The sequence below is a fragment of the Streptomyces sp. NPDC050264 genome (assembly GCF_040655895.1).
In the GTDB taxonomy this organism is placed as follows: domain Bacteria; phylum Actinomycetota; class Actinomycetes; order Streptomycetales; family Streptomycetaceae; genus Streptomyces.
In genome coordinates, this window is sequence record NZ_JBFAKV010000007.1 from 242,992 (window position 1) to 299,552 (window position 56,561).

Below are 56,561 nucleotides of genomic sequence, written 5' to 3' on the forward strand. Positions count from 1 at the left end.
GCGTTGCATTCTTGTGAACAGCGGCCCGGCGCCCCGGCGTTGACCCCTGAGGGCCCTCGGGTCACCAGCCCCGCGCGCGCCACTCCTGCAGGTGCGGCCGCTCGGCGCCCAGCGTGGTGTCGCTCCCGTGCCCCGGGTAGACCCAGGTCTCGTCGGGGAGCGCCCCGAAGATCTTCGACTCCACGTCGTCGATGAGGCTCGCGAAGGCCTCCGGGTCCTTCCGCGTGTTGCCGACGCCGCCCGGGAAGAGGCAGTCGCCGGTGAAGACGTGGGGGTGCCCGTGCGGGTCGTCGTAGACCAGCGCGATGGAGCCGGGGGTGTGGCCGACCAGATGGCGGGCCGTGAGGGTGATCCGGCCGAACTCGATGGTGTCCCCGTCGTCGACCGCGACGTGCGTCGGTACGGGAATGCCCTCGGCGTCCTCGCGCCCCGCGTACGTGCGCGCGCCGGTGGCCTCCACGACCTCCGCGAGGGCCTGCCAGTGGTCCCCGTGCTGGTGCGTGGTGACGACGGCCGCGATGCCGTCGTCACCGATGAGGCGGAGCAGCGTCGCCGGCTCGTTCGCCGCGTCGATGAGCAACTGCTGGTCGGTCGCGCGGCACCGCAGCAGATAGGCGTTGTTGTCCATGGGCCCGACCGCGACCTTGGAGATCATCAGGTCCTGCAGCTCGTGCACGTCCGCCGCGCCGCCGACCTTCACCGTTCCGCTGTACGTCATGCGCTCAGCCTATAGCGGGGGCAGCGCGGGCAGGGAGCCCCGGTCGACGGAGAGGGCCGCGCCGTCCCTGCGCCCCGCCAGCCACCCCAGCAGGTCTGCCTGGCGGCCTGCGACGACGATGCCGAGCGGTGGTACCGCGCCGTCCTCGATCTCCTGGACGGAGAGTGTCTGCACCGCGCCGGTGGAGATCATCCGGCCGTCGTCCTGCTTGAGCAGCAGAGGTGCCAGACCGGGGTGGTCGCGAAAGCGCCTCGCGAGGAAGTTGATCTCCCGTTGGGTGAACTCCTCCGACAGGTCCTCCAGCTCGTAGCCGATGCCGAGGTCCACATGGTGCAGTTCGACCTCGATCCAGCGCCGGAAGGGCACACGGGAGGCGGTGTCCTTGACGCCGTTGCGCAGCTCTACGGTGCGTGACCAGTCCGCGTCCCGGGCTCCGAAGTTCTGGAAGCGGTCCGCGCTCTCCCGTACGTCGTCGGCCTGTGCGCGCAGCCCGCGTGGGGCGTCCCGCGCGATGTCGGCGTCGCGCGCCTCCGCGCTCGCGTACATGGGGCGGCCCGCGAGGACGTTGACGAGCGCGTCCGCGTTCCGGGCCAGATGGGCGAGCACATGGCCGCGGCTCCACCCCGGCAGCCGTGACGGGTCCGTCACAGCCGCGTTGTCCAGAGTGCCGACCGCAGCGAGCAGCCGGTCGGTCGCTTCGCGTACAGAGGCCAGGTCGCGCGCATGATCGCTCATGGCGCCGACGATAGCTGCGCCACACGTTCGGGTGAAGGTGGCGGACGTCCTGCTTAAATCGAATGTACGTGCTATAAGCTCGACGGCGGCATCGGGCATTCTTGGTAGTCCGGGTTTGTTGGCAACCACGGGAACCGAACCGGCGCTGTCAGTGGCTCCCCCTAGTCTTCAAACGACAGTCTTCTCAGGACTTCTCCCGTGGACTTCCCCGCGGAGTCTCCAGGGCCGTCCTCGAGAACCAGACCTCGTGAGACGGGGGCCCAGCCCCTGTCACTTCTCCCAAGAAAGGTACGGACCGGCGTGGCCGACCGTCTCATCGTCCGTGGCGCGCGCGAGCACAATCTCCGGAATGTCTCGCTCGACCTCCCGCGCGACTCCCTCATCGTCTTCACCGGTCTGTCCGGCTCCGGCAAGTCCTCGCTCGCGTTCGACACGATCTTCGCCGAGGGGCAGCGGCGCTACGTCGAGTCCCTGTCCTCGTACGCCCGCCAGTTCCTCGGCCAGATGGACAAGCCGGACGTCGACTTCATCGAGGGCCTCTCGCCGGCCGTCTCGATCGACCAGAAGTCGACCTCGCGCAACCCGCGCTCCACGGTGGGCACCATCACCGAGGTCTACGACTACCTGCGCCTGCTCTTCGCGCGCATCGGCAAGCCGCACTGTCCCGAGTGTGGCCGCCCCATCGCGCGCCAGTCGCCGCAGGCCATCGTCGACAAGGTTCTGGAGCTGCCCGAGGGCAGCCGCTTCCAGGTCCTCTCGCCGCTGGTGCGCGAGCGCAAGGGCGAATTCGTCGACCTCTTCAGCGACCTGCAGACCAAGGGCTACTCCCGCGCGCGCGTGGACGGCGAGACGATCCAGCTGTCCGAGCCGCCGACCTTGAAGAAGCAGGAGAAGCACACCATCGAGGTGGTCGTCGACCGCCTCACCGTGAAGGACTCCGCCAAGCGCCGGCTGACCGACTCCGTGGAGACCGCGCTGGGCCTGTCCGGCGGCATGGTCGTGCTCGACTTCGTCGACCTCCCCGAGGACGACCCCGAGCGCGAGCGCATGTACTCGGAGCACCTGTACTGCGCGCACGACGACCTGTCCTTCGAAGAGCTGGAGCCCCGCTCCTTCTCCTTCAACTCGCCCTTCGGCGCCTGCCCCGACTGCACGGGCATCGGCACGCGCATGGAGGTCGACCCCGACCTGATCGTTCCCGACGAGGACAAGTCGCTCGACGAGGGCGCCATCCACCCGTGGTCGCACGGCCACACCAAGGACTACTTCGCCCGGCTCATCGGGGCGCTCGCCGACGCTCTCGGTTTCCGTACGGACATCCCCTTCGCGGGGCTGCCGCAGCGCGCCAAGAAGGCGCTCCTGCACGGCCACAAGACGCAGATCGAGGTGCGCTACCGCAACCGGTACGGCCGGGAGCGCAGGTACACGACGCCGTTCGAAGGCGCCGTGCCGTTCGTGAAGCGCCGGCACAGCGAGGCCGAGTCGGACTCGAGCCGCGAGCGCTTCGAGGGCTACATGCGCGAGGTGCCCTGCCCCACCTGCGCGGGCACGCGCCTCAAGCCGATCGTCCTCGCCGTCACGGTGATGGAGAAGTCCATCGCCGAGGTCTCGGCCATGTCCATCAGCGACTGCGCCGACTTCCTGGGCAAGCTCCGGCTGAACGCGCGCGACAAGAAGATCGCCGAGCGCGTCCTGAAGGAGGTCAACGAGCGCCTTCGCTTCCTCGTCGACGTAGGCCTCGACTACCTGTCGCTGAACCGCGCGGCCGGCACCCTCTCCGGCGGCGAGGCCCAGCGCATCCGGCTCGCCACCCAGATCGGCTCCGGACTCGTCGGTGTCCTGTACGTCCTCGACGAGCCGTCCATCGGTCTCCACCAGCGCGACAACCACCGCCTGATCGAAACGCTCGTCCGGCTGCGGGACATGGGCAACACGCTCATCGTGGTCGAGCACGACGAGGACACCATCAAGGTCGCCGACTGGGTCGTCGACATCGGCCCCGGCGCGGGCGAGCACGGCGGCAAGGTGGTGCACAGCGGCCCCTTGAAGGGGCTGCTGAGCAACGCGGAGTCGATGACCGGCCAGTACCTGTCGGGCAAGAAGGCCATCGCCGTGCCGGACATCCGGCGGCCCGTGGACCCCAAGCGTCAGCTCACGGTGCACGGCGCCAAGGAGAACAACCTGCGGGACATCGACGTGTCCTTCCCGCTCGGTGTCCTCACGGCCGTCACCGGCGTCTCGGGCTCCGGCAAGTCCACGCTGGTCAACGACATCCTGTACACGCACCTGGCGCGGGAGCTGAACGGGGCGCGGTCCGTCCCCGGCCGTCACACGCGCGTGGAGGGCGACGACCTCGTCGACAAGGTCGTGCACGTCGACCAGTCGCCCATCGGCCGCACACCCCGGTCGAACCCGGCGACGTACACCGGCGTCTTCGACCACGTCCGCAGGCTGTTCGCCGAGACCACCGAGGCGAAAGTCCGCGGCTATCTGCCGGGGCGCTTCTCCTTCAACGTCAAGGGCGGCCGCTGCGAGAACTGCTCCGGCGACGGCACCATCAAGATCGAGATGAACTTCCTGCCGGACGTGTACGTCCCGTGCGAGGTCTGCCACGGCGCGCGCTACAACCGGGAGACCCTGGAAGTCCACTACAAGGGCAAGTCCATCGCCGAGGTGCTGGACATGCCGATCGAGGAGGGCCTCGCCTTCTTCGAGGCGGTCCCCGCGATCGCCCGGCACCTCAGGACGCTGAACGACGTGGGCCTCGGCTACGTCCGCCTCGGGCAGTCCGCGCCGACCCTGTCCGGCGGCGAGGCGCAGCGCGTGAAGCTGGCGAGCGAACTGCAGAAGCGTTCCACGGGACGCACGGTCTACGTGCTCGACGAGCCGACCACCGGTCTGCACTTCGAGGACATCAGCAAGCTCATCACGGTCCTGTCCGGTCTCGTCGACAAGGGCAACTCGGTCATCGTCATCGAGCACAACCTGGACGTCATCAAGACCGCGGACTGGGTCGTCGACATGGGTCCCGAGGGGGGTAACGGCGGCGGCATCGTCGTCGCCGAGGGCACCCCGGAGCAGGTCGCCTCCGAACCGGCCAGCCACACCGGCAAGTTCCTGCGCGACGTCCTCGGCGCCGACCGGGTCAGCGACGCCTCGGCGCCCGCCGCCCCGGCCCGCAAGACCAGGGCGAAGAAGACCGTGGCGGCCACCAAGGCCCCGGCCAAGAAGACGGCCACGGCGCAGGCCGCCGCGGCCAAGCCGACCGCCAAGTCGGCTGCTGCCAAGGCCACTTCGACCGCGAAGAAGGCGACGCCCGCCAAGTCGACGGCCAAGAGCGGCAAGCCGGCCAAGACCGCGGCGACGAAGCCCGCCGCCAAGAAGACGGCCGCGCGGACCCGCAAGGCCTGACGGTCCGCCGTACGTGACCGGCCGCGTCGCCGTACGCGACCGGTCACGCTCCGTACAAAAAACCGCGCCCCGCGGGAACTTCCCGTGGGGCGCCGTCCGTTCAACGATCAGCCGGCCTGGTCCTGCGGTTCACGAGGCTCCACGAACTGCATCTCCAGTTGAAGCTTGACAACATCACCCAGGAAGCCCGCGCCGAAGTCGCTGCGCCGGATCTCACCCGTCGCCTCGAACCCGGCGTGCCGGCGCCCGTCCGCCGGCGAATCGACGACCCCGCCGAACTCCACGTCGAGCGTCACCGGACGGGTCACGTCCCCGATGGTCACTCGCCCTCCATGGCCCAGTCCTCGGTGAGCGCGGGCAGGCGCCCTACAGGGTGCCTGCCTCGGACGCGTACGGAGGCTCCGCACCCGCCCGTGAACAGGTGATCGCCGCCGCGCGCGCCGCGAAGCGCAGCAGCCGCGCCCAGCTGTCGCCGCCCAGGGCTTCGACCGCCGCGGGGGAGAGGGCGTCCTGTTCCGAAAGGCCGTGCAGCAGCGCCGCGTTGACGGTGTCGCCCGCGCCGATCGTGTCCACGACGTCGACCCGCTCGCCCGGCACGGAGTGCTCGCCGCCGTCCCGCGTGAAGACGGTGAGCCCGTCGCCACCGCGGGTGATCACCACGGCCGCGGGGCCCGCGGACAGCCACTCCCGGGGCGTACCGCCGAGCCACTGCGCATCTTCCTCGGAGAGCTTGAGGACGGTGGTCGCCGGCAGCCAGCTCTTGAAGCGGGCCCGGTAGGCGTCCGCGTCGGGGATCAGGCCGGCCCGGATGTTCGGGTCGAGCGCGGTGCACACGCCCTGCGCGGCGGCCGAGCGCATCAGTTCCTCGTAGGCGGTCGCCCCCGGTTCGAGGACCAGGGAGCAGGTGCCGAACGACACCGCGCGCGTGCCCGCGGGAAGCGCGTCCGGCGCCGTGAAGAGCCGGTCGGCGGTTCCCTCCACGTAGAAGGAGTAGCCGGCCGAGCCGTCCGCCCCGATGGACGCGACGGCCAGCGTCGTCGGCTCGTCGCCCCGCTGCACCGGGGACACGTCCACCCCGGCCGTCCGCAACCCGTCGAGCAGGGCTTCACCGAACGCGTCACGGGACACGCGCGAGCAGAAGGCCACGGCGGAGCCGAGCCGGCCGAGCGCGACCGCCGTGTTGTACGGCCCGCCGCCGAGCCGGGGCGCGAGAGCGGGCAGCACCTCGGCCGGGCCGTCGTCGGGGGCCGCGGCGAGCGGGACGAGGTCGATCAGGGCCTCTCCGGCGACGACGATCACGATGGTTCCTCTCGGACGGGTGGCGCGGAGCCTCGGGGCGGGTACCGAAGGCAGGCTAGAACGTCACGGCTGGTAGGGCGGCACGCGTCCCCGACACGGGCACGTCCGACACCGATACGGGCACGCCGAGGGCGAGACCGGGCAGCACGTCCGGGCGTGCGGGGCCCCCGGGAAGCGTTGGACTCCTCGTCGGTATCGTCTGATCTGTCACCCCACCCATCGCTCTCGCCCCACTGAACCCCTGCTCCTCCAGTCACCCTGTCTCGCTCCTGTTCCCCGGACGTGTTCCCCGGAACAGCGCCTCCCGTGGAGTCCAGATGCCCGGCACGACCTCCTCCCGCATCTCCCGCCGCACCGCACTGCGCGGCGCCGCCGTCGCGGGGACGGCCGGACTCGGCCTGACCGCCTGTTCCACCGGGTCCGATGGCGGCACGGCCGCCGCGCCCACCGGGCCGGTCGAGCTGGGCAAGGCCGAAGAGGTGCCCGAGGGCGGGGCGAAGCTCTACAAGGACGAGCACGTCGTCGTCAGCCGCACCAAGGACGGCCAGTACAAGGCGTTCAGCACGATCTGCACCCACGCGGGCTGCCCGATCGGGATGCTGAAGGGCACGGAGCTGACCTGCAACTGCCACGGCAGCAAGTTCGACGCGACGACCGGAAAGGTGCTGCACGCGCCGGCGACCCAGCCGCTGGAGGAGCTTTCGGTGCGGGTCGAGGGCGGCAAGATCGTCACGGGCCCGCAGAAATAACCCCCTCCCGTTGGGCGGCTCACTCCCAGTCCCAGCCGATCCCCAGCAGCCCCGCCCGCACCTGCGGTTCCACCAGGTGCACCGAACGATGGCGCCCGCTCAGCGTCAGCTCCTGGCGGCCGCCACGCGGCGCCGCCGTCGACTGCTGGGCGAAGCGATGACAGCGCACGGGCAGCGCGTCGTCGGTGAACCGGACCTGGAGCGCGTACTGCCCGCCCGGGACGCCGAATCCGCGGAGGTACTCGGTCGAGGCGCCGGCCGTGCCGTCCTCGAAGCCGTAGCGGAACAGATGGGTGTCGCCGGTCCGCAGCCGTGCGTCGAAGAGCAGTTCCGCCACCAAGAGGCCCGTCCCGGCGTCCCACCGCACGCGCCCTGTACGGCAGTTCTCCATGGCGTGCACCGTCACGTCCGCCGGCGAACACCCCGGATCGCCATGGTGGACGGCCACATAGCGATCCACCCCCTCCCGCTGCGCCCGCACGATGTGCTGGGAATCCCTGCCGAGCAGCTCCCTGCCGGGGCCTATCCGCACCCGCTCATGCTGTCCGACGGTGCGCAGACCACCGTCCAGGGGTGACTCCACCTCGGCGAGCAGCCGCTCCAGAACCCCGGACGCCTCGACGAGCGAGCGGTACGAGTGGGCCGCGAGCCGCCGCGGCACGGCGGCGTTCCCGGTGGGGCCGAGCAGCCGGATCAAGGACTCCTCGGGCAGTTCGAGGATCACCTCCAGGGCGCGTACGGCCCGCATGGACTCGGCGCGCTGCGGCCGCCGCGCGCCCTGCTGCCAGTAGCTCAGGCTCGTCACGCCGACCGTGATGCCCTGGCGCGAGAGGTGGTGCTGGACCCGGTGCAGGGGCAGCCGCCGGGCGGCGATCGCGGCCCGCAGGGCGAGGTGGAAGGGACCGTTGCGCAGGGCCGCCTCCAGGGTCGGGGTCTGTGCCACTTCCTTGTGCCGTTCGCCGAGCCGCATCCGGGCCTCCTGCCTCTCCGCGCTGCGTCCATGGGTCGCCGCTGGGCGGCTGGGCGACGTAAGTACGTCGTTCACGTCCGTGCGACGTCATCCAGCGCCCCAAGTCACCCGGCATTGAAGCGTGTTGACTTGCACCCGACAAGGTTCATTGCGCGTCAACGCGTCCGGATGCGATCCCTCGCCTTCCGCCCCGCTCCGGAAGGGGCGAACCGCAGGTGGCCCCGCCGCCGAGCCGGGCGGCCGGGCCCACCGGCGCCGGGCACCCCGCGCTGTCACACCCCGCCAGTAGGGTGTCTGACATGGCCGACCCCTCCAGCTACCGCCCCAAGCCGGGACAGATTCCGGACTCCCCAGGGGTGTACAGGTTCCGCGACGAGCACCGCCGGGTGATCTACGTCGGAAAGGCGAAGAGCCTGCGCCAGCGCCTGGCGAGCTACTTCCAGGACCTGGCGAATCTGCACCCCCGCACGCGCACCATGGTCACCACGGCCGCCTCCGTGGAGTGGACCGTGGTGGGCACGGAGGTCGAGGCGCTGCAGCTGGAGTACTCCTGGATCAAGGAGTACGACCCGCGGTTCAACGTCAAATACCGCGACGACAAGAGCTACCCGTATCTCGCGGTCACCATGAACGAACAGTTCCCGCGTGTCCAGGTGATGCGCGGTCAGAAAAAGAAGGGCGTGCGCTACTTCGGGCCGTACGGGCATGCCTGGGCGATCCGCGACACCGTCGACCTCCTCCTGCGCGTCTTCCCGGTCCGCACCTGCTCCGCGGGCGTCTTCAAGAACGCGACCCGTACCGGCCGCCCCTGCCTCCTCGGCTACATCGGCAAGTGCGCGGCGCCCTGTGTGGGCCGCGTCACCCCCGAGGAGCACCGAGAACTGGCCGAGGAGTTCAGCGACTTCATGGCGGGCCGTACGGGCACGTACATCCGCCGCCTGGAGAAGGACATGGCGGTGGCGGCCGAGGACATGGAGTACGAGCGCGCGGCCCGCCTCCGCGACGACATCGGGGCCTTGAAGAAGGCCATGGAGAAAAGCGCGGTCGTCCTCGCCGACGCCACCGACGCCGATCTCATCGCGCTCGCGGAGGACGAGCTGGAGGCCGCCGTCCAGATCTTCCACGTGCGCGGCGGACGCGTCCGCGGACAGCGCGGCTGGGTCACCGACAAGGTCGAGGCGGTCACCAGCGGTGACCTGGTCGAGCACGCGCTGCAGCAGCTCTACGGAGAGGAGACCGGGGACTCCGTCCCCAAGGAGGTCCTCGTCCCCGCGCTGCCCGACCCCCTGGAGCCCGTTCAGGCCTGGCTCACCGAGCGACGCGGGTCGGGCGTGTCGCTGCGCATCCCGCAGCGCGGCGACAAGAAGGCGCTCATGGAGACGGTGCACAGGAACGCGCTGCACGCGCTGGCCCTGCACAAGACGAAGCGTGCCTCCGACCTCACCACGCGCTCCCGCGCCCTGGAGGAGATCGCCGAGGCCCTCGATCTGGACAGCGCCCCGCTGCGCATCGAGTGCTACGACATCTCGCACCTCCAGGGCGACGACGTGGTGGCCTCCATGGTGGTCCTCGAGGACGGCCTCGCCCGTAAGAGCGAATACCGCCGCTTCCAGATCAAGGGCTTCGAGGGCCAGGACGACGTCCGCTCCATGCACGAGGTGATCACGCGCCGCTTCAAGCGCTTCCTCGCCGCCCAGGAGAGGTCGGGGGAGTGGTCCGACGCCGAGCTGACGGACGAGGACGGGCCGGCCGAGTCCAGCCTCACCGAGGACGACGGCCGCCCCAAGAAGTTCGCCTACCCGCCGCAGCTCGTCGTGGTCGACGGCGGCCAGCCGCAGGTCGCGGCGGCCAAGCGGGCCCTGGACGAGCTGGGCATCGACGACATCGCGGTGTGCGGCCTCGCCAAGCGCCTCGAAGAGGTCTGGGTGCCGGACGAGGACGACCCGGTGGTCCTGCCGCGCACCAGTGAGGGGCTCTACCTCCTCCAGCGCGTCCGCGACGAGGCCCACCGGTTCGCGATCACCTACCAGCGCACCAAGCGGGCCAAGCGCTTCAAGGCGGGTCCCCTGGACGAGGTACCGGGACTCGGCGACGCGCGCAAACAGGCGCTCATCAAGCACTTCGGTTCGGTGAAGCGGCTCAGGTCCGCCACAATCGACCAGATCTGCGAAGTTCCCGGCATAGGCCGCAAGACGGCCGAGACGATCGTGGCGGCCTTCGCGCAGGCGGCACCGGCAGCGCCCGCGGTGAACACAGCCACCGGAGAGATCATGGAAGACGAAGAGAACACCACGGAGCACGCGACGGACGCGCGCCCCGCGGAGGAGCCCGTCAGCACGGGCGCCTCGGAAGAACGACGGGGGCAGGAGCCATGAGCGAGCAGGACCACGAGACCAGCGCCACCGACGGCACAGCGGAAAGCACCGCACAACCGGAACACGGAGCACAGGTGAGTACCGGTACGACCAGCGACACCCCGAGCGTCCCGGACGCCGCCATCCCCGAGCTGGTGATCATCTCCGGGATGTCCGGCGCGGGCCGTTCCACCGCGGCGAAGTGCCTGGAGGACCTCGGCTGGTTCGTCGTCGACAACCTGCCACCCGCCCTGATCCCCACCATGGTGGAGCTCGGCGCCCGCTCGCAGGGCAACGTGGCGCGGATCGCGGTCGTCGTCGACGTACGGGGCCGGCGCTTCTTCGACAACCTCCGGGAGTCCCTCGCGGACCTGGAGTCCAAGCACGTCACACGCCGCATCGTCTTCCTGGAGTCCTCCGACGAGGCACTCGTGCGCCGCTTCGAGTCGGTGCGGCGCCCGCACCCCCTCCAGGGCGACGGCCGCATCGTCGACGGCATCGCGGCCGAGCGCGAACTCCTGCGCGAGCTGCGCGGCGACGCCGACCTCGTCATCGACACCTCCAGCCTGAACGTGCACGAGCTGCGCGCCAAGATGGACGCCCAGTTCGCGGGCGAGGAGGAGCCCGAACTGCGGGCCACCGTCATGTCGTTCGGCTTCAAGTACGGCCTGCCCGTCGACGCCGACCTCGTCGTCGACATGCGCTTCCTGCCGAACCCGCACTGGGTCCCGGAGCTGCGCCCCTTCACCGGCCTCAACGAAGAAGTCTCGAACTACGTCTTCTCGCAGCCCGGCGCCAAGGAGTTCCTCGACCGTTACACCGAGCTGCTCCAGCTGATCGCGGCCGGCTACCGCCGCGAGGGCAAGCGCTACGTGACCATCGCCGTCGGCTGTACCGGCGGCAAGCACCGGTCCGTCGCCACGTCGGAGAAGCTCGCCGCCCGGCTCGCCTCGCAGGGCGTGGAGACCGTGGTCGTCCACCGGGACATGGGCCGCGAATGACAGGACGCACGCTGCGGCTCACCAGCAGACTGAGCCGTAGAAACGCGCCGGAGCTGCGCCGCAGGGGGGCGACCCCCAAGGTCGTCGCCCTCGGCGGCGGCATGGGCCTGTCGGCGTCCCTGGCCGCGCTGCGCCGGATCACGGGCGACCTCACGGCCGTCGTCACGGTCGCCGACGACGGCGGCTCCAGCGGTCGCCTCCGTGACGAGCTGGGCGTGCTGCCGCCCGGGGACCTGCGCAAGGCGCTCGCCGCGCTGTGCGGCGACGACGACTGGGGCCAGACCTGGGCCCGTGTCATCCAGCACCGCTTCCAGTCGCCGGGGGAGATGAACGGGCACGCGGTCGGCAATCTGCTGATCGTCGCCCTGTGGGAGCAGCTCGGCGACCACGTCCAGGCACTGGACCTGGTCGGCAAGCTGCTCGGCGCGCACGGGCGCGTGCTGCCCATGTCCGCGGTGCCGCTGGAGCTCCAGGCCCTGGTCAAGGGGCACGATCCGGACCGGCCGGAGGAGGTGGACACCGTGCGCGGGCAGGCTACGGTGGCACTCACCCCGGGTGAGGTGCAGTCCGTCCACCTGGTGCCGCACGACCCGCCGGCGGTGCCCGAGGCGGTCGCCGCGGTGCTCGACGCGGACTGGGTGGTGCTCGGCCCCGGCTCCTGGTTCTCGTCCGTGATCCCCCATTTGCTCGTACCCGAACTGATGGACGCACTCGTCGAGACGAAGGCCCGCCGGGTCCTCTCGCTCAACCTCGCTCCGCAACCCGGAGAAACCGATGGGTTCTCACCGCAGCGTCATTTGGAGGTTTTGGGACGACACGCCCCTAAACTCGCCCTGGACGTGGTGCTGGCCGACGAGGCCGCCGTGCCCGATCGCGAGTCTTTGACCGACGCCGCCAAGGAGCGTTTCGGTGCCGCGGTCGAGCTGGCGCCCGTAGCCAGGCCCGACGGGACTCCGAGGCACGATCCGGAGCTGTTGGCCGCCGCGTACGACCGTATTTTTCGGATGCATGGAAGGATCGGCCCATGGCGATGACGGCAGCGGTGAAGGACGAAATCTCCCGGCTCCCCGTCACCCGGACCTGCTGCAGAAAGGCCGAGGTCTCGGCGATTCTGCGGTTCGCGGGCGGCCTTCACCTGGTGAGCGGCCGCATCGTGATCGAGGCGGAGCTGGACACCGCGATGGCCGCACGGCGGCTCAAGCGGGACATTCTCGAGATCTTCGGGCACAGCTCGGAGCTGATCGTGATGGCGCCCGGCGGACTGCGCCGCGGCTCGCGTTTTGTCGTACGAGTGGTCGCGGGCGGCGATCAGCTGGCCCGCCAGACGGGCCTGGTGGACGGCCGAGGCCGCCCGATCCGGGGCCTTCCGCCGCAGGTGGTCTCGGGGGCCACCTGCGACGCCGAGGCGGCCTGGCGCGGCGCGTTCCTGGCGCACGGCTCGCTCACCGAGCCCGGGCGCTCCAGCTCGCTCGAGGTGACCTGCCCGGGCCCCGAGGCGGCACTGGCCCTGGTCGGCGCCGCCCGCCGGCTCTCCATCGCGGCGAAGGCCCGCGAGGTGCGCGGCGTGGACCGCGTGGTCGTCCGGGACGGCGACGCGATCGGCGCGCTGCTCACCCGGATGGGTGCGCACGAGTCGGTGCTGGCCTGGGAGGAGCGGCGGATGCGCCGTGAGGTGCGCGCCACGGCGAACCGCCTCGCGAACTTCGACGACGCGAACCTGCGCCGTTCGGCCCGCGCGGCAGTCGCCGCGGGCGCCCGGGTGCAGCGCGCTCTGGAGATCCTCGCCGACGAGGTGCCCGAGCATCTGGCGGCCGCGGGTCGCCTGCGCATGGAGCACAAGCAGGCCTCCCTGGAGGAGCTGGGCGCGCTCGCCGACCCGCCGCTGACCAAGGACGCCGTCGCGGGCCGCATCCGGCGGCTGCTCGCCATGGCGGACAAGCGGGCGCAGGACCTCGGTATCCCGGGCACGGAGTCGAGCCTCACCGAGGAACTCGCGGAGGACCTGACGGACGAGATGGCGCGGGAGATGGCGGACAACCTGGCGGGCTGAGCCGCTGGACAGACGTCATGAAGACGTCGTAGGTACGTCGACAAGCCGGTGGTGGCGCCCCTGTAGGTGCCGCCACCGGCTTTTTGCCACTCATGAAGGCGACTTGAGACCCACTTGACTTGACCATGAACTGTCATGAGTCTGGCGGCTGTTCGCTTCTGTGGCAGCACGCCACGACCGCGGCAGACCACCGCAAGGGGGGCTCATGAGACGAAGAGCGAGATCGATCCTCGCTGTCGGAGCACTTGTTCTGGGACTGGGAGGGGCCGCGCTCACGCCCGTCGCCCAGGCGGAGAGCGGAAGTACGGCGAGCGGGAACCCCGGCGCGGACGCCGTCAAGGTGTTCCGCGCCGACGTGTCGAAGGAGCAGATTCCCCTGCTCCTCCAGGCCGGCCAGGACGGCCCGGAACTCGCCGAACAGGTGCCCGAGAAGGGCACCGCCGAAGTCGAGGTCTACCTCACCGACCGGCAGGCCGAAGCGCTGCGCGGCAAGGGTGTGAAGGTCACCGAGCACAAGCTGACGGCCGGAGCCGAGGCCCGCGTCGAGGCCGCGGGCGACGGCGTCTTCCGCCCGTACAGCGGCAAGGGGAATCTCCAGGAGGAGATCGTCCGCACCGGCCAGGAGCACCCCGACCTCACCAAGGTCGTCTCCATCGGCAAGACGCTCCAGGGCCAGGACATCCTCGCCCTGAAGGTCAGCAAGGGCGCCAAGAAGGCCAAGGACGGCGCCAAGCCGTCGGTCCTCTACATGTCCAACCAGCACGCGCGCGAGTGGATCACTCCGGAGATGACCCGGCGCCTGATGCACTACTACGTGGACAACTACGCCAAGGACCGGCGTATCAAGAAGATCGTCGATTCCACGGAGCTGTGGTTCGTCCTGTCGGCCAATCCCGACGGCTACGACTGGACGTTCGACCCCGCCGGCAACCGGCAATGGCGCAAGAACATGCGCGACGTGAACGGGGACGGCGCGCACACCACCGGCGACGGTGTCGACCTCAACCGCAACTTCGCCTACAAGTGGGGCTACGACGACGAGGGTTCGTCGCCGCGCCCCGCCAGCGAGACCTACCGCGGCGCGAGCCCGAACTCGGAACCCGAGACCAAGGCCGTCGACGCCTTCGAGAAGCGCGTCGGCTTCGACTACGCCATCAACTACCACTCCGCGGCCGAACTGCTGCTCTACGGAGTGGGCTGGCAGGTCGCCACACCGACCCCGGACGACGTGCTCTACGAGGCGCTCGCCGGCACCCCGGACAACTCCGCGATCCCGGGCTACCACCCGCAGGTCTCCTCCGAGCTCTACACGACCAACGGCGAGGCCGACGGGCACGCGGCCAACGTGAACGGCGTCTCGATGTTCACGCCCGAGATGAGCACCTGCCAGACCGCATCGAACGTCGATCCGAACGACGCCTGGCGGCCGCAGGACTGCGCGTCGATCTTCACGTTCCCGGACGATGAGAAGCTCATCCAGGACGAGTTCGCGAAGAACGTGCCCTTCGCGCTCTCCGTCGCCGAGACCGCCTCCCACCCGGACCAGCCGTCGTCCTCGGTCGGTCTGGACGCGCCCGACTTCACCCCGGCGACCTTCTCGACCTCGTACGCGCGCGGTGGCGATCAGGAAGTGTCGGTGGTCGCCCGTAAGTCCGTACGCGACAAGAAGCTGAACTACCGCATCAATGGCGGCCGTTCGTACGACGAGAAATTGCGCGCCTGGAAGGGGGGTGAGACCTACGGGGGCGAAGACAATCTCCACTTCGACGCCTATAGGGCGAAGGTCGACGATGCCGATGTGGGCGACAAGGTAGAGGTGTGGTTCACGGGCCGCACGAAATCCGGAAAGCGCACTTCCAGTGACCACTTCACGTACACCGTCGCCGAGCGCCCGAAGGCCGACACTCTTGTCGTCGCGGAAAATGACGCCACTGGGCAGCAAACAGCAGCCTACGTAGACGCGCTCAAGGCAGACGGCCGCAAGGCCGCCGTATGGAACGTCGCCACACAGGGCGTGCCGGACGCGCTCGGCGTCCTCGACCACTTCAAGACGGTCGTCCACTACACAGGCGCCGACCGTCCCGGCCTCGCCACCCAACTCGCCCTGCGCGACTTCCTGAACGAGGGCGGCAAGCTGATCGAGGCCGGTGAGAAGGCGGGCGGCTCCGTCGACATCGGCGACACCACGACCAACGACTTCAGCCAGTACTACCTGGGCGCCTACTCCCGCACCGCGGCACCGGTAGCCTCCCGGTTCGAGGGCTCCGGCGCGCTCGCCGGGCTCACCGCGGCCCTCGGTGACGCGCCCGGCAACCCGCTCGGCGGCGCGGGCCTGTACGAGGCCACCTCGGCCACCCTGCCGCAGTTCAAGAGCGCCGGAGCCGGTCAGTACGAGGGCGCAGGGATGGCCGCCGCCGTGCACACGGACGACGCCTACAAGCGCCTCACCCGCACCGTCGACCTCACCGGCGTCACCGCGGCCGATCAGCCCGCCCTGCGGACGCAGCTGCTGTGGGACACCGAGCCCGGCTACGACCACGTACTCCTGGAAGCGCACACGGTCGGCGCCGAGGACTGGACGACCCTGCCGGACAAGGAGGGGCTGACCACGAACGCCGTACCCACCGAGTGCGAGGCCGGCTTCTTCATCGAGGACCACCCGGCTCTCAGGCGCTATCTGACGCCCGACGGCGCCGCCTGCGGGAACTCCGGCACCTCCGGGTCCTGGAACAGCCTCACGGGCTCCTCGGACGACTGGAAGACCGTCACGTACGACCTGAGCGCGTACGCCGGCAAGTCCGTCGAGGTGTCGCTCGGCTATGTGTCCGACCCCGGCACCGGAGGCGAGGGTGTGCGTGCCGACAACGCGGCCGTCGTCATCGGCGGACAGGTCGAGGAGAACGAGGACTTCGAGACGTCCCTGGGCGTCTGGCAGGTCCCGGGGCCGCCCGAGGGCAGCCCGGCCGCCGTCGAGGACTGGGCGCGCGCCCAGGACCTCTTCACGACGTACGGGGCGATCAGCACTCCCGACACCGTTCTCCTCGGATTCGGCCTGGAACACGTCACCTCGACCGCTGATCGAAATGCGCTCATCAGAAAGGCCCTGCGCTCAATTAGCGACTGAACGACACTGAACGGCTCTGAACGCCCCTGAAATACGTGGGAAATACGCGGCGGTCCGTACGTTACTGGCGAGTACGGACCGCTGCGCCATACCTGGAACCGCTCGATGTCACCCCAAGCCCTTATGGGAGGTAGGGTCGGAGGCGGTCGGGGACATCCCAATACATCTCGCCGGCGTCGAATCCGGCGTACCAACGAGGAGATCGGTTCGTGACGATCCGCGTAGGCATCAACGGCTTTGGCCGCATCGGTCGTAACTACTTCCGCGCGCTGCTGGAGCAGGGTGCGGACATCGAGATCGTGGCTGTCAACGACCTGGGTGACACCGCGACCACCGCACACCTTCTTAAGTACGACACCATCCTGGGCCGTCTCAAGGCCGAGGTGTCGCACACGGAGGACACCATCACGGTCGACGGCCACACCATCAAGGTGCTGTCGGAGCGCAACCCCGCCGACATCCCCTGGGGTCAGCTGGGCGTCGACATCGTGATCGAGTCGACCGGCATCTTCACCAAGAAGGCCGACGCCGAGAAGCACATCGCCGGTGGCGCCAAGAAGGTCCTCATCTCGGCTCCGGCCAAGGACGAGGACATCACGATCGTGATGGGCGTCAACCAGGACAAGTACGACGCGGCGAACCACCACGTCATCTCGAACGCCTCCTGCACCACCAACTGTGTGGCGCCGATGGCCAAGGTTCTCGACGAGAACTTCGGCATCGTCAAGGGCCTGATGACGACGGTCCACGCGTACACGAACGACCAGCGCATCCTGGACTTCCCGCACTCGGACCTGCGCCGCGCCCGCGCCGCCGCCGAGAACATCATTCCGACCACGACGGGTGCCGCCAAGGCCACCGCCCTGGTCCTGCCGCAGCTCAAGGGCAAGCTCGACGGCATCGCGATGCGCGTCCCGGTCCCGACCGGCTCCGCCACCGACCTGGTCGTCGACCTGCAGCGCGACGTCACCAAGGACGAGGTCAACGCCGCGTTCAAGAAGGCCGCCGACGACGGCGACCTCAAGGGCATCCTGTTCTACACCGAGGACCCGATCGTGTCCTCGGACATCGTCAGCGACCCGGCATCCTGCACCTTCGACTCCTCCCTGACGATGGTTCAGGAAGGCAAGACGGTGAAGATCCTCGGCTGGTACGACAACGAGTGGGGCTACTCCAACCGCCTCGTGGACCTGACGGTCTTCGTCGGTGGTCAGCTCTAAGGTTCCAGAGCAGCAAGGCATCTCGATGTGAGCGAAGGGTCCGGACCCGCGCGACGCCGCGCGTCGGTCCGGGCCTTTCGCGCGTCAGCCTCACCGCCTCACCAGGAACAGCCTCACTAGGAGTCCAGTCATGAAGACCATTGAGGAACTTCTCGCCGGAGGGGTCGACGGCAAGCGGGTGTTCGTCCGCGCCGACCTCAACGTGCCGCTGGCCGACGGCCTGATCACCGACGACGGCCGCATCCGCGCCGTCCTGCCCACGGTCAAGGCCCTCGCCGACGCGGGCGCCAAGGTGGTCGTCGCTTCCCACCTGGGCCGTCCCAAGGGCGCCCCGGACCCCGCGTTCTCCCTGCTGCCCGCCGCCGAGCGCCTGGCCGAACTCCTGGGCAAGCCGGTCGCGTTCGCCCAGGACACGGTCGGCCCCGCCGCGCACGACGCCGTGAACGGCCTGGAGCCGGGACAGGTCGCCGTCATCGAGAACCTGCGCTTCAACGCGGGGGAGACGAGCAAGGACGACACCGAGCGCGGCGAGTTCGCCGATCAGCTCGCGGCCCTGGCCGACGTCTACGTAGGCGACGGTTTCGGTGCGGTGCACCGTAAGCACGCTTCCGTGTACGACCTTCCGGCCCGGCTGCCGCACTACGCCGGCTACCTCATCGCCACCGAGGTCGGCGTCCTGAAGAAGCTCACCGCCGACGTCAAGCGCCCCTATGTGGTCGCGCTCGGCGGAGCCAAGGTCTCCGACAAGCTGGCCGTCATCGACCAGCTGCTCGGCAAGGCCGACCGGCTGCTCATCGGCGGCGGCATGGTGTTCACGTTCCTCAAGGCCAAGGGCTACGAGGTCGGTACCTCGCTCGTCCAGGAGGACCAGCTCTCGGCGGTGGCCGAGTACCTGGAGCGCGCCGAGAAGAACAGCGTGGAGATCGTGCTGCCGGTGGACGTCGTGGTCGCGCCCGGGTTCCCCGACCTCAAGGCGAAGGCCCCGACCCACCCCACCACCGTCGCCGCGGACGCCATGCCCGCCGACCAGATGGGCCTGGACATCGGCCCGGAGTCCGGCACGCTGTACGCATCGAAGCTCGCCGACGCGCAGACCGTCTTCTGGAACGGCCCGATGGGCGTCTTCGAGCACCCCGACTACGCCGAGGGCACCAAAGCGGTCGCCCAGGCCCTCCTCGACTCCCCGGGCTTCACCGTGGTGGGCGGCGGCGACTCCGCCGCGGCCGTCCGTACCCTGGGCTTCGACGAGAAGGCATTCGGCCACATCTCGACCGGCGGCGGCGCCTCCCTCGAGTACCTCGAGGGCAAGACGCTGCCCGGTCTCGCCGCACTGGAGGACTGACCCCGCATGACCGCTCCCGTACAGGGCCGCACGCCGTTGATGGCCGGCAACTGGAAGATGAACCTCAACCACCTCGAGGCCATCGCGCACGTCCAGAAGCTCGCCTTCGCTCTCGCGGACAAGGACTACGAGGCCGTCGAGGTCGCCGTCCTGCCGCCCTTCACCGACCTGCGCTCCGTCCAGACGCTGGTCGACGGTGACAAGCTCAAGATCAAGTACGGTGCCCAGGACCTCTCGGCGCACGACTCCGGTGCGTACACCGGTGAGATCTCGGGCCCGATGCTCGCCAAGCTCAAGTGCACGTTCGTCGCGATCGGCCACTCCGAGCGCCGGCAGTACCACGACGAGACCGACGAGATCGTCAACACCAAGGTGAAGGCCGCCTACAAGCACGGCCTGACCCCGATCCTGTGCGTCGGCGAGGAGCTGGACGTGCGCGAGGCGGGCAACCACGTCTCCCACACGCTCGACCAGGTCGAGGGCGGCCTCAAGGACCTGCCCGCCGAGCAGGCCGAGACCGTCGTCATCGCGTACGAGCCGGTGTGGGCCATCGGCACCGGCAAGGTGTGCGGCGCCGACGACGCGCAGGAGGTCTGCGCGGCGATCCGCGGCAAGCTCGCCGACCTGTACTCGCAGGACGTGGCCGACAAGGTCCGCATCCAGTACGGCGGTTCGGTGAAGTCCGGCAACGTCGCGGAGATCATGGGCAAGCCGGACATCGATGGCGCCCTGATCGGCGGTGCCTCCCTGGACACCGACGAGTTCGTCAAGATCGTCCGCTTCCACGAGCAGTGATTCCCGAGTGGCGCGACCTGTGAGTATGCGCTAGCGGCGATACGACGTACTCTGGCGGGGCCGAAGCTGTGCACACGAGCTTCGGCCCCGTCGTCCGAATCAGTCCGAGGAAGTTGGTCCAGCCGTGGTTATGGGGTTCTCGATCGCCCTGATCGTCTTCAGCCTGCTGCTGATGCTCCTGGTGCTCATGCACAAGGGAAAGGGTGGCGGCCTCTCCGACATGTTCGGTGGCGGCATGCAGTCCTCCGTCGGTGGCTCTTCGGTTGCCGAGCGGAACCTGGACCGGATCACGATCGTGCTCGGTCTGCTCTGGTTCGCGTGCATCGTGGTGCTCGGCATTCTGATGAAGATCAACAACTGACCTTCGCGGGCCGAGCCTTCGGTTCCACCCGTCACAACTGCACAGAGCTCACGTAAGGCCCCATGTCCGGTACGCGCCCAACAGCGCCGCCTATCATGGGGCTTGCGTCTAGGGGAGAGCAGGTAACTCCAATCACTGGACGTGCGTTGGGCCTTACGTAGACTGAGGCGCTCCGCGGCGAAGTGAGACGCCGACACGCTTCGCGGCACCATCACGCAGGGAGTTACGACCGTGGCAAGTGGCAACGCGATCCGAGGAAGTCGGGTCGGGGCGGGGCCGATGGGCGAGGCCGAGCGCGGCGAGTCCGCGCCGCGCCTGCGCATCTCCTTCTGGTGCTCGAACGGGCACGAGACGCAGCCGAGCTTCGCCTCCGACGCGCAGGTGCCGGAGACCTGGGACTGTCCGCGCTGCGGCTTCCCTGCCGGGCAGGACCGGGACAATCCGCCGGACCCGCCGCGTACGGAGCCGTACAAGACCCACCTCGCGTACGTGCGGGAGCGGCGCAGCGACGCGGACGGCGAGGCGATCCTGGCCGAGGCGCTCGCGAAACTGCGGGGCGAGATCTGAGAGTTGAGGACCGGCCGGGCGCCCTGGGGGCTCCCGGCCGGTGCTGTTCCGCCGCGCTCACGAACGGCGGCGCGGACGGGCCGCGTGGTCCTCGGAGATGTGTGCCGTGAGCGCGATCGACGCGGTGGCCCGGTCGTAGGTCAGCTGTGCCACGCGCGCGTAGAGGCAGTCGAGGATCAGCAGCGCCGAGTGGCGGGCGCCGAAGCTTCCGCGCCTGAAGCTCGTCTCCGCCGCCGTCCAGGTCAGATGCACCGCGGCCGCCTGGGCCACGGGGGAGCGCGGGTCGCCCGTGACCGCGACCGTCGTGGCACCGCGCTCCGCGGCGAGCCGCAGCGGCCCCAGGACCTCGCGGGTGCGCCCCGAGTGGGAGAGGGCCACGGCGGCGTCCGCCGGTGTCAGCAGAGCGGCCGAGGTCTCCGCCGCGTGCACCTCCGTCCAGCCGCGGGCCGGCGTCCCGATGCCGAACAGGCGGGCCTCCGTCTCGCGCGCCAGGATGCCCGAGCCGCCCACTCCGTAGACGTCGATGCGACGGGCCTTGGCGAGCGCCTGCGCGGCCGCTTCGAGGGCGGTGCGGTCCAGTTGGTCGCGGGTGCTGCGCAGCGCTTGGAGGTCCGCGTGGGCGACGACGGAGATCAGGTGCTCCAGGTCGTCGTCCGGGCCGATGTCGGGGCCCAGGGGGCGCTCGTGGTCGCCGTGGTCGTCCTCGTGGTCCTTCTCGCCCTGCTCCTTGGCGAGTTCGAGCAGCAGCCGCTGGTAGGTCTCCAGGCCCAGCGCCTGGCAGAACCGGGTGACGGTGGCCTGGGAGGTGCCGGTGCGGCGCCCCAGGTCGGCCGCGGAGGTCCCCGCGACCGCGATGGGATCGGCCAGAACGTAGGCGCCGACCTTGCGCAACGATCCGCTGAGGGTGGGCAGTTCGGAGCGGATCCGGGCTGTGATCATGGATTTCTCTCGGTCGGGGCGGGTCACGGTCCCGCTTGCCGGTGCGGGGGTGTTGTCCGCTGTTGAATCTATCAATCATCATGCGGTGTGCTCACTGAATCAATCGATCGATACGTCGCTCCGCTCGCCGTCGGGATCGACGCCGGAGGCACCCGGGTGCGGGCGCGCTGCGTCGATGCGGACGGGCGCCTCGTGGGCGTCGGGCACGGCGGCCCGGGCAACGCCCTGAGCGTCGAACGGCCCGCTCTTGTACGGCACTTGGAGCAGGCGCTGGCAGCGGCCGTGCCCGGGGCGCTGCGCGGCGCGGTGGCCGGCGTCGTCGGCGGATTCGCCGGGGCGGGTGAGGGTGGCGGCCCCGTGCGCGGGCGCGGCGTCGCCGAGGAGTGCCTGACGGAGGCGCTGGCCCGCCTCGGCATCGACGGCGCGGCGCTGCGCGTGTACGGCGACGTGGAAGTGGCCTGCGCCTCGGGTCCCGGGGCCCCGGCCGACGGACTCGTGCTGATCGCGGGGACCGGCGCGGCAGCGGCCCGGGTCGCCGGGCGGCGCACGGTGCGGGTCGTGGACGGGGACGGCTGGCTGCTCGGCGACACCGGAAGCGGCTTCTGGCTCGGGCGGCAGGCGTTGCGCGGCGCGCTGCGGGCGGTGGACGGCCGCGCGGAGTGGGGGCCGCTGGTGACGCTGGTGCTCGACCGCGTGGTGCCGGGGCGCGCCGGCCCCGCGCTCGACTGGGCCGGGCGGCACCGTCTCAAGCAGACCGTCGCGGTCTGGGCGTATGCGCAACGCCCCGTGGTATTGGCCGAGTTGAGCCCCCTGGTGGTGACGGCCGCGGAGGGCGGGGACGAGTGGGCGCGGTCCCTGCTCGCCGAGGCGGCCCGGCAACTCGCGGACACTGTCGCGGCGTTGGACCCCACTCCCGGTGAGTCGCTGGTCGTCACGGGCGGGCTCCTCGGACCCGACGGCCCGCTGGGGGAGCGGCTGCGCGTGGCCGTGGAGCCGATGGGGCTGCGGTGCTCGTCCGTGCCGGACGGGGTCACCGGCGCGGTGGAGCTGGCCCGATTGCTGATCACCGAATCGCCGGGGAGGCCTTGACGGCACCATCGGGCTGGTTCAATCTTTCATTCTGTAGAACACAAACTGAATCGATGAACCGAAGGTGGTCGGGGTCATGACGGAACAGCGGCTCGGCGCGAGCGAGTTGGCGGACCAGGTGCGCGAACACGTCGAGCGCGCCGTCACGACGAACAAGGAGGGCGTCGCCGCGGCGGCCCGCATCATCGCGGACTGCGTCGCCGCCGACGGCGTCGTCCACGCCTTCGGCACCGGCCACTCGCAGGCCACCGCCCTGGAGATCTCGGGACGCGCGGGCGGACTCATCCCCACCACCCGCGTCGCCCTGCACGACCTCGTCCTGCGCGGCGGCGAGGACCGCTCGGTGCTCGCCGATCCACTCCTCGAACGGCGCCCCGGCCTCGCCGCCCGCCTCTACGAGCTGAGCACCCCGCGCCCGCAGGACCTGTTCGTGATCATCTCGAACTCGGGTGTCAACAACTCCATCGTCGACATGGCCCTGCTGGTCAAGGAGAAGGGGCACCCGCTGATCGCCCTCACCTCCCTCGACCACACCCGCTCGGTCCCCGCCCTGCACGCGAGCGGCAGCCGCCTCGCCGACCACGCCGACGCCGTCCTGGACAACTGTGCGCCCACCGGTGACGCGATCCTGCCGTTGCCGGACGGCGGCAAGCTCTGCGGCGTCTCGACGATCACCTCGGCGCTGCTCGTGCAGATGGTCGTGGCCGAGGCCGTCGCCCACCTGGTCGCCGAGGGCCACGAGCCCCCGGTCTACGTCTCCGCCAACCTGCCCGGCGGCTTCGAGCGCAACGGCCGCCTGGAGGACCACTACGCGGGACGCCTGCACCGCGGCGGCCACTGACCCGCACGGCCGTGCACGCCCCGGACAGACCGCTCATACCCACCGCTGATCGATTAGGTTGGACGGAGCAGCGGGGCAAAGCACGTACGCGCGTACGAGAGGCAGCTGAAGTCCGAGATGAACGCGTTCGAAGCAGGCGCAGAGGGCCGCGCGCGGCTCACCCAGACGGCCGAGTGGCAGGCGCTGGTCAAGCACCGGGAGCAACTGGGCGACGTACGGCTGCGCGAGCTGTTCGCCAAGGACCCGGCGCGCGGCGCGGGCCTGGTGCTGGAGGCCGGCGATCTGCACGTCGACTACTCCAAGCACCTGGTCACCGAGGAGACCCTGCGTCTGCTGCGCGAGCTGGCCGCCGCGACCGACGTCTTCGGTCTGCGGGACGCCATGTTCCGCGGCGAGAAGATCAACACGACCGAGGACCGGGCCGTGCTGCACGTCGCGCTGCGCGCCCCGCGCGACGCGGTGATCGAGGTAGACGGCGAGAACGTGGTGCCGGGCGTGCACGCGGTGCTCGACAAGATGGCCGCGTTCGCCGACCGGGTCCGCTCCGGCGCGTGGACCGGACACACCGGCAAGCGCATCAAGAACGTCGTCAACATCGGCATCGGCGGCTCGGATCTCGGCCCCGCGATGGCCTACGAGGTGCTGCGCTCCTTCACCGACCGCGACCTCACGGTGCGCTTCGTCTCGAACGTGGACGGGGCCGATCTCCACGAAGCCGTACGGGACCTGGACCCGGCCGAGACGCTGTTCGTGATCGCCTCGAAGACCTTCACCACCATCGAGACGATCACCAACGCGACCTCCGCGCGCAACTGGCTGCTGACCGAACTGAGGGCCGGTCAGGAGGCGGTCGCCAAACACTTCGTGGCGCTGTCGACCAACACCGAGAAGGTGTCCGACTTCGGCATCGACACGGCCAACATGTTCGAGTTCTGGGACTGGGTCGGCGGACGTTACTCGTATGACTCCGCCATCGGTCTCTCCCTGATGATCGCCATCGGGCCCGACGCCTTCCGCGAGATGCTCGACGGCTTCCACCTCGTCGACGAGCACTTCCGCACCGCGCCCGCCGAGTCGAACGTGCCGCTCCTGATGGGCCTGTTGGGCATCTGGTACGGCAACTTCCACGACGCCCAGTCGCACGCCGTGCTGCCGTACAGCCACTACTTGTCGAAGTTCACCGCCTACTTGCAGCAGCTCGACATGGAGTCGAACGGCAAGTACGTGCAGCGCAACGGCGAAGAGGTCGGCTGGCAGACCGGCCCGGTGGTCTGGGGCACCCCCGGCACGAACGGCCAGCACGCCTACTACCAACTCATCCACCAGGGAACGAAGTTGATCCCGGCGGACTTCATCGGCTTCGCCGAGCCCGTCGCGGACCTGCAGCCGGGCCTCGTGGCCCAGCACGACCTGCTGATGGCCAACTTCTTCGCGCAGACCCAGGCGCTCGCGTTCGGCAAGACACCCGACGAGGTACGGGCGGAGGGGGTGCCCGAGGAGCTGGTGCCGCACAAGACGTTCAAGGGCAACCACCCCACGACGACGATCCTCACGAAGTCCCTGACGCCGTCCGTGCTCGGCCAGCTGGTCGCCCTCTACGAGCACAAGGTGTTCGTGCAGGGCGCCGTGTGGAACATCGACTCCTTCGACCAGTGGGGCGTCGAACTCGGCAAGGTCCTCGCCAAGCGCGTCGAGCCGGCCCTGACGGAGGGCGCGGACGTACCCGGGCTCGACGAGTCGACCAAGGCGCTCGTCGCCAAGTACCGGGCGCTGCGCGGGCGCTCGGATTAGAGCGGGACCCTAAATCGGATGCGGGGGCGCCGCCCGGCGGGTGAGACTGCCCGTCCGTGACCCAGCCGGGAGGCACCTCAGTGGATCAGCTCATGTCGGCCCTCGCAGACCCCGAACGACTCAGGCTGTACGCGCGCGTCGTGCTCGACGACCTGCCGCCGAGCGAGACCGACTCCCCGGCCGCGCGCAAGCACCTGGGCAGACTGATCGCCGCCGGGCTCGTCGAGCGGCTCGACGACGGGTCGCTGCGCGCCGGGCCCGAGGTGTTCCGCCGGGCCCGGACCCCCGAGCCCGGCACGGGTGTTCCGCGCCATCTCACCGGCTTCTTCGCCCGGGGCAGGCTGACCGCGATCCCGGTCCGGGCCACCGTGCGCCACGAACTCCTCGTCCACCTCACGGACACCCTCTTCGACACCGACCGCACCTACAGTGAGCGCGAGATCAACGCGGCGCTGCGCACGGTCCACGACGACACCGCCGCCCTGCGCCGCTACTGCGTCATCGACGGCCTGCTCGTACGGGAGAAGGACGGCTCCGACTACCGGGTACCGCAGCACGCGTAAGGCCCCGCATCCTTGAGGATGCGGGGCCTTACACGTAACGGAGTTACGCGACAGCCGGCGGATACAGCTCCGGCGGCAACTGCGACGCGGCGGCCGCGTCCAGCAGCCACAGGGTGCGCGAGCGGCCGTACGCGCCCGCCGCCGGGGCCTGGATCTCGCCCGCGCCCGACAGGGCGATCGCGGCAGCCCTCGCCTTGTCCTCACCCGCGGCGAGCAGCCAGACCTCGCGCGCGGCCCGGATCGCCGGGAGCGTGAGCGTGATCCGGGTGGGCGGGGGCTTGGGGGCGCCCCGCACGCCGACCACGGTGCGCTCCGTCTCGCGGACCGCCGGCAGCTCGGGGAAGAGCGACGCGACGTGCGTGTCCGGGCCGACGCCGAGCATCAGGACGTCGAAGGTCGGCACGGGGCCGTGGTCCTCGGGTCCCGCGGCCGTGGCGAGTTCGGCCGCGTACACCTCGGCCGCGGCGTCCGGCTCGTAGGGGCCGTCCGACGCGGGCATGGGGTGCACGCGGTCGGGGTTGAGCGGCACCGAGTCGAGCAGCGCCTCCTTGGCCTGCGTGTAGTTGCGCTCGGGGTCGCCGTCCGGCAGGAACCGCTCGTCGCCCCACCACAGGTCGAGGCGGCTCCAGTCGATCGCGTCCCGGGCGGGCGCCGCCGCGAGCGCGGCCAGCAGGCCGTTCCCGTTGCGGCCGCCCGTGAGGACGACGGAGGCGTAGCCGCGGGCGGCCTGGGCATCGACGATCTTGGTGATCAGCCGGGCCGCGGCCGCCTGCGCCATCAGCTCCTTGTCGCGGTGGACGACGAGCTGGGGTGCCGTGCTCACTTCGCCGCCGCCTTCTTGGCCGGAGCCTTTTTCGCAGGGGCCTTCTTGGCAGGCGCCTTCTTGGCCGCGGGCTTCTCCGCCGCGGGCCGGGGGGAGGACTCCGCCGGTGCCTCGGAAGGCTCCGGCGTCTGCTCGGCCAGCCGGTCCACGCCGAACCGCAGCGAGGCCGCATACGTGTCGTCCGGGTCCAGGCGCCGCAGCTCCTCCGCGATCAGCTCGGACGTCTCACGGCGCTTGAGCGCGACCGCGCGGTCCGGCTGGCCCTCGATGGAGAGCGTGGCGAGGATGCCGTCGGCCCGGTCGAGGACGATCGGGCCGCAGGTGGAGTCCATGCGGACGCCGGTCAGGCCGGGGCCCGACGACAGGGAGCGCCGCACGGGCACGTCGAGCCGGTCCGCGAGCCACATGGCCAGCAGCTCGCAGCTCGGGTTGAACTCCTCGCCCTCGACCTCGACCGACGTGACATCGCACGTCACCTGGTCCAGGGCGGCGGCCAGCATGGAGCGCCACGGCGTGATCCGGGTCCAGGACAGGTCCGTGTCGCCGGGCGAGTAGGACGCCGCGCGGGCCTCCAGCTCGTGGATCGGCTGCTCTGCCGCGTACGTGTCCGTGACGCGGCGCTGGGCCAGCGCGCCCAGCGGGTCCTGCGCGGGGTCCAGCGGGGCGTCCACGGGCCACCACACGACCGTCGGGGCGTCCGGGAGCAGCAGCGGGAGGACGACCGACTGGGCGTGGTTGATGACCTCGCCGTAGAGGCGGAGCACGACCGTCTCGCCGGTGCCGGCCTCGACACCGACCCGCACCTCCGCGTCGAGCCGCGACTTCGTGCGGTCGCGCGGGGAGCGGGCGGCGCGCTTGATGACGACGAGCGTGCGCGAGGGGTGCTCGCGCGACGCGTCGTTGGCCGCCTTCAGGGCGTCGTAGGCGTTCTCCTCGTCGGTGACGATGACGAGGGTCAGCACCATGCCGACGGCGGGGGTGCCGACCGCCCGGCGGCCCTTCACCAGCGCCTTGTTGATCTTGCTGGAGGTGGTGTCCGTAAGGTCGATCTTCATGGCCGGCGCCAGCTCCGTCCGTCTCGTGCGAGCATTTCGTCCGCCTCGGCGGGCCCCCACGTGCCGGACGGGTACTGCGCGGGCTTGCCGTGCGTGTCCCAGTAGTTCTCGATCGGGTCGAGGATGTTCCAGGACAGCTCGACCTCCTCCGTGCGCGGGAAGAGGTTGGAGTCGCCCAGCAGCACGTCCAGGATCAGACGTTCGTACGCCTCCGGGCTCGACTCGGTGAAGGACTCGCCGTAGGCGAAGTCCATCGACACGTCCCGGATCTCCATCGACGTGCCCGGCACCTTCGAGCCGAAGCGGACCGTGATGCCCTCGTCCGGCTGGACGCGGATCACGATCGCGTTCTGGCCCAGCTCCTCCGTCGCCGTGTGGTCGAAGGGGGAGTGCGGGGCGCGCTGGAAGACGACCGCGATCTCGGTGACACGACGGCCGAGCCGCTTACCGGTGCGCAGGTAGAAGGGCACCCCCGCCCAACGGCGGTTGTCCACCTCCAGCTTGACGGCCGCGTACGTGTCGGTCTTCGACTTCGGGTCGATGCCGTCTTCCTGGAGGTACCCGACGGCCTTCTCGCCGCCCTGCCACCCGGCCGCGTACTGGCCGCGCACCGTGTCCCGGCCGAGGTCCTTCGGCAGCCTGATGGCGCCGAGCACCTTGGCCTTCTCGGCGACGAGCGCGTCCGCGTCGAAGGAGGCGGGCTCCTCCATGGCGGTGAGCGCCATCAACTGAAGGAGGTGGTTCTGGATGACGTCGCGGGCGGCGCCGATGCCGTCGTAGTAGCCGGCGCGGCCGCCGATGCCGATGTCCTCGGCCATCGTGATCTGGATGTGGTCGACGTACGACCGGTTCCAGATCGGTTCGAACATCTGGTTGGCGAAGCGGAGCGCCAGGATGTTCTGGACGGTCTCCTTGCCGAGGTAGTGGTCGATCCGGAACACCTGGTCCGGGTCGAACACCTCGTGCACGATCGCGTTCAGGTCCTTGGCCGACGCGAGGTCGTGACCGAAGGGCTTCTCGATGACGGCACGCCGCCAGGAGCCCTCGGGCGCGTCCGCCAGGCCGTGCTCCTTCAGCTGCTTCACGACCAGGGGGAAGAACTTGGGGGGTACGGAGAGGTAGAACGCGAAGTTCCCGCCCGTGCCCTGCGACTTGTCGAGGTCCTGGATCGTCGACTTCAGGGTCTCGAAGGCCTCGTCGTCGTCGAAGTTGCCCTGGACGAAGCGCATGCCCTGGATGAGCTGCTGCCAGACCTCCTCACGGAACGGCGTCCGGGAGTGCTGCTTGACCGCGTCGTGCACGACCTGGGCGAAGTCCTCGTCCTCCCAGTCGCGGCGGGCGAAACCGATCAGCGAGAAGCCCGGGGGGAGCAGGCCCCGGTTGGCGAGGTCGTACACGGCAGGCATGAGCTTTTTACGTGACAAATCGCCCGTAACGCCGAAGATCACCAGACCCGACGGCCCCGCGATACGCGGGAGCCGTCGGTCTGCGGCGTCACGGAGCGGGTTGGCTCCGTGAGTGGTCAAGGTTTCAGCCCTCCGAAGGGGCGAGGCGCTTGAGCTCCGCCTCGGTCGACTTGAGCAGGTCGGTCCAGGCCTTCTCGAACTTGTCGACGCCCTCGTCCTCGAGAAGCTGTACGACCTCGTCGTACGAGATGCCGAGCTTCTCGACAGCCTCGATGTCCTTACGGGCCTGGTCGTACGTGCCCGCGATCGTGTTGCCGGTGATCCGACCGTGGTCGGCGGCCGCCTCCAGGGTGGCCTCCGGCATGGTGTTCACCGTGCCCGGGGCGACCAGGTCGTCGACGTACAGGGTGTCCTTGTACGCCTTGTCCTTGACACCGGTCGAGGCCCACAGCGGACGCTGCTTGTTGGCCTGCGCCTTGTCGAGGGGGGCCCAGCGGTCGCTGCTGAACACCTCTTCGAACGCCTCGTACGCGAGCCGGGCGTTGGCGAGACCGACCTTGCCGCGTGCGGCCTTGGCCTCGTCCGTGCCGAGCGCGTCGATCCGCTTGTCGATCTCGGTGTCCACGCGGGACACGAAGAAGGACGCGACGGAGTGGATCTTGGACAGGTCCAGGCCGGCGGCCTTGGCCTTCTCCAGACCGGCGAGGTAGGCGTCCATGACCTCGCGGTAACGCTCGAGCGAGAAGATCAGCGTGACGTTGACGCTGATGCCCCGGCCGATGACCTCGGTGATCGCGGGTAGGCCCGCCTTGGTCGCCGGGATCTTGATGAGCGTGTTCGGCCGGTCCACCAGCCACGCCAGCTGCTTGGCCTCGGCGACCGTGGAGTGCGTTTTGTGGGCGAGCCGCGGGTCGACCTCGATCGACACCCGGCCGTCCTGGCCATCGGTCGCGTCGAAGACCGGGCGCAGGATGTCGGCGGCGTCGCGGACGTCCGCCGTCGTGATCATGCGGATGGCCTCTTCGACGGTGACCCCACGGGCCCCGAGGTCGGAGAGCTGCTGGTCGTAACCGTCACCCTCCGAGATCGCCTTCTGGAAGATCGACGGATTGGTCGTGACGCCCACGACGTGCTGCTGGTCGATCAGTTCGGCGAGGTTGCCGGACGTGATCCGCTTGCGCGACAGGTCGTCCAGCCAGATCGCGACGCCCTCCTCGGAGAGGCGCTTCAGTGCGTCTGTCATGGAAATTGCATCTCCTACAGGTCGTGTACGGGCGTCAGCGCTGGGCCGCGGCGAGGGATTCCCGAGCCTTGGCCACCACGTTCTCCGGGGTGAACCCGAACTCGCGGAAGAGGACCTTGGCGTCCGCCGAAGCGCCGAAGTGCTCCAGCGAGACGATGCGACCGGCGTCCCCGACGTACTTGTGCCAGGTCAGACCGATTCCGGCCTCGACAGCGACCCGCGCCTTGACGGCAGGCGGCAGGACGCTCTCCCGGTACCCCTGGTCCTGCTCCTCGAACCATTCGACGGACGGCATCGACACGACGCGCGTGGCGACACCCTCGCCCTCCAGCGTCTCGCGCGCCTCGACGGCGAGCTGCACCTCGGAGCCGGTGGCGATGAGGATGAGGTCCGGGGTCTCCTTGGAGGCCTCGACCAGCACGTACCCGCCCTTGACGGTGTCCTCGTTGGGCTCGTAGGTCGGCACACCCTGACGGGTCAGGGCCAGACCGTGCGGCTTGCTCTTGCCGTAGTCCTTCTTGCCGCGCCGCAGGATCTCGCGCCAGGCGATGACGGTCTCGTTGGCGTCCGCGGGGCGGACGACGTTGAGGCCCGGGATGGCGCGCAGCGAGGCCAGGTGCTCGACCGGCTGGTGCGTCGGGCCGTCCTCACCGAGACCGATGGAGTCGTGCGTCCACACGTACGTCACCGGCAGGTGCATCAGGGCCGACAGGCGTACGGCGTTGCGCATGTAGTCGGAGAACACCAGGAAGGTGCCACCGAAGATGCGCGTGTGGCCGTGCAGCGCGATGCCGTTCATCTCCGCGGCCATCGAGTGCTCGCGGATGCCGAAGTGCACCGTGCGGCCGTAGGGGTCGGCCTCCGGCAGCGAGTTGCCGACGGGGAGGAACGACGACGTCTTGTCGATCGTCGTGTTGTTCGAGCCCGCCAGGTCGGCGGAGCCGCCCCACAGCTCGGGGATGACCGGGCCGAGGGCCTGCAGCACCTTGCCGGACGCGGCACGCGTCGCGACACCCTTGCCCGCCTCGAACGCCGGGAGCTTCTCCTCCCAGCCGGCCGGCAGCTCGCCCGCGTTGATGCGGTCGAACTCGGCGGCGCGCTCCGGGTTGGCCGAACGCCACTCCTGGAACGACTTCTCCCACTCGGCCTTGGCCTGGGCACCGCGGTCGAGCGCCTTGCGGGTGTGGCCGATGACCTCGTCGGAGACCTCGAAGGTCTTCTCGGGGTCGAAGCCGAGGACGCGCTTGGTGGCCGCCACCTCGTCGTCACCGAGCGCCGAGCCGTGCGCGGCCTCGGTGTTCTGCGCGTTCGGGGCGGGCCAGGCGATGATCGAGCGCATCGCGATGAAGGACGGCTTGTCCGTGACCTTCTTGGCGGCCTCGATGGCGTTGTAGATCGCCTCGTGGTCGAGGTCGCCGTCCGGCTTCGCGGCGACGCGCTGGACGTGCCAGCCGTACGCCTCGTAGCGCTTGCAGGTGTCCTCGGAGACCGCCGTCTCGGTGTCGCCCTCGATCGAGATGTGGTTGTCGTCCCACAGCAGGACCAGGTTGCCGAGCTTCTGGTGGCCCGCGAGCGAGGACGCCTCGGAGGAGATGCCCTCCTGGAGGCAGCCGTCGCCGGCGATCGCGTAGATGAAGTGGTCGAAGGGGGAGGTGCCCGCGGCGGCCTCCGGGTCGAACAGACCGCGCTCGTAGCGGGCGGCCATCGCCATGCCCACGGCGTTGGCGACACCCTGGCCCAGCGGGCCCGTGGTCGTCTCGACGCCGGTGGTGTGGCCGTACTCCGGGTGGCCGGGGGTCTTGGAGCCCCACGTCCGGAACGACTTCAGGTCGTCCAGCTGCAGGCCGAACCCGGCCAGGTAGAGCTGGATGTAGAGGGTCAGGGACGAGTGGCCCGCGGACAGGACGAACCGGTCCCGGCCGACCCAGTCGGCGTCCGCCGGGTCGTGTCGCATCACCTTCTGAAAGAGGGTGTACGCGGCCGGGGCCAGGCTCATCGCCGTACCGGGATGGCCGTTGCCGACCTTCTGTACGGCGTCGGCGGCCAGGACGCGAGCGGTGTCAACGGCCCGCTGGTCCACATCGGTCCACTCGAGGTCAGTGGTGGTCGGCTTGGTGCTCACCCTGAGTCAGGGCTCCTCTCCAGATGTCTATTACCGGTGATGTCGGTCTCACCGGCCGTTGTCGAGCCTACCCTTGCTGGAACAAGCATTCTTTCGAGTCATTCCAGACTGCCGGGACTCTGCTCGATCCGCCTCCTGACAGGGATCGACGCTGTTCCTCACGTGAATACGGAGCCGCTCATCCGGGGGCTCATCCGGACCCGTGAAAGCTCATCTGGAGATGCCGCTCAACACGACCCCACCCCCACGAAGGGCGAGGTATAGGCAACGTCTACAGTGGCGTGGTACGCGCGGGCCTTTACCGGGACTTCACATCCAAGTGGACTGCTTGGGGCTCGCTGGAGTCTTTGTCAGGGGTGTGCGTGACGGCCGTCGAATCCCGTCCACCGGGAGCGCTCGGGACGAGCAGCACGAGCAGCAGCCGGGGCCAGCGGCCGTTCGGGGCCCGCGTCAAGGCATTCGTGGCGCTGACCAAGCCGCGGATCATCGAACTTCTGCTCATCACCACCGTTCCGGTGATGTTCCTCGCCGAGCAGGGCGTGCCGGATCTCAAGCTGGTACTGATCACCTGCCTCGGCGGCTATCTCTCCGCGGGCGGCGCCAACGCGCTGAACATGTGGTACGACCGCGACATCGACGCCCTCATGGACCGGACGTCGCAGCGGCCACTGGTCACCGGCATGGTGAGCCCGGCCGAGTGCCTGGTCTTCGGCATCTCTCTCGCCGTGATCTCCACGCTGCTGTTCGGCTTCGCGGTCAACTGGCTGTCCGCCTGGCTGTCGCTGGGCGCGCTGCTCTTCTATGTAGTCGTCTACACGATGATCCTTAAGCGGCGTACGTCGCAGAACATCGTGTGGGGCGGTATCGCGGGCTGCCTGCCGGTCCTGATCGGCTGGTCGTCGGTCACCGACTCCATGTCGTGGGCGCCGGTCATCCTGTTCCTCGTCATGTTCTTCTGGACGCCGCCGCATTACTGGCCGCTGTCCATGAAGGTGAAGGAGGACTACGCGCGCGTGGGCGTTCCGATGCTCCCGGTCATCGCCTCCAACAAGGTGGTCGCGCGGCAGATCGTCGTCTACAGCTGGCTGATGGTCGGGGTCTCGCTGCTCCTGACGCCGCTCGGTTACACCGGCTGGTTCTACACGGTGGTCGCGCTCCTTTCGGGCGGCTTCTGGCTGTGGGAGGCGCACGGGTTGCAGAACCGCGCCAAGGCCGAGGTCACGGGCGGGAAGCTCAAGGAGATGCGGCTGTTCCACTGGTCCATCACCTATGTATCGCTGCTCTTCGTAGCGGTGGCGGTGGACCCCTTCCTGCGCTGACGCTCCGGAAGCACCTCCGATGGGTGGGGCGCGTGGCCCAGGCCACGCGCCCCACCCATCGCTTGTTTCGCTACTCGTCGGTAGCATCCTGTTCATGGCAGAGACTCAAGCGGTTGAGGCGCCCCGCAGGGCGGCGAAGGACGAGCGCCGGGCGGCCAGGCTGGCCAAGGAGATCGGCGCGTTCGCCAAGGCGCACGGCGGCGCCGAGGGACAGCTGGCGTACATCGGCGAGCGCGGCACCCGCATCGTCCTCGTCGGCGAGGACGGCGGCTGGGGCGACCTGGTGGCCACCACGTACGAGGTCGCGCAGAAGGCTGTGGAGAAGGCCGGCATCACGATCCACGAGGACTTCGACGGCGACTTCGCCGCGAAGGTGGAGACCGGCCCGTACGAATGGAAGCGCATGGCGGGCATCCAGCTCGGCGGCTGAAGCCCCGGCATCCGGGGGCATGGGCGCAGGTGTGCGATCCGCGGTTGAGCAACACCCGGCGCCCGTTCACCCGTTAGGACTGTAGGAGCAGGTCCGTCAACGGGAGCCCCGGATGATCGAAACGCCGTCCCTGGTGGATCAGTACTGCCACGGGGTGCTGCGTACGGAACTGGGCCTCGGCACGTTCGAGGCCCATCTCGGCCGGGGCGAGGGGCCGCCCGCTCCCGGCACGACCTTCTTCGACACCCAGACCGGCTTCGCGGTACGCCGCTGGTGCCCGCCGCTGCTCGGCCTGGAACCCCACTGCGCGCCCGCCCGCTACCTGGCCAGGCGCCGCGAACTCGGGGTCATGGAAGCGGGCCGACGGCTCCTGCGCGGCAGCGGCATCACCACGTACCTCGTGGACACGGGGCTGCCCGGCGATCTGACCGGGCCCGACGAGATGGCCCGTGCCGGGGAGGCGGACGCGCGCGAGATCATCCGCCTCGAACTCCTCGCCGAGCAGGTCGCGGACACCTCCGGGACCGTCGAGTCCTTCCTCGCGAACCTCGCCGAATCGGTGCATGCCGCAGCCGCCGGCGCGGTCGCCTTCACCTCGGTCGCGGGCGTACGTCACGGACTCGCGCTCGCGCCGCAGCCGCCGGGGCCCGGCGAGGTGCGGGGCGCGGCCGGCCGCTGGCTCGCGGCGCGCACGGTGGGCGGGCCCCTGACGGATCCGGTCCTGCTGCGTCATCTGCTGTGGATCGCGGTGGCATCGGGCCGACCGCTCCAACTGCACGCAGGGCTCGGCGAACCGGGCCTGCGGATCGACCGTACGGACCCGGTACTGCTGACGGACTTCGCGCGGGCCACGGCCGGCCTGGGCACCGACCTGATCCTGCTGCACGGCTACCCCTACCACCGGCACGCCGCCCATCTGGCCGGGATCTTCCCCCATGTCTACGCCGACCTGGGCCCGGCCCTCACCCGCACCGGCGCCCGGGCCGCCGCGGTCCTCGCGGAGATCCTCGAACTGGCCCCGTTCGGCAAGCTGCTGTTCTCCAGCGGAGCCCGTGGCATCCCCGAGCTGCACGTGGTCGGCGCCCGCTTGTTCCGCGACGCGCTGAGCCGGGTTCTCGGCGGCTGGGTCGCGGAGGGGGCGTGGTCCCTCGGGGACGCGCAGCGGGTGGCGTCGATGATCGCGGCGGGGACGGCGGGGCGGGTCTACGGGGTCGGCGTCAGGGGTGCGGGCTGCTGACCGTACGCACCCGGGCGCCGCGTCAGACGGCGGAGAGCTCCGGGTCCGCCTGAGACGGGAGGCCCACCGTCGGGTGCGGGCGCTCCCGCAGTGACAGGACGACGCGCAGGACGCCGATCCAGACCAGCGCCGAGCCGAGCATGTGCAGCGCCACCAGGACCTCGGGCAGGTCCGTGAAGTACTGGACGTAGCCGATGACGCCCTGGGCGAGCAGGATCAGGAACAGGTCGCGTGTGCGGTGCAGCGGGCCCTTGGGGGCGTCGACTGCCTTCAGGACGAACCAGAGAGCGAAGGTCAGCGTCACCACGATCCAGGCCAGGACCGCGTGGCCCTTGGCGACCGTCTCCCAGTCGAGCGGCATCCGGTGGACGTCGCTGGAGTCGCCGGCGTGCGGACCGGCGCCGGTCACCACCGTGCCGACGGCGATGAGCAGGGCCGACGCCACGACCAGGAACCAGACGAGCTGCTTGATCGAGGTGCCGACCAGCGGGCGCGGCTCGGTGTCGCCCTCGCGGGTGCGCTGCCACATCAGCACGGCGACCGTGAGGAGGGCGGTGGTGAGAATGAAGTGGGCCGCGACCGTGTACGGGTTGAGGCCGACCAGGACGACGATGCCACCGAGCACCGCGTTGCCCATGACGACCCAGAACTGGGTCCAGCCGAGCCGGGTCAGCGAGCGCCGCCACGGCTTCTGGGAGCGGGCGGCGATGATCGCCCAGCCGACCGCGGCACACAGCACGTACGTGAGCATGCGGTTGCCGAACTCGATGGCTCCGTGGAAGCCCATCTCACTCGTCGCGGTCAGCGACTGGTCGGTGCACTTGGGCCAGGTCGGGCAGCCGAGGCCCGACCCGGTCAGGCGCACCGCGCCGCCGGTCACGACGATGACCACCGTCATGACGACGGCGGAGAGGGCCGCTCGCTGGACGGTCCGCTGCGTGGGGGTCCAGCGCTCGGCGATGAAGGCGAGCGGGTTGCGGATCGCCTGGACGGCGTCGGCGCGGGTCACGTTGGGCACGGGCCCCATCGTAGGGGGCCGCTTGTGCACGCCTTCACGAGGGGGACGTAAGTGGGCCATCTGTGACGCCCGTTACGCCCCGGCCCGTCACTCCCAGCGGAAGAAGCGGCCCGCCGCGCCGAGTCCCAGGACCGCCCAGACGGCGAGGATGCCGAGGTCTCCCCAGGGCATCGAGGCGCCGTGCTGGAGGACGTCGCGCAGGCCGTCGGAGAGCGCCGAGACGGGAAGCAGGCCGAGCACCGACTGGGCGGCGTCGGGGAACTTGTCGAGCGGCACGATGACGCCGCCGCCGACGAGCAGGAGCAGGAAGACCAGGTTGGCCGCGGCGAGCGTGGCCTCGGCCTTGAGCGTGCCGGCCATGAGCAGGCCGAGACCGGAGAAGGCGGCGGTGCCGAGGACCAGGAGGAGGACCACGGCGAAGGGGTTGCCGTGCGGGGACCAGCCCAGGGCGAAGGCGATGACCGTGAGGAGGATGACCTGAAGGACCTCGGTGACCAGGACCGAGAGGGTCTTGGCCGTCATCAGGGCCCAGCGGGGGAGCGGGGAGGCGCCGAGCCGCTTGAGGACGCCGTAGCGGCGCTCGAAGCCCGTCGCGATGGCCTGGCCCGTGAAGGCCGTGGACATCACGGCGAGCGCGAGGATGCCCGGCGTCAGAAAGTCGACCGCTTTGCCGGAGCCGGTGTCGACGATGTCGACCGCGGAGAACAGGACCAGCAGGAGGGCGGGGATGACGACCGTGAGGAGGAGCTGTTCGCCGTTGCGGAGCAGCATCTTCGTCTCGAGCGCGGCCTGCGTGGCGATCATGCGGGGCAGCGGAGCCGCTCCGGGGCGGGGGGCATACGTGCCGGCGCTCATCCGCGCAGCTCCTTGCCGGTCAGTTCGAGGAAGACGTCTTCGAGAGTGTGCCGCTCGACGGAGATCTTGTCCGGCATCACACCGTGCTGGGCGCACCAGGAGGTGACCGTCGCGAGGAGCTGGGGGTCGACCTTGCCGGCGACGCGGTAGGAACCGGGGGTGAGTTCGGTGGCCGCGGAGTCGGCGGGCAGTGCCTTGAGCAGCGAGGCCACGTCCAGGCCGGGGCGGCCGGTGAAGCGGAGCGTGTTCTCGGCGCCGCCGCGGCACAGCTGCTCGGGGGAGCCCTGCGCGATGACCTGGCCGGCGTCGACGATCGCCACGCCGTCGGCGAGCTGCTCGGCCTCGTCCATGTAGTGCGTGGTGAGGATGACCGAGACGCCGTCGGTACGCAGGTCTCCGACCAGGTCCCAGGTGGCGCGCCGGGCCTGCGGGTCGAGGCCCGCGGTGGGCTCGTCGAGGAAGACCAGTTCGGGCCGGCCGACCACGGCCATCGCGAGGGCGAGGCGTTGCTGCTGACCGCCGGACAGGCGCCGGTACGTGGTGCGGCCGCAACTGCCGAGGCCCAGGCGCTCGATGAGGGCGTCCACGTCGAGCGGGTGGGCGTGCAGCTTCGCGATGTGGCGCAGCATCTCGTCGGCGCGGGCACCCGAGTAGACGCCGCCGGACTGCAGCATCACGCCGATCCGGGGGCGCAGCTCGGCGGCCTGTTCGACCGGGTCGAGGCCGAGGACGCGGACGGTGCCGGAGTCCGGCCTGCGATAGCCCTCGCAGGTCTCGATGGTGGTGGTCTTGCCCGCACCGTTCGGGCCGAGGACGGCCGTGATGCCGGGGCCGGTCTCCAGGTCGAGGCCGTCGACCGCGGTCTTGTTTCCGTACCGCTTCACCAGACTCGTGATCCGGACGACGGGCTCGCTTCGCATGGTGGGCAAGTCTAGGGACGAGCCGCGGGTCCCGGGCGGCCGGGTCGACCGGACGCCGGGCGTCCTCAGTGGCACGGGCGGTGCGCGGGGAGCCATTTCTCCGCGTAGGACACCGCGTCCCCCAGGGGGAACAGGCGGGCCTGCGCGGCGCCGACGCGGCCGAGCACGACGGCGACGTCCCGCTCGAAGGCCGCGCCGAGTTCGTCGAAGCGGTCCGCGCTGACCGCGACCTCGGTGACGTGCTCCCAGCCGGCGGGGCCCGGTCGCCCGGCGTCCTCCGTGCGGTGCGGGACGCGGTACTCGGCCAGGTGGAAGCAGGTGCACGTGCCGTAGCCGGTGCCGAGCATCAGCACGCGCGCGCCCCGCTCCTCCAGACGGCCCAGCGGGCTGCGCTCACCGAGACGGCACTCCGCCACATGGCCCTGGACGATCTCCGCTGCGCGCGGCCCGAGCGCGGCGAACGACGTCAGGGGGTGCGCGCTGCGCAGGGCGCCGGGCCAGCTGCGTACGGTCTCGGGAATCACCCCGACGGAGCGGGTGGGCGTGGTCCGCGGGTCGTAGACGGGCATGGTCGCCCGGACCGTCTCGCACCACTCCTCCGGCACCGGGGGGTCGCTCCAGGTCGCCGGGTCGGAGAGGTCCCCGGACTCCGTGGGCACCACCAGTGTGCCCGTTTCGCCGAGCGCGTCGAGGAGGGCCTGGACGACGGCGATCTGACCTCCGTTGACCCAGCCGAGGCTGCTGAGCGAGGAGTGCACGAGCAGGGTCTCGCCGGTTCTGACACCGAGTGCGCGAAGGTCCCACGCGAGGGAGGCGCGGGTGACGAGTGGGCCGGTCGGAAGGGGTGCGGGCATGGTCGGCAGTGTCCCGGCGGGGCTGTTCGGGCGCCACGCATTTAGATGCCGAGGTAAGGGCACCCTCATCGATCACAGGTCGTTTCCGCAGGTCACGCCAGGTGTCTACTTAGGTCTGCCTAAGTGATGTACGGCACCGGGTGTCGATCATCGGTCCGCTTGTCAGGGTCTGAGGAATTACGCAACAATGGCGTTGTGAAAAACGTCGGCGAGGCTCAGGAGGCACCCATGGGGGCCCCTCAGGAAGAGCTCGCGACCGGAGAGCGTTCGACGCGCAACCGGGTCGCGCGCTCCATCCTGGACCACGGCCCGTCCACCGTCGCCGATCTGGCCCAGCGCCTCGGCCTCACCCAGGCCGCGGTCCGCCGCCACCTCGACGCACTCGTGGCCGACGACGTCGTCCAGGCGCGCGAGCAGCGGGTCTACGGAGCGCGGACACGCGGCCGTCCCGCCAAGGTGTTCGCGCTGACCGACTGCGGCCGTGACGCCTTCGACCAGTCGTACGACAAGCTGGCCGCGGACGCGATCCGCTGGATCCAGGAGCAGCCCGGCGGGGACGAGGCGGTCGTCGCCTTCGCCCGCGCCCGGCTCGCCGCGCAGGCCGAGGCCTACCGCACGGCGGTGGAGGGCGCACCGGCCGGTGGCCGGACCGAAGCGCTGGCCAAGGCGCTGAGCGCGGACGGGTACGCTGCTACGGCGCGCAGCGCGCCCATCCCGCAGCAGGGCGAGCAGCTCTGCCAGCACCACTGCCCGGTCGCCCACGTCGCCGAGCAGTTCCCGCAGCTGTGCGAGGCCGAGACGGAGATGTTCTCGCAGCTCCTCGGCACGCACGTGCAGCGGCTGGCCACCATCGCTCACGGCGACGGCGTCTGCACGACGTTCATCCCCCAGAGCACCCCCAAGACCATTACCAACGCATCTGCAAGCACCGCCGGGAGGAACCCCGCATGACTCTCCCCATCGAGGAGACTGCCCACCCCGAGCTCGAGGGCCTGGGCAAGTACGAATACGGCTGGGCAGACTCCGACGCGGCCGGTGCCTCTGCCAAGCGCGGCATCAACGAGGACGTCGTCAAGGACATCTCCTCCAAGAAGTCCGAGCCGGAGTGGATGACCAAGCTCCGTCTCAAGGGCCTGAAGCTCTTCGGCAAGAAGCCCATGCCGAACTGGGGCTCGGACCTCTCCGGGATCGACTTCGACAACATCAAGTACTTCGTGCGCTCCACGGAGAAGCAGGCGGAGTCCTGGGAGGACCTGCCCGAGGACATCAAGAACACGTACGACAAGCTCGGCATCCCCGAGGCGGAGAAGCAGCGCCTCGTCGCCGGTGTCGCGGCACAGTACGAGTCCGAGGTCGTCTACCACCAGATCCGCGAGGACCTGGAGGAGCAGGGCGTCATCTTCCTCGACACCGACACCGCTCTGAAGGAGCACCCGGAGCTCTTCAAGGAGTACTTCGGGACCGTCATCCCGGCCGGCGACAACAAGTTCGCCGCGCTGAACACCGCCGTGTGGTCGGGTGGCTCCTTCATCTACGTGCCGAAGGGCGTGCAGGTCGAGATCCCGCTCCAGGCCTACTTCCGTATCAACACGGAGAACATGGGCCAGTTCGAGCGGACGCTGATCATCGTCGACGAGGACGCCTACGTCCACTACGTCGAGGGCTGCACCGCGCCGATCTACAAGTCGGACTCCCTGCACTCCGCGGTGGTCGAGATCATCGTCAAGAAGGGCGCCCGCTGCCGTTACACGACCATCCAGAACTGGTCGAACAACGTCTACAACCTGGTCACCAAGCGCGCCGTGGCGTACGAGGGCGCGACCATGGAGTGGATCGACGGCAACATCGGCTCCAAGGTCACCATGAAGTACCCGGCCGTCTACCTGATGGGCGAGCACGCCAAGGGCGAGACCCTGTCCATCGCCTTCGCGGGCGAGGGCCAGCACCAGGACGCCGGTTCCAAGATGGTCCACATGGCGCCGAACACCTCGTCCAACATCGTGTCGAAGTCCGTGGCGCGTGGCGGTGGCCGCACCTCCTACCGCGGTCTCGTCGAGATCGGTGAGGGCGCCGCCGGATCGAAGTCGAACGTGCTGTGCGACGCGCTGCTCGTCGACACGATCTCCCGCTCCGACACGTACCCGTACGTCGACGTCCGCGAGGACGACGTCTCCATGGGTCACGAGGCGACCGTCTCCAAGGTCTCCGAGGACCAGCTCTTCTACCTGATGAGCCGTGGTCTGAGCGAGTTCGAGGCGATGGCGATGATCGTGCGTGGTTTCGTCGAGCCGATCGCCAAGGAGCTGCCCATGGAGTACGCGCTCGAGCTCAACCGGCTGATCGAGCTGCAGATGGAAGGGTCGGTCGGCTAAAGCCGCGAGGCTGCCAACCGACGTTCCCGTCAAGCCACTTACGTAAGAAAGCGAGCGCTACGACAGCCATGGCTGAGGCTCAGAACATCCCGGTCGGTTCGACCACCGCCGGAACCATCGCGGTGGCCGCCGAGTCGACCGTCGCCACGCGCATGAGCGCGCCCCCCTCCTTCGACGTGCAGGACTTCCCGGTCCCGCTCGGCCGCGAGGAGGAGTGGCGGTTCACGCCGCTGGAGCGGCTGCGCGGGCTGCACGACGGCACCGCGGCCGCCACCGGCACCGGCGTCAAGGTCGACGTGGAGGCGCCGGCCGGCGTCACCGTCGCGGCCGTCGGCCGGGACGACGCGCGGGTCGGCAAGGCCGGCAAGCCCGTCGACCGTGTCGCCGCGCAGGCGTACTCCTCGTTCGAGCAGGCGTCCGTCGTCTCCGTGCCCAAGGAGACGGTGCTCACCGAGCCGATCCGGATCCGCGTGCACGGCGAGGGCGGGGTGGCCTACGGCCACCAGGTCATCGAGCTGGGCGCGTTCGCCGAGGCCGTCGTCGTCATCGACCACACCGGTGACGCGGTGCTCGCCGCCAACGTCGACTACCTGCTCGGCGACGGCGCCAAGCTGACCGTCGTCTCCGTCCAGGACTGGGACGACAAGGCCGTCCACGTGGCGCAGCACAACGCGCTGGTGGGCCGTGACGCCTCCTTCAAGTCCGTCGTCGTCACCTTCGGCGGTGACGTCGTCCGGCTGAACCCGCGCGTCACGTACGCGGCCACCGGCGGTGAGGCCGAGCTGTTCGGCCTGTACTTCACCGACGCCGGCCAGCACCAGGAGCACCGCCTCCTGGTCGACCACAACATGCCGCACTGCAAGTCGAACGTCGTCTACAAGGGCGCGCTGCAGGGCGACGGCGCGCACGCCGTGTGGATCGGTGACGTCCTCATCGAGGCCGCCGCCGAGGGCACGGACACGTACGAGATGAACCGGAACCTGGTTCTGACCGACGGCGCCCGCGTCGACTCCGTGCCGAACCTGGAGATCGAGACAGGCGAGATCGTCGGCGCCGGTCACGCCTCCGCCACGGGCCGCTTCGACGACGAGCAGCTCTTCTACCTGATGGCCCGTGGCATCCCCGCCGACGAGGCGCGCCGCCTCGTCGTGCGCGGCTTCTTCGCCGAGCTGGTCCAGCAGATCGGTGTCCCCGACATCGAGGAGCGCCTGCTCGCGAAGATCGCGACCGAGCTGGAGGCGTCGGTCTGATGACTGACCCCACGTTCCTGCGCGCCTGCGGGCTGAGCGAGCTGGAGGAGTCCACCCCGAAGCGGGTGGAACTCGACGGCACGCCGGTCTCGGTCGTCCGTACCGAGGGCGAAGTCTTCGCGATCAACGACATCTGTTCGCACGCGAACGTGTCGCTCTCCGAGGGCGAGGTGGAGGACTGTCAGATCGAGTGCTGGCTGCACGGCTCCGCCTTCGACCTCCGCACCGGCAAGCCGTCCGGCCTTCCCGCGACGCGCCCGGTCCCCGTATACCCCGTACACATCGAAGGGGGCAGCGTCTTTGTCGACGTACACGCCTCCCTCACCCAGGAGTCCTGAGGCAACCCATGGCAACGCTTGAAATCCGAGACCTGCACGTCACCGTCGAGGCCGACAACGCCACGAAGGAGATCCTCAAGGGTGTCGACCTCACCGTGAAGCAGGGCGAGACGCACGCCATCATGGGCCCGAACGGCTCCGGCAAGTCGACCCTCGCCTACTCCATCGCGGGTCACCCCAAGTACACGATCACGCAGGGCACCGTCACCCTCGACGGCGAGGACGTCCTCGAGATGTCCGTCGACGAGCGCGCCCGCGCCGGCATGTTCCTGGCCATGCAGTACCCGGTCGAGGTCCCCGGCGTCTCGGTGTCCAACTTCCTCCGCTCGTCCGCCACCGCGATCCGCGGTGAGGCCCCCAAGCTGCGTACCTGGGTGAAGGAGGTCAAGTCCGCGATGGAGACGCTCCAGATGGACCCGGCCTTCGCCGAGCGCAACGTGAACGAGGGCTTTTCCGGCGGCGAGAAGAAGCGCCACGAGATCCTGCAGATGGAGCTCCTCAAGCCGAAGATCGCGATCCTCGACGAGACCGACTCCGGTCTCGACGTCGACGCCCTTCGCCAGGTCTCGGACGGCGTCAACCGCGTCCGTGAGACCGGTGAGGTCGGCACGCTGCTGATCACGCACTACACGCGCATCCTGCGCTACATCAAGCCGGACTTCGTGCACGTCTTCTCCGCGGGCAGGATCGTCGAGTCCGGCGGCCCCGAGCTGGCCGACACCCTCGAGGCCGAGGGCTACGAGAAGTACACGAAGGGTGGCGTATCCGCGTGACAGTGGCCCACCAGGGGCTTTCCGGCCTCCTCGACACCGAGGCGATCCGCAAGGACTTCCCGATCCTGGATCGCACGATCCACGACGGCAAGAAGCTCGTGTATCTGGACAACGCGGCGACCTCGCAGACGCCGCGCCAGGTCCTCGACGTGCTCAACGAGTACTACGAGCAGCACAACGCCAACGTCCACCGCGGCGTGCACGTCCTCGCCGAGGAGGCCACGGCGCTCTACGAGGGCGCCCGTGACAAGGTCGCCGCGTTCATCAACGCGCCGAGCCGCGACGAGGTCATCTTCACGAAGAACGCCTCGGAGTCGCTCAACCTGGTCGCCAACATGCTGGGCTGGGCCGACGAGCCGTACAAGGTCGATCACGAGACCGAGATCGTCATCACGGAGATGGAGCACCACTCCAACATCGTGCCGTGGCAGCTGCTCTCGCAGCGCACGGGCGCGAAGCTGAAGTGGTTCGGGCTGACCGACGACGGCCGCCTCGACCTCTCCAACATCGACGAGGTCATCACCGAGAAGACGAAGATCGTCTCGTTCGTCCTCGTGTCGAACATCCTCGGCACCCACAACCCGGTCGAGGCCATCGTGCGCCGCGCCCAGGAGGTGGGCGCGCTCGTCCTCATCGACGCCTCGCAGGCCGCGCCGCACATGCCGCTGGACGTGCAGGCGCTGCAGGCCGACTTCGTGGCCTTCACCGGCCACAAGATGTGCGGCCCGACGGGCATCGGCGTGCTGTGGGGACGCCAGGAGCTCCTGGAGGACCTGCCGCCGTTCCTCGGTGGCGGCGAGATGATCGAGACCGTGTCGATGCACTCGTCGACGTACGCTCCCGCGCCGCACAAGTTCGAGGCGGGTACGCCGCCGATCTCGCAGGCCATCGGCCTCGGGGCGGCGATCGACTACCTGAGCGCGATCGGCATGGAGAACGTCCTGCGGCACGAGCAGGCGCTCACCGAGTACGCCGTGAAGCGGTTCCACGAAGTCCCGGACCTCAGGATCATCGGTCCGACGACGGCCGAGGACCGGGGCGCCGCGATCTCCTTCACGCTCGGTGACATCCACCCGCACGACGTGGGTCAGGTCCTCGACGAGGAGGGCATCGCGGTCCGGGTCGGACACCACTGCGCGCGGCCGGTCTGCCTGCGGTACGGAATTCCTGCGACCACGCGAGCGTCGTTCTATCTGTACTCCACGCCCGGCGAGATCGACGCTCTGGTCGACGGCCTGGAGCACGTACGGAACTTCTTCGGGTAGCAGGTAGGACGGTCACTGATGAAGCTGGATTCCATGTACCAGGAAGTCATCCTGGACCACTACAAGCACCCCCACGGGCGGGGCTTGCGGGACGGCGACGCCGAGGTGCATCACGTCAATCCGACGTGCGGCGACGAGATCACGCTGCGCGTGAAGTATGCCTTCGGCGATGGCACTGCGACCATTGAGGACATCAGCTACGAGGGCCAAGGCTGTTCCATCAGTCAGGCCTCGGCCTCCGTGCTGAACGATCTGCTCGTCGGCAAGGAGCTCTCCGACGCGCAGAAGGTCCAGGAGACCTTCCTGGAGCTGATGCAGTCCAGAGGCCAGATCGAGCCGGACGACGCGATGGAGGAGCTCCTGGACGACGCTGTCGCGTTCGCCGGGGTCTCCAAGTACCCGGCCCGAGTGAAGTGCGCCCTCCTGAGCTGGATGGCGTGGAAGGACGCGACGGCCCAGGCCTTCGCGGAGGAGGCGAAGACCGCATGAGTGACACCACAGCAGTGGAGATGAAGCCGGCCTCCGAGGAGGAGGTCCGCGAGGCTCTGTACGACGTCGTCGACCCCGAGCTGGGCATCGACGTCGTGAACCTGGGCCTGATCTACGGCATCCACGTCGACGACGCGAACATCGCGACGATCGACATGACGCTGACGTCCGCGGCCTGCCCGCTGACCGACGTCATCGAGGACCAGGCCAAGTCCGCCACCGACGGCATCGTCAACGAGTTGCGGATCAACTGGGTCTGGATGCCGCCGTGGGGCCCGGACAAGATCACGGACGACGGGCGCGAGCAGCTGCGCGCGCTCGGCTTCAACGTCTGAGCCGGCTTTATCGGCTGAAGGGCCCCGGTTTCGGCCGGGGCCCTTCGTCGTGCCCGATGGTGTTCGGTTCTCGTACGTGCGCCGGACACCTGGCGTTGGCGCGGGGAGCGGAACGTTCCGGTCGACATCACGTCGACGAAAGGGACCCAGTGCCGCTCCACATCCCGCGTGCGCGTCGCGCGGCCGTCACCGCCGCTGCCGGCGGTCTGCTGACGCTGGCCGTTCTGGGCAGCAACTTCCCGGCGGGCGCGGCCGGTTCGGCCACCCCCACCATCAAGCTCTCGGCCGCCTACCTCAGCGGTGCCGTCGGCGCGGCCGGCGATCCGACGGTCACCGTGAACGTCGCGCAGAGCGGGGCCGACGCCTCCGCGCTGACCGTGACGGCGTCGGCCAGCAGCAAGACGTCCGTCGCCCAGACCGCCGACGTGACCGTCAGCGGCACCGGAGCGAGCCGCACCGTGTCCGTCGCCGCGCGCGGCCGGGGGTACACCGACCTGACGCTGAAGGTGACGGGCAGCGGGGGCACGAGCGCGACCACCAAGCTGCACTACGCCGCGTCCGCGGCCGTGAGCAACGCCGCCGACGCGCGGTACTTCACCGGCTCCAGCGACGCGTCCGCCGCTGTAGACGTGGGCGGCGGCTATGTCGTCGTGGCCGACGACGAGTCCAACGTGCTGCGTCTGTACGACGGTTCGGTCTCCGGGGCACCGGTGAAGACCTGGGACATGTCCTCGAAGGTCGGCGCCGACAAGGAGATCGACATCGAGGGCGCCACGCGCGTCGGCAACCTCATCTACTGGACGGGCTCGCTCGGCAACAACAAGGACGGCGAGTACAAGGCGGACCGCAACACGGTGTTCACCACGACGGTCAGCGGCTCCGGCGCCTCCACCGAGCTGAGTTACGCGCACGCCTACAAGAAGCTGCGCGACGAGCTGGTCGACTGGGACGAGGACAACGGGGACCGGTACGGGTTCGACGCCGGGACCGAGGACGGTCAGGTCCCCAAGCAGATCGACGGGTTCAATGTGGAGGGGCTGGAGTTCGCTCCCGGCTCCACGTCCACCGCGTACCTCGGTTTCCGGGCGCCGCTCGTGCCGCCGAAGGACGGCGGCAAGGGGCTGATCGTTCCCGTCACCAACTTCGACAAGGTGCTGGCGAGCGGGGCGGCTCCGGTGTTCGGGACGCCGATCGAACTCGATCTGGGCGGGCTCGCCGTACGCGACATCCGGAAGAACTCCGCGGACCAGTACCTGATCGTGGCCGGCAGCTGGGCCGCCGACGACAACTCCGACCCGTACGCGCTCTACCAGTGGGACGGCGTCGCCGGGCACGCCCCGGTCAAGCGCCTCGACCTGCCGACCAGCGACCCGGGCGGCTGGGAGTCGGTCGTCTCCGTGCCCGACCTGGCCACGTCCGGCGCCCGGGTCCAGCTGATCACCGATGACGGCTCCGCCGATCTGTACGGCGACGGAACCGAGGCCAAGGACCTCGACCACGACGAGTGGAAGAAGTCGCGGGCGGCCCTGTTCACGGTGTCATAAGGCGCTGCCACCGGATTCGTACGGGATTCTCAGGTGGCTGCAAGGGCGCGCTCAGCAGCGGGCGTGAGCCTGGCGGGGTGAGTCACCTCGATCCCGTACGACCCGTCTTCGTCGTGGGGTGTCCCCGGTCGGGGACGACCCTGTTGCAGTTGATGCTGCACGCCCACCCGCGGATCGCGCTGCCGCCCGAGACCCGGTTCGTGCTGCCCGCCTACCGGGAGCGGCTCGGCTTCGGCGATCTGCGGGAGCAGGGCAACCGCGCCGCGCTGGGCGCGTGGATCACCCGGCGCGAGGCGACCCGCTTCCACGAGCTGGGCCTCGCCGCGGACGCTGTGGAGCGGGCCGTCACGGAGGCGCCCCCGACCCTCGGCTCCGCGCTCGGCGCCGTGCTGCGGGCGTACGCGCAGGAGCACGGCAAGGTGCGCTGGGGCGACAAGCGGCCCGCGTACGCGCTGCACGTGGGGGAGATCCTGCGGCTCTTCCCGGACGCGCAGTTCGTGCACGTGGTGCGCGACGGGCGGGACTGCGTCGGCTCGCTGCTGCGGATGCCGTGGTGGCACAGCGGTTTCCACGAGGCCGTCGCGACGTGGGCCCAGGTGATGGACGTGGCCGACACCTGGAGTGGTGTGCTCGGCGGCGCGCGCTGGCACGAGGTGCGGTTCGAGGACCTCGTCGCCGACCCGGAGGCCCAACTGCGGGGAATCTGCGCCTTCTTGGGGGAGGCCTACGTTCCTGAGATGAGCGAGCCCTACCGGCTCGCCGGGGTCGCGGTGCCCGCCCGCAAGACGTGGCACGCGCACACGCGCGGCGAGTTGGACGTGTCGCGGGCCGGGACCTGGACGACGCGGTTGACGCCCGATCAGATCCGGCTCTGCGACGCGGCGTTGGGCAGGCGGCTCGTCTCGCGTGGCTACGAGCCGGCCGGGGCCGTTCGCCCCGACCCGGCGGAGCTGGCGCGGTACCGCAAGGTGGCAGGGCTGCGGCGCGCCGCCCATCTGAAGCGGCGGGTGGTGGACCGGGCCGTGCGGGTGCGCGAGCGGGGAGCGGTCGCGTACGTGGCATGACTGGTCCCTGAGCCCGGCCCCGCGGATTTGTGTACGGTCGTACGCAACGATATGTACACTCGTACGCATGGGATATGTCCTGCTGGCCGGCGCCATCGCCGCGGAGGTGGCCGCCACCACGGCCATGAAGTACAGCGAGGGGTTCAGCAGGCTCTGGCCCTCGCTGATCACCGTCACCGGCTACGTGATCGCGTTCGCGCTGCTCGCGCAGACCCTGAAGACCGTGCAGATCGGTACCGCGTACGCGATCTGGGCCGGTGCCGGCACCGCCGTCATCGCCGCGATCGGCATGATCTTCCTCGGCGAGGGCCTCAGCCCGGCGAAGATCGCCGGGATCGTCTTCGTCATCGGCGGCGTCGTGCTGCTGAACCTGGGCGGGGCGCACTGATGCCGCGGCGCTACGACCCCGAGCGGCGCCAGCGGATCATCGACGCGGCGATCCGGGTGGTGGGGGAGAAGGGCATCGCCGGGCTCAGTCACCGCAGCGCCGCCGCCGAGGCCGATGTGCCGCTGGGCTCGACCACCTATCACTTCAAGACGCTCGACGAGCTGATGGTGGCCGCGCTGCGGCAGGCCAACGAGGGGTTCGCCAAGGTCGTCGCGGCGCGCGGCGCGTTCCAGGACCCGGCCGTCGACCTCGCCGGGGAACTGGCCGGACTGCTCGGTGAATGGCTGGCCGGCGACCGGGTGGGCGTGGAGCTGGAGTACGAGCTGTATCTGGCGGCCCTGCGGCGCCCCGCGCTGCGGCCCGTCGCCGCCGAGTGGTGCCAGGAACTCGCCGGTCCCCTCGCCGAACGCACCGACCCGGTCACCGCCCGCGCGCTGGTCGCCCTGATGGACGGGATCTGCCTGCAAGTGCTGCTCACCGGCGGGGAGTACGACGCCGGGTACGCCCGGGAGACGCTGGCGCGGCTGATCCCGTAGGACCGCGCGCGCTTCCTGTGCGGCGCGGGGCGGCGCCCGGCACCTGAGACGCCGTCCCCGCTGGTTCGCTTGATGAGGGGCCCGCCGATTAGGTTGGGCCCCATGACCGACACGACTGCTACTCGTTCCACCGGCGCCGTCGCCGCCGGCCTTGCCACTGTCACCGCCGACGGCACCGTTCTCGACACCTGGTTCCCCGCGCCCGCCCTGAACAGCGAGCCCGGCCCGGCCGGTACCGAGAAGCTCTCCGCCGAGAAGGCCGTGGAGCTGCTCGGCGAAGGCGCCGCCAAGGCCATCGGCCCGGACGCCCGCCGTGGCGTGGAGACCATCGCCGTACGTACGGTCATCGGCTCCCTCGACGACAAGCCGCTGGACGCCCACGACGTCTACCTGCGCCTGCACCTGCTCAGCCACCGGCTGGTGCGGCCGCACGGCCTGAACCTCGACGGACAGTTCGGCTTCCTCGCCAACGTCGCCTGGACCTCGCTCGGCCCGGTCGCCGTCGACGACGTCGAGAAGGTGCGGCTCAACGCCCGCGCGGAGGGCCTGCACCTCCAGGTCACGTCCATCGACAAGTTCCCGCGCATGACCGACTACGTCGCCCCCAAGGGCGTGCGCATCGCCGACGCCGACCGCGTCCGCCTCGGCGCGCACCTCGCGGCGGGCACCACGGTCATGCACGAGGGCTTCGTGAACTTCAACGCGGGCACCCTCGGCACCTCGATGGTCGAGGGCCGCATCTCCGCGGGCGTCGTCGTCGGCGACGGCTCCGACATCGGCGGCGGCGCCTCCACCATGGGGACGCTCTCCGGCGGCGGCAACGTCCGCATCGTCATCGGCGAGCGCTGCCTCGTCGGCGCCGAGGCGGGCGTCGGTATCGCGCTCGGCGACGAGTGCGTGGTCGAGGCCGGTCTCTACGTCACCGCGGGCACCCGCGTGACCATGCCCGACGGACAGGTCGTCAAGGCCCGCGAACTCTCCGGCGCCTCGAACATCCTCTTCCGCCGCAACTCGGTGACCGGCACTGTCGAGGCCCGCCCGAACAACGCGGTGTGGGGCGGGCTGAACGAGGTCCTGCACAGCCACAACTAGGGCTGCCGCACGTCAGCAGAGGAGAGCGGCCCGCGCCGGGGAGATCCGGGGCGGGCCGCTCCCTCTTGAGCGATTCCCGCGAGGCGTCGGCCGACTGGCCGGGCCGCCGGGAACCGTGGTTCACGCCGCGCTGACCAGCGCCTCGTACGCCGCGAGCAGCCCGTCGACCGCATCGCGGCAGGCGGGCCGCAGCGGCGCCCGGACCGTTCCGCCGCCCGGCAGGCCGAGCGCGGCCAGGAGGGCCTTCACGGTGACGGTTCCGGGCAGCTCTGAGCCCATCATCAACTCCGTGAGCGGAATGGTGCGTTGCTGGTGTCGGGCGGCCGCGGTCGTGTCCCCCGCGTCGTACGCGTCGACGATCGCCCGGAAGGCGCCGGGCACCACGTTCGCCACGGTCGACACATGGCCGGCGCCGCCCAGCGCGTACAGCGCGAGCACGTACTCGTCGCAGCCCGTGTAGTAGGCCAGGTCCGTCGCCGCCATGACCTTCTGCGTGCCGAGCAGATCGTAGGCGCAGTCCTTCACGGCGACGATCCGGGGATGCTCCGCGAGCCGCAGCAGCGTGTCCGGCTCGATGCGGGTGCCGGTGCGGGCGGGGATGTCGTACAGCATCACCGGCAGGTCCGTGGCGTCCGCCAGCGCGCGGAAGTGCGCTTCGACGGCGTCCTGCGGCGGGCGGCTGTAGTACGGGGGAGCCGCCAACAGGCCGTCGGCGCCCGCCTGTTGGGCCTGGCGGGCGAGGTCGAGCGTGTGGCGGGTGTCGGCCGTGCCCACGCCGGTGAGGACGGCCGCCCGCCCGTCCGTCGCCTCGCGCACCGCGCGCACCAGCTCCGCCTTCTCGGCGTCCGTCGTCGTCGGGGACTCGCCGGTCGTGCCGGACAGCACGAGCCCCTCGCACCCCTCGGTCACGAGCCGGTCGGCCAGCTCGCGCGCGGCGTCCAGGTCGATGTCGCCGGCCTCGGTGAAGGGCGTGACCATCGCGCACAGGGCGCGGCCGAAGTTCGTATCGCTCATGAGGGCAGTGTCGGCGGCCCCACCGTGAAGCTCCACTTAAATCTGCTACGAGGTATCGCGGAGCAGCGCTGAAGGGTTCGGGGGACAAGGAGTGTCTTCCGGACTTTCTCGTCGTTTCTTGGCCTGGAGGGAGCCTTCAGGCGAGTCGGCCGGAATCCGGTGAACAGCGCAGAAGGTGTTGGTCAGTTCATAAGGGGTTGATGGTGCGAGACCTGGCGATCGCCTTGGCCATGCCTGTCGTGATGTGCGCCGGCGGGATCTACGCGGCAGGTGAGACCTGGTGGCGCCGCCGGCGCCGGGCGCGGCCGTCGCACGCGCGGGCGGAGCTGCGGTCCGCGGCGGAGCGGGCGGTCACCGTGGCCGAGGCGGTGGTGGCCGACCAGTACGCGCTGCTCGTCGTCGCCGACGGCGAAAGCACGGGTGCCAAAACGTCGGAGATGCGCCACCATGAGAGGCCGGTGACCCGCGACCGGATCGCCGAAGGCCGTTCAGGGGAGGCACCATGAGGCTCGGCAAAGCACTCGCCACCGGAATCGCCGAAGAAGCGCCGCAGGACACAGAAGTACGGGAAGTCACCCCGCCGGAGCGGGAATTGAGCGCCGAGGTGTCCGTCGACGAGCTGCCGGAACCCGTCGAGGTCCCGGCCGTCCGATGAGGCCGCGGCTCCCCGAGGAACGCCCGACGGAGCCGCCCACCGGATACAAGATCGCCCACCCCGTGCTCGACGCGGACGGTGGGCGCGCCGGTTTCCTGGGCGTCTCGCTCGGCGCGACCGCGCCCTACCGCGTGCTCGACGAGGCGCGCTGCGTCTACGGGCGCCGGCACAGCGCTCCGCACCGGCGCTGCGACTGCGGCTTCCACTGTCTGCACGAACGCCGGGTCGCCGAGGGGCTGTTGGTCCACGCCGAGCACCGCAGGGCCGTCCTCCTGGAGGTCTCCGTCCTCGGCTCCTACATCCGCTTCGAGCACGGCTTCCGGTACGCGCGGCAGCGGGTGCGCACCGCGACCGTCGGCCCGTGCCCGTGCGGGGCCGCGACCTCCGTGCTGGCCGACGCCGGATGGGGCCGGGGCGGACACCGCGTCCTGGAAGCGGCGTGCGGCGGCTGCGTGGGCCGTCGGCTGCGCTGGACCCCGGAGGCGTTCGCACGGCTCGCCGGGGACGGGCTGACGGTGCGCACGGCGCCGGGCGCCGGGCCCGCGGGGATGCCGGAACTGGTCGCGGAGGCGGCTCTGCTGCAGGCCCGACTCGACTGGTTCCAGAGCCAGTTGGCGCGGCTCGGCACAGCGAGGGGCGAGGGATCGCAGACATGAGCGAGAGCGGCGGCAAGGAGTTCGAGATATCGCGCCTGTTCGAGGTCGGCGCGGGCCCCGAACAGGTCTGGGACGCCGTGACGAGCGGCACCGGCGGCTGGCTGTGGCCCATGAAGTACGAGCCGAAGCAGGGCGGCGCGGGGCCGTACAACACCGTGCTCACCGTCTGGGACCCGCCGCGCCGGCTCGGTGTCCGGTCCAGGGACCCGGCCGCGCTGCCCCCGTTCCAGACCCTCAACCAGCTCGACTACCGGATCGAGCCCCGCAACGGCGGCAGTCGCGCCCGGGTCCGCTACGTCCACAGCGGCGTCTTCACCGACAATTGGGACGAGCTCTACGAGGGCGTCGCCAAGCACACCGACTTCTACATGCACACCCTGCGCCAGTACGTGACGTACTTCGTGGGCCGCCCGGTCGCCTTCACCACCGTGAACGGCCCCGTCGGCTCCGTGACCCGCGAGGCGCTCACCGTCGTCGCCCGGGCGCTGTGCCTGCCCGACGACGCCACCGAGGGCGCCCGCGTACGCGCCCAGGGCCCGTTCGGGCGGACCCTGGACGTCGTACTCGACTACCGCAACGCGTACTTCATCGGCCTGCGCACCGACGACGCCTTCTACCGGATCTTCGGTCGCGGGCCCTGGGGCGCCCCGCTCGGCATCAGCATCCACGACTTCACCCCGGGCGCCGACGCCCGGCGCAACCAGAACGCCTGGAGCGACTGGCTGGCCTCGGTCTTCCCTTGAGAGCCGGGGGAGAGCCGGGCCTCGAACGCTTACGGACGCAGGCGAAGAACCTGCGGGTCGTGGTCGCTGATCTGGTCGTGGAACTCGCTGTTGATGTGCACGCTGTCGTACCGGAACGCGTCCTTCTTCCGGATCGACGGGCTGATCAGGATCTGGTCGAGGACCTGGCTGTTGCCCTGGTAGTCGTAGGTGTAACGCTCGCTCCTCGGCAGCGACTTGATCGCCGACCAGAGCGCTCCGCCGTCCTCCAGGCGCTGCGCCGTACCGGAGAACTCGAAGTCGTTGATGTCGCCGAGCGCGATGACGTCGGCGTTCTTCTGGACCTTGAGGACGTCCTTCACGAAGGAGTTCACCGATGTCGCCTGCGCGTGCCGCTGGGTCTCCGAGCTGCGCGCGGGCGGCTGGTACTGCGCGGTCAGGCCCTGGTCGCCGCCCTTCGACGCGAAGTGGTTGGCGATGACGAAGACGGTCTTCCCGCGGAAGGTGAACTCGCCCGCGAGCGGCTTGCGGCTGTTCTTCCAGGCGGTCTCGTTCGCCGGGTCGATCCGGCCGGGGGAGGCGGTGAGCGCGGCCTTGCCGTGGGCGCGGGTCACGCCGACGGCCGTCGTGGAGTCGCCGCCCGCGCGGTCCGTGAACGACACCCGCTCGGGGTTGAACAGGAACACCTGGCGGATGTTGCCGCCGGGCTCGCCGCCGTCCTGGTCGTTCACCGGGTCTATGGAGCGCCAGTCGTAGCGGGGTCCGCCCGCCGCGACGATCGCGTCGATCAGCTCGGTCACCGTCACGTCGGCGGCGACCGTGCCGTCGTCCTTCGCGCCGTTGTTGTCCTGGATCTCCTCCAGGGACACGATGTCGGGCGACTTCAGGTTGTCGACGATCGCCGCCGCGTGCTCTTCGAAGGTGGCGTCGGTCGGGTCGAGGTTCTCCACGTTGTACGTCGCCACGGCCAGCTCGCCCGACTTCTGCGCGCGAGTCGTCTCGCGGGTGAGCCCGCCCTGCTTCAGCGTGCCCAACTCCCGAGCCACCAGGGTGTATCCGCCGAACTGGTTGAAGTCGAGCGGGCCCTCGGTGCTGCCGGACAGGACGTCGCCGACATCGGCGGCGGGGAAGTCGGCGACCGCGCCGAGCGACTGGATCTGCAGCCGGCCGGTGTTCTGCGAGGTGTACGAGCCGTACCGGGTGCCGCCGCGCGCGGTCGCGTTCTCCCGCGGCTTCACCGTGACCCACAGCTCCGCGTACGCGTCGCTCGCGGTGACGACCCGGGAGGCGCCGATCCGTACATTCTGGCCCTCCAGGGACTCGTAGTAGTCGAGGGCGTACTTCTTCGGGCGCAGCGTCAGGCCGTTGACGGAGCCGTTCGCCGCCGGGTCGCCCGCGGGCGCGTACGCGGCGGGCACCGACTTGGCGCTGATCGTCGTGACCGGCACCTGGTTGCCGGACGAGACCACGGTCACCGTCGGCCTGGTGATCTCGGTGAGCGACTGGTTGCCGGTGGAGGCACCGCCGGGCACGTACTCGGACACCGTGCCCGTGACCGTCACCGCGTCGCCGACCTTCACGGTCGGTGCGGAGCTGGTGAAGACGAAGACACCCTCACTGGTGGCGGGGTCGTCGTCGGGCTTCGTGTCCTGGAACCAGAAACCCCGGGACGAGCCGTACGTTCTGACCCCGGTCACCACGCCGGCCACGCCCGTGACCTGCTGGCCGGCGAGCGGGGACGTGCGGGTGGCGCCCTGGATGTCGTGGATGGCGACCGTGGCCGCGTGCGCGGGGGCCGTGACGACCACGGCGTACGTGGCGCAGCAGGCGGTCGTGACGGCGAGCGCGGCGAGGCGGGAGCGGGAGAACACAGGGTGAGCGGACTTGCTGGGCAAGGGATCCCTCCGGGGACGTGCGAGTGGCGAGCGCCGGGACGAGGGGGTGGCTTTCTACGGCTTTCTACGCGCGTCAATCTCTTTCCTGCGCGGGGGAGTTGTCAAGGTTTCGCGGGTGTCTTCGGGGCGTCCGAAACCTGACGGGTACATGAACCGGGCAGCAAAGGGTCAAATCCGTCTAGGCTGAGCGGTCGCACCGTATGCCCTGAGGAGAATCAGCCGATGTCAGACAGCTCCCCCCTGCCCCCGGTCCGGCTGCCCGCCGAGGCGGAGCTGGCGCGGGACGCCCTTGCCACCCCCCTGCTGTCCCGCGCGGCGCGGCTCGCCCGCTGGGCCGGGCCCGGCACCCGGGTCGGCGCCGGCGGCGAACTCGTAGAGGAGCAGCTGCCCGCCGCCGCGGCCGAGCTGGGCCTGACCGACGACGAGGACGGCGCCGCCTACGCGAACGAGGCCTGGCGCATCGCTGTCGACACCGGCCTGGTGGAGATCGTGGACGAGGAGGAGGGCACCGTCGCCGTCGGCGAGGAGCTCGCCGCCCTCACCTCGGGCGGCCCCGCCGACGTGCTCGGCCTGTGGCTCGGCGCGCTCGACACGGTGCTGGCCGACGCGAGCGTGCCCGACCTCGAGGACCTCGTGGACGCCATGGAGGAGGGCGGCGAGATCGACTTCTCGCAGCTCGACTGGGACCCCGAGGCGGAGTCCGAGTTCCTGGAGGGCGTGCTCGGCAATCTGTACCTGCTGACCGTCACCGAGGGCGGCGCCGGGGACGGGCCGATCCCGCTGCCCGCGCTCGCCGCGTCGATGATCGTCCCCGACGACATGGGGGAGCCCACCGACGACATCCTGGAGCAGGTGTCGGACGCGATGATGCGGCTCGACGACCAGTTCCGGCTGCTCGACCCGGTCGGTCTCGTGGAGTTCCAGCCGGTCGACGAGGCACTCATGGCCGCCGCCGACGAGCCGGTCGCCGAT

The 56,561-nt window shown here is 70.1% G+C and carries 54 protein-coding genes (1 of these 54 running past the window's edge); 37 read left to right on the top strand and 17 right to left on the bottom strand.

From position 1 onward, the window contains the following. Window positions 1–61 precede the first annotated feature (61 nt). Window positions 62–718 (bottom strand): MBL fold metallo-hydrolase, encoded by a 657-nt coding sequence (locus AB0J02_RS15035; protein WP_363194072.1) that lies wholly within the window; start codon window positions 716–718, stop codon window positions 62–64. A gap of 9 nt (window positions 719–727) precedes the next feature. Beyond that, window positions 728–1,453, bottom strand: coding sequence for a maleylpyruvate isomerase family mycothiol-dependent enzyme (locus tag AB0J02_RS15040; protein WP_363194073.1), 726 nt, complete (start codon window positions 1,451–1,453; stop codon window positions 728–730). A 300-nt stretch (window positions 1,454–1,753) separates the two neighbouring features. On the opposite strand from AB0J02_RS15040, the gene uvrA reads away from it, so the two are divergent. Then, window positions 1,754–4,864 (top strand): excinuclease ABC subunit UvrA, encoded by a 3,111-nt coding sequence (gene uvrA / locus AB0J02_RS15045; RefSeq protein ID WP_363194074.1) that lies wholly within the window; start codon window positions 1,754–1,756, stop codon window positions 4,862–4,864. A 107-nt stretch (window positions 4,865–4,971) separates the two neighbouring features. Here the strand turns inward: uvrA and AB0J02_RS15050 are convergent, their stop codons facing one another. Further along, the gene (locus AB0J02_RS15050; protein ID WP_363194075.1) at window positions 4,972–5,187 is read right to left on the bottom strand and encodes a YceI family protein; all 216 of its coding nucleotides are present in this window, start codon (window positions 5,185–5,187) and stop codon (window positions 4,972–4,974) included. A gap of 43 nt (window positions 5,188–5,230) precedes the next feature. Continuing rightward, on the bottom strand, window positions 5,231–6,163 hold the full coding sequence (locus AB0J02_RS15055) for a carbohydrate kinase (RefSeq protein WP_363194076.1): 933 nt from the start codon (window positions 6,161–6,163) through the stop codon (window positions 5,231–5,233). Between the two features lie 317 nt (window positions 6,164–6,480). Here AB0J02_RS15055 and AB0J02_RS15060 point away from each other — a divergent pair, with 317 nt between their 5' ends. Beyond that, entirely contained in the window at window positions 6,481–6,912 is a 432-nt protein-coding gene (locus tag AB0J02_RS15060) for a Rieske 2Fe-2S domain-containing protein (protein ID WP_363194077.1), read from the top strand. Window positions 6,913–6,931: 19 nt separating this feature from the next. Here the strand turns inward: AB0J02_RS15060 and AB0J02_RS15065 are convergent, their stop codons facing one another. Continuing rightward, on the bottom strand, window positions 6,932–7,882 hold the full coding sequence (locus AB0J02_RS15065) for a hypothetical protein (RefSeq protein ID WP_363194078.1): 951 nt from the start codon (window positions 7,880–7,882) through the stop codon (window positions 6,932–6,934). 299 nt (window positions 7,883–8,181) lie between these two features. On the opposite strand from AB0J02_RS15065, the gene uvrC reads away from it, so the two are divergent. The 10 genes from uvrC (at window position 8,182) to AB0J02_RS15115 (ending at window position 20,696) form a co-directional block, all read left to right on the top strand. Next, window positions 8,182–10,257, top strand: coding sequence for an excinuclease ABC subunit UvrC (gene uvrC, locus AB0J02_RS15070; RefSeq protein WP_363194079.1), 2,076 nt, complete (start codon window positions 8,182–8,184; stop codon window positions 10,255–10,257). Continuing rightward, window positions 10,254–11,237, top strand: coding sequence for an RNase adapter RapZ (gene rapZ, locus AB0J02_RS15075; protein ID WP_363194080.1), 984 nt, complete (start codon window positions 10,254–10,256; stop codon window positions 11,235–11,237). The genes uvrC and rapZ overlap by 4 nt, the downstream gene beginning before the upstream one ends. Next, entirely contained in the window at window positions 11,234–12,271 is a 1,038-nt protein-coding gene (gene yvcK, locus AB0J02_RS15080; RefSeq protein ID WP_363194081.1) for a uridine diphosphate-N-acetylglucosamine-binding protein YvcK, read from the top strand. Before rapZ ends, yvcK begins: the two co-directional genes overlap by 4 nt. Beyond that, window positions 12,262–13,287, top strand: coding sequence for a DNA-binding protein WhiA (whiA, locus tag AB0J02_RS15085; protein ID WP_363194082.1), 1,026 nt, complete (start codon window positions 12,262–12,264; stop codon window positions 13,285–13,287). The genes yvcK and whiA overlap by 10 nt, the downstream gene beginning before the upstream one ends. 205 nt (window positions 13,288–13,492) lie before the next feature. Further along, window positions 13,493–16,411 (top strand): M14 family zinc carboxypeptidase, encoded by a 2,919-nt coding sequence (locus AB0J02_RS15090; RefSeq protein WP_363194083.1) that lies wholly within the window; start codon window positions 13,493–13,495, stop codon window positions 16,409–16,411. 209 nt (window positions 16,412–16,620) lie between these two features. Next, window positions 16,621–17,631, top strand: a complete 1,011-nt coding sequence (gene gap / locus AB0J02_RS15095; RefSeq protein WP_249590615.1) for a type I glyceraldehyde-3-phosphate dehydrogenase — start codon at window positions 16,621–16,623, stop codon at window positions 17,629–17,631. 130 nt (window positions 17,632–17,761) lie between these two features. Further along, on the top strand, window positions 17,762–18,973 hold the full coding sequence (locus AB0J02_RS15100) for a phosphoglycerate kinase (protein ID WP_363194084.1): 1,212 nt from the start codon (window positions 17,762–17,764) through the stop codon (window positions 18,971–18,973). 39 nt (window positions 18,974–19,012) lie between these two features. Continuing rightward, window positions 19,013–19,768, top strand: a complete 756-nt coding sequence (gene tpiA / locus AB0J02_RS15105; protein ID WP_363194254.1) for a triose-phosphate isomerase — start codon at window positions 19,013–19,015, stop codon at window positions 19,766–19,768. 130 nt (window positions 19,769–19,898) lie between these two features. Next, on the top strand, window positions 19,899–20,129 hold the full coding sequence (secG, locus tag AB0J02_RS15110; RefSeq protein ID WP_324766249.1) for a preprotein translocase subunit SecG: 231 nt from the start codon (window positions 19,899–19,901) through the stop codon (window positions 20,127–20,129). 231 nt (window positions 20,130–20,360) lie between these two features. Next, window positions 20,361–20,696, top strand: coding sequence for an RNA polymerase-binding protein RbpA (locus AB0J02_RS15115; RefSeq protein ID WP_003976875.1), 336 nt, complete (start codon window positions 20,361–20,363; stop codon window positions 20,694–20,696). A gap of 57 nt (window positions 20,697–20,753) precedes the next feature. Here AB0J02_RS15115 and AB0J02_RS15120 read toward each other — a convergent pair whose 3' ends face one another. Continuing rightward, window positions 20,754–21,635 carry a MurR/RpiR family transcriptional regulator gene (locus AB0J02_RS15120; protein ID WP_363194085.1) on the bottom strand — a complete coding sequence of 294 codons (882 nt, stop codon included), beginning with the start codon at window positions 21,633–21,635 and terminating at the stop codon, window positions 20,754–20,756. 87 nt (window positions 21,636–21,722) lie between these two features. Between AB0J02_RS15120 and AB0J02_RS15125 the strand changes: the two genes are divergently transcribed. The 4 genes from AB0J02_RS15125 (at window position 21,723) to AB0J02_RS15140 (ending at window position 25,919) form a co-directional block, all read left to right on the top strand. Continuing rightward, window positions 21,723–22,724 carry a BadF/BadG/BcrA/BcrD ATPase family protein gene (locus tag AB0J02_RS15125; protein WP_363194086.1) on the top strand — a complete coding sequence of 334 codons (1,002 nt, stop codon included), beginning with the start codon at window positions 21,723–21,725 and terminating at the stop codon, window positions 22,722–22,724. A 76-nt stretch (window positions 22,725–22,800) separates the two neighbouring features. Further along, the gene (locus AB0J02_RS15130; protein WP_363194087.1) at window positions 22,801–23,565 is read left to right on the top strand and encodes an SIS domain-containing protein; all 765 of its coding nucleotides are present in this window, start codon (window positions 22,801–22,803) and stop codon (window positions 23,563–23,565) included. 117 nt (window positions 23,566–23,682) lie between these two features. Continuing rightward, window positions 23,683–25,356 carry a glucose-6-phosphate isomerase gene (gene pgi, locus AB0J02_RS15135; protein ID WP_363194088.1) on the top strand — a complete coding sequence of 558 codons (1,674 nt, stop codon included), beginning with the start codon at window positions 23,683–23,685 and terminating at the stop codon, window positions 25,354–25,356. Window positions 25,357–25,448: 92 nt separating this feature from the next. Beyond that, a complete protein-coding gene (locus AB0J02_RS15140; RefSeq protein ID WP_363194089.1) occupies window positions 25,449–25,919 on the top strand; it encodes a DUF2087 domain-containing protein in 471 nt (156 codons plus the stop codon). Between the two features lie 43 nt (window positions 25,920–25,962). On the opposite strand, the gene pgl is transcribed toward AB0J02_RS15140, so the two are convergent. From pgl to tkt, 5 genes are read right to left on the bottom strand one after another with little or no spacing between them, the layout of a single operon-like run. Then, the gene (gene pgl / locus AB0J02_RS15145) at window positions 25,963–26,742 is read right to left on the bottom strand and encodes a 6-phosphogluconolactonase (RefSeq protein WP_363194090.1); all 780 of its coding nucleotides are present in this window, start codon (window positions 26,740–26,742) and stop codon (window positions 25,963–25,965) included. Continuing rightward, window positions 26,739–27,797 (bottom strand): glucose-6-phosphate dehydrogenase assembly protein OpcA, encoded by a 1,059-nt coding sequence (gene opcA, locus AB0J02_RS15150; protein WP_363194091.1) that lies wholly within the window; start codon window positions 27,795–27,797, stop codon window positions 26,739–26,741. The genes pgl and opcA overlap by 4 nt, the downstream gene beginning before the upstream one ends. After that, on the bottom strand, window positions 27,794–29,323 hold the full coding sequence (gene zwf, locus AB0J02_RS15155; RefSeq protein ID WP_363194092.1) for a glucose-6-phosphate dehydrogenase: 1,530 nt from the start codon (window positions 29,321–29,323) through the stop codon (window positions 27,794–27,796). Before zwf ends, opcA begins: the two co-directional genes overlap by 4 nt. Before the next feature lie 4 nt (window positions 29,324–29,327). Further along, window positions 29,328–30,446, bottom strand: coding sequence for a transaldolase (gene tal / locus AB0J02_RS15160; protein ID WP_363194093.1), 1,119 nt, complete (start codon window positions 30,444–30,446; stop codon window positions 29,328–29,330). A gap of 34 nt (window positions 30,447–30,480) precedes the next feature. Next, window positions 30,481–32,568, bottom strand: a complete 2,088-nt coding sequence (gene tkt, locus AB0J02_RS15165) for a transketolase (protein ID WP_363194094.1) — start codon at window positions 32,566–32,568, stop codon at window positions 30,481–30,483. A 356-nt stretch (window positions 32,569–32,924) separates the two neighbouring features. On the opposite strand from tkt, the gene AB0J02_RS15170 reads away from it, so the two are divergent. The 3 genes from AB0J02_RS15170 (at window position 32,925) to AB0J02_RS15180 (ending at window position 35,554) form a co-directional block, all read left to right on the top strand. Beyond that, on the top strand, window positions 32,925–33,887 hold the full coding sequence (locus AB0J02_RS15170) for a heme o synthase (RefSeq protein ID WP_363194095.1): 963 nt from the start codon (window positions 32,925–32,927) through the stop codon (window positions 33,885–33,887). A gap of 94 nt (window positions 33,888–33,981) precedes the next feature. Then, complete coding sequence (locus AB0J02_RS15175; protein WP_363194096.1) at window positions 33,982–34,317, top strand: hypothetical protein; 336 nt, start codon at window positions 33,982–33,984, stop codon at window positions 34,315–34,317. A gap of 112 nt (window positions 34,318–34,429) precedes the next feature. Further along, entirely contained in the window at window positions 34,430–35,554 is a 1,125-nt protein-coding gene (locus tag AB0J02_RS15180; RefSeq protein ID WP_363194097.1) for an amidohydrolase family protein, read from the top strand. Between the two features lie 22 nt (window positions 35,555–35,576). Here AB0J02_RS15180 and AB0J02_RS15185 read toward each other — a convergent pair whose 3' ends face one another. The 4 genes from AB0J02_RS15185 to AB0J02_RS15200 form a co-directional block, all read right to left on the bottom strand. Further along, on the bottom strand, window positions 35,577–36,581 hold the full coding sequence (locus AB0J02_RS15185; RefSeq protein ID WP_363194098.1) for a COX15/CtaA family protein: 1,005 nt from the start codon (window positions 36,579–36,581) through the stop codon (window positions 35,577–35,579). 78 nt (window positions 36,582–36,659) lie between these two features. Beyond that, window positions 36,660–37,427: an ABC transporter permease gene (locus AB0J02_RS15190; protein WP_363194099.1), complete on the bottom strand. Its 768-nt coding sequence runs from the start codon at window positions 37,425–37,427 to the stop codon at window positions 36,660–36,662. After that, complete coding sequence (locus AB0J02_RS15195; RefSeq protein ID WP_363194100.1) at window positions 37,424–38,347, bottom strand: ABC transporter ATP-binding protein; 924 nt, start codon at window positions 38,345–38,347, stop codon at window positions 37,424–37,426. The genes AB0J02_RS15190 and AB0J02_RS15195 overlap by 4 nt, the downstream gene beginning before the upstream one ends. Window positions 38,348–38,412: 65 nt before the next feature. Beyond that, a complete protein-coding gene (locus AB0J02_RS15200) occupies window positions 38,413–39,201 on the bottom strand; it encodes an AAC(3) family N-acetyltransferase (protein ID WP_363194101.1) in 789 nt (262 codons plus the stop codon). A gap of 195 nt (window positions 39,202–39,396) precedes the next feature. Between AB0J02_RS15200 and AB0J02_RS15205 the strand changes: the two genes are divergently transcribed. The 13 genes from AB0J02_RS15205 to dapD all read left to right on the top strand — a co-directional run bounded on the left by AB0J02_RS15205 (window position 39,397) and on the right by dapD (window position 50,647). Beyond that, entirely contained in the window at window positions 39,397–40,152 is a 756-nt protein-coding gene (locus tag AB0J02_RS15205; protein ID WP_363194102.1) for a metalloregulator ArsR/SmtB family transcription factor, read from the top strand. Beyond that, window positions 40,149–41,573, top strand: coding sequence for a Fe-S cluster assembly protein SufB (sufB, locus tag AB0J02_RS15210; RefSeq protein ID WP_363194103.1), 1,425 nt, complete (start codon window positions 40,149–40,151; stop codon window positions 41,571–41,573). Before AB0J02_RS15205 ends, sufB begins: the two co-directional genes overlap by 4 nt. Window positions 41,574–41,641: 68 nt before the next feature. Next, on the top strand, window positions 41,642–42,823 hold the full coding sequence (gene sufD, locus AB0J02_RS15215; RefSeq protein ID WP_363194104.1) for a Fe-S cluster assembly protein SufD: 1,182 nt from the start codon (window positions 41,642–41,644) through the stop codon (window positions 42,821–42,823). Continuing rightward, window positions 42,823–43,161 (top strand): bifunctional 3-phenylpropionate/cinnamic acid dioxygenase ferredoxin subunit, encoded by a 339-nt coding sequence (locus AB0J02_RS15220; RefSeq protein ID WP_363194105.1) that lies wholly within the window; start codon window positions 42,823–42,825, stop codon window positions 43,159–43,161. The genes sufD and AB0J02_RS15220 overlap by 1 nt, the downstream gene beginning before the upstream one ends. 8 nt (window positions 43,162–43,169) lie before the next feature. After that, window positions 43,170–43,934, top strand: a complete 765-nt coding sequence (gene sufC, locus AB0J02_RS15225; protein WP_363194106.1) for a Fe-S cluster assembly ATPase SufC — start codon at window positions 43,170–43,172, stop codon at window positions 43,932–43,934. Next, complete coding sequence (locus AB0J02_RS15230) at window positions 43,931–45,199, top strand: cysteine desulfurase (RefSeq protein WP_363194107.1); 1,269 nt, start codon at window positions 43,931–43,933, stop codon at window positions 45,197–45,199. The genes sufC and AB0J02_RS15230 overlap by 4 nt, the downstream gene beginning before the upstream one ends. 18 nt (window positions 45,200–45,217) lie before the next feature. Next, entirely contained in the window at window positions 45,218–45,688 is a 471-nt protein-coding gene (gene sufU, locus AB0J02_RS15235; protein ID WP_363194108.1) for a Fe-S cluster assembly sulfur transfer protein SufU, read from the top strand. Further along, window positions 45,685–46,023, top strand: coding sequence for a metal-sulfur cluster assembly factor (locus AB0J02_RS15240; protein WP_363194109.1), 339 nt, complete (start codon window positions 45,685–45,687; stop codon window positions 46,021–46,023). Before sufU ends, AB0J02_RS15240 begins: the two co-directional genes overlap by 4 nt. Before the next feature lie 149 nt (window positions 46,024–46,172). Next, a complete protein-coding gene (locus tag AB0J02_RS15245; protein ID WP_363194110.1) occupies window positions 46,173–47,567 on the top strand; it encodes a hypothetical protein in 1,395 nt (464 codons plus the stop codon). A gap of 77 nt (window positions 47,568–47,644) precedes the next feature. After that, a complete protein-coding gene (locus tag AB0J02_RS15250; protein WP_363194111.1) occupies window positions 47,645–48,631 on the top strand; it encodes a sulfotransferase in 987 nt (328 codons plus the stop codon). A 67-nt stretch (window positions 48,632–48,698) separates the two neighbouring features. Further along, window positions 48,699–49,019, top strand: a complete 321-nt coding sequence (locus tag AB0J02_RS15255; protein ID WP_363194112.1) for a multidrug efflux SMR transporter — start codon at window positions 48,699–48,701, stop codon at window positions 49,017–49,019. Beyond that, a complete protein-coding gene (locus AB0J02_RS15260) occupies window positions 49,019–49,555 on the top strand; it encodes a TetR family transcriptional regulator (RefSeq protein ID WP_363194113.1) in 537 nt (178 codons plus the stop codon). The genes AB0J02_RS15255 and AB0J02_RS15260 overlap by 1 nt, the downstream gene beginning before the upstream one ends. 102 nt (window positions 49,556–49,657) lie before the next feature. Further along, complete coding sequence (gene dapD / locus AB0J02_RS15265) at window positions 49,658–50,647, top strand: 2,3,4,5-tetrahydropyridine-2,6-dicarboxylate N-succinyltransferase (protein ID WP_363194114.1); 990 nt, start codon at window positions 49,658–49,660, stop codon at window positions 50,645–50,647. 120 nt (window positions 50,648–50,767) lie between these two features. Here dapD and dapA read toward each other — a convergent pair whose 3' ends face one another. Next, window positions 50,768–51,661: a 4-hydroxy-tetrahydrodipicolinate synthase gene (gene dapA / locus AB0J02_RS15270; protein WP_363194115.1), complete on the bottom strand. Its 894-nt coding sequence runs from the start codon at window positions 51,659–51,661 to the stop codon at window positions 50,768–50,770. A gap of 200 nt (window positions 51,662–51,861) precedes the next feature. Between dapA and AB0J02_RS15275 the strand changes: the two genes are divergently transcribed. The 4 genes from AB0J02_RS15275 to AB0J02_RS15290 are packed head-to-tail and all read left to right on the top strand — an operon-like array spanning window position 51,862 to window position 53,715. Next, a complete protein-coding gene (locus tag AB0J02_RS15275) occupies window positions 51,862–52,167 on the top strand; it encodes a hypothetical protein (protein WP_363194116.1) in 306 nt (101 codons plus the stop codon). Continuing rightward, a complete protein-coding gene (locus AB0J02_RS15280) occupies window positions 52,164–52,316 on the top strand; it encodes a hypothetical protein (RefSeq protein ID WP_363194117.1) in 153 nt (50 codons plus the stop codon). Before AB0J02_RS15275 ends, AB0J02_RS15280 begins: the two co-directional genes overlap by 4 nt. Further along, window positions 52,313–52,972: a hypothetical protein gene (locus AB0J02_RS15285; protein WP_363194118.1), complete on the top strand. Its 660-nt coding sequence runs from the start codon at window positions 52,313–52,315 to the stop codon at window positions 52,970–52,972. Before AB0J02_RS15280 ends, AB0J02_RS15285 begins: the two co-directional genes overlap by 4 nt. Further along, window positions 52,969–53,715 (top strand): SRPBCC domain-containing protein, encoded by a 747-nt coding sequence (locus AB0J02_RS15290; protein WP_363194119.1) that lies wholly within the window; start codon window positions 52,969–52,971, stop codon window positions 53,713–53,715. The genes AB0J02_RS15285 and AB0J02_RS15290 overlap by 4 nt, the downstream gene beginning before the upstream one ends. Before the next feature lie 29 nt (window positions 53,716–53,744). Here AB0J02_RS15290 and AB0J02_RS15295 read toward each other — a convergent pair whose 3' ends face one another. Further along, complete coding sequence (locus AB0J02_RS15295; protein WP_363194120.1) at window positions 53,745–55,589, bottom strand: endonuclease/exonuclease/phosphatase family protein; 1,845 nt, start codon at window positions 55,587–55,589, stop codon at window positions 53,745–53,747. Between the two features lie 222 nt (window positions 55,590–55,811). Between AB0J02_RS15295 and AB0J02_RS15300 the strand changes: the two genes are divergently transcribed. Then, on the top strand, window positions 55,812–56,561 hold the 5' portion of the coding sequence (locus AB0J02_RS15300; protein ID WP_363194121.1) for a hypothetical protein. It continues 687 nt past the right edge of the window; only the first 750 of its 1,437 coding nucleotides appear in the window; it begins with the start codon at window positions 55,812–55,814; its stop codon lies beyond the right edge, outside the window.

Bases quoted from the DNA above. Each gene is read 5' to 3' on its own strand.
- AB0J02_RS15240 (WP_363194109.1), top strand. From the start codon at position 45,685: ATGAGTGACACCACAGCAGTGGAGATGAAGCCGGCCTCCGAGGAGGAG.
- AB0J02_RS15035 (WP_363194072.1), bottom strand. From the start codon at position 718: ATGACGTACAGCGGAACGGTGAAGGTCGGCGGCGCGGCGGACGTGCAC.
- AB0J02_RS15290 (WP_363194119.1), top strand. From the start codon at position 52,969: ATGAGCGAGAGCGGCGGCAAGGAGTTCGAGATATCGCGCCTGTTCGAG.
- AB0J02_RS15280 (WP_363194117.1), top strand. From the start codon at position 52,164: ATGAGGCTCGGCAAAGCACTCGCCACCGGAATCGCCGAAGAAGCGCCG.
- AB0J02_RS15090 (WP_363194083.1), top strand. From the start codon at position 13,493: ATGAGACGAAGAGCGAGATCGATCCTCGCTGTCGGAGCACTTGTTCTG.
- AB0J02_RS15190 (WP_363194099.1), bottom strand. From the start codon at position 37,427: ATGAGCGCCGGCACGTATGCCCCCCGCCCCGGAGCGGCTCCGCTGCCC.
- AB0J02_RS15120 (WP_363194085.1), bottom strand. From the start codon at position 21,635: ATGATCACAGCCCGGATCCGCTCCGAACTGCCCACCCTCAGCGGATCG.
- tal (WP_363194093.1), bottom strand. From the start codon at position 30,446: ATGACAGACGCACTGAAGCGCCTCTCCGAGGAGGGCGTCGCGATCTGG.
- AB0J02_RS15130 (WP_363194087.1), top strand. From the start codon at position 22,801: ATGACGGAACAGCGGCTCGGCGCGAGCGAGTTGGCGGACCAGGTGCGC.
- dapD (WP_363194114.1), top strand. From the start codon at position 49,658: ATGACCGACACGACTGCTACTCGTTCCACCGGCGCCGTCGCCGCCGGC.
- AB0J02_RS15200 (WP_363194101.1), bottom strand. From the start codon at position 39,201: ATGCCCGCACCCCTTCCGACCGGCCCACTCGTCACCCGCGCCTCCCTC.
- secG (WP_324766249.1), top strand. From the start codon at position 19,899: ATGGGGTTCTCGATCGCCCTGATCGTCTTCAGCCTGCTGCTGATGCTC.
- yvcK (WP_363194081.1), top strand. From the start codon at position 11,234: ATGACAGGACGCACGCTGCGGCTCACCAGCAGACTGAGCCGTAGAAAC.
- pgi (WP_363194088.1), top strand. From the start codon at position 23,683: ATGAACGCGTTCGAAGCAGGCGCAGAGGGCCGCGCGCGGCTCACCCAG.
- AB0J02_RS15260 (WP_363194113.1), top strand. From the start codon at position 49,019: ATGCCGCGGCGCTACGACCCCGAGCGGCGCCAGCGGATCATCGACGCG.
- sufC (WP_363194106.1), top strand. From the start codon at position 43,170: ATGGCAACGCTTGAAATCCGAGACCTGCACGTCACCGTCGAGGCCGAC.
- sufB (WP_363194103.1), top strand. From the start codon at position 40,149: ATGACTCTCCCCATCGAGGAGACTGCCCACCCCGAGCTCGAGGGCCTG.
- AB0J02_RS15285 (WP_363194118.1), top strand. From the start codon at position 52,313: ATGAGGCCGCGGCTCCCCGAGGAACGCCCGACGGAGCCGCCCACCGGA.
- AB0J02_RS15195 (WP_363194100.1), bottom strand. From the start codon at position 38,347: ATGCGAAGCGAGCCCGTCGTCCGGATCACGAGTCTGGTGAAGCGGTAC.
- opcA (WP_363194091.1), bottom strand. From the start codon at position 27,797: ATGAAGATCGACCTTACGGACACCACCTCCAGCAAGATCAACAAGGCG.
- whiA (WP_363194082.1), top strand. From the start codon at position 12,262: ATGGCGATGACGGCAGCGGTGAAGGACGAAATCTCCCGGCTCCCCGTC.
- AB0J02_RS15255 (WP_363194112.1), top strand. From the start codon at position 48,699: ATGGGATATGTCCTGCTGGCCGGCGCCATCGCCGCGGAGGTGGCCGCC.
- AB0J02_RS15175 (WP_363194096.1), top strand. From the start codon at position 33,982: ATGGCAGAGACTCAAGCGGTTGAGGCGCCCCGCAGGGCGGCGAAGGAC.
- AB0J02_RS15060 (WP_363194077.1), top strand. From the start codon at position 6,481: ATGCCCGGCACGACCTCCTCCCGCATCTCCCGCCGCACCGCACTGCGC.
- tpiA (WP_363194254.1), top strand. From the start codon at position 19,013: ATGGCCGGCAACTGGAAGATGAACCTCAACCACCTCGAGGCCATCGCG.
- AB0J02_RS15220 (WP_363194105.1), top strand. From the start codon at position 42,823: ATGACTGACCCCACGTTCCTGCGCGCCTGCGGGCTGAGCGAGCTGGAG.
- rapZ (WP_363194080.1), top strand. From the start codon at position 10,254: ATGAGCGAGCAGGACCACGAGACCAGCGCCACCGACGGCACAGCGGAA.
- AB0J02_RS15140 (WP_363194089.1), top strand. From the start codon at position 25,449: ATGTCGGCCCTCGCAGACCCCGAACGACTCAGGCTGTACGCGCGCGTC.
- AB0J02_RS15180 (WP_363194097.1), top strand. From the start codon at position 34,430: ATGATCGAAACGCCGTCCCTGGTGGATCAGTACTGCCACGGGGTGCTG.
- AB0J02_RS15040 (WP_363194073.1), bottom strand. From the start codon at position 1,453: ATGAGCGATCATGCGCGCGACCTGGCCTCTGTACGCGAAGCGACCGAC.
- sufD (WP_363194104.1), top strand. From the start codon at position 41,642: ATGGCTGAGGCTCAGAACATCCCGGTCGGTTCGACCACCGCCGGAACC.
- AB0J02_RS15275 (WP_363194116.1), top strand. From the start codon at position 51,862: ATGGTGCGAGACCTGGCGATCGCCTTGGCCATGCCTGTCGTGATGTGC.
- AB0J02_RS15185 (WP_363194098.1), bottom strand. From the start codon at position 36,581: ATGGGGCCCGTGCCCAACGTGACCCGCGCCGACGCCGTCCAGGCGATC.
- dapA (WP_363194115.1), bottom strand. From the start codon at position 51,661: ATGAGCGATACGAACTTCGGCCGCGCCCTGTGCGCGATGGTCACGCCC.
- AB0J02_RS15100 (WP_363194084.1), top strand. From the start codon at position 17,762: ATGAAGACCATTGAGGAACTTCTCGCCGGAGGGGTCGACGGCAAGCGG.
- AB0J02_RS15065 (WP_363194078.1), bottom strand. From the start codon at position 7,882: ATGCGGCTCGGCGAACGGCACAAGGAAGTGGCACAGACCCCGACCCTG.
- sufU (WP_363194108.1), top strand. From the start codon at position 45,218: ATGAAGCTGGATTCCATGTACCAGGAAGTCATCCTGGACCACTACAAG.
- uvrC (WP_363194079.1), top strand. From the start codon at position 8,182: ATGGCCGACCCCTCCAGCTACCGCCCCAAGCCGGGACAGATTCCGGAC.